At 36.3% G+C, this 57671-nt stretch carries 50 protein-coding genes and 3 pseudogenes (1 of these 53 only partly in view); 33 read left to right on the top strand and 20 right to left on the bottom strand.

Annotation, left to right across the window (positions count from 1 at the left end; all coding sequences use genetic code 11):
- On the top strand, positions 1-131 hold the 3' end of the coding sequence (locus ACFZP3_RS08585) for a hypothetical protein (protein WP_386086843.1). It extends 634 nt beyond the left edge of the window; the window shows 131 of its 765 coding nt (coding positions 635-765); its start codon lies off the left edge, out of view; it ends in the stop codon at positions 129-131.
- Positions 132-257: 126 nt separating this feature from the next.
- Complete coding sequence (locus tag ACFZP3_RS08580; RefSeq protein ID WP_386086844.1) at positions 258-1637, top strand: ankyrin repeat domain-containing protein; 1380 nt, start codon at positions 258-260, stop codon at positions 1635-1637.
- 8 nt (positions 1638-1645) lie between these two features.
- On the opposite strand, the gene sdhA is transcribed toward ACFZP3_RS08580, so the two are convergent.
- Entirely contained in the window at positions 1646-3451 is a 1806-nt protein-coding gene (gene sdhA, locus ACFZP3_RS08575; RefSeq protein WP_386086845.1) for a succinate dehydrogenase flavoprotein subunit, read from the bottom strand.
- A gap of 180 nt (positions 3452-3631) precedes the next feature.
- On the opposite strand from sdhA, the gene ACFZP3_RS08570 reads away from it, so the two are divergent.
- The 6 genes from ACFZP3_RS08570 to ACFZP3_RS08545 all read left to right on the top strand — a co-directional run bounded on the left by ACFZP3_RS08570 (position 3632) and on the right by ACFZP3_RS08545 (position 9334).
- Complete coding sequence (locus ACFZP3_RS08570; protein ID WP_264688305.1) at positions 3632-3829, top strand: hypothetical protein; 198 nt, start codon at positions 3632-3634, stop codon at positions 3827-3829.
- A gap of 351 nt (positions 3830-4180) precedes the next feature.
- Positions 4181-5107: a ribose-phosphate diphosphokinase gene (locus ACFZP3_RS08565; RefSeq protein ID WP_386086846.1), complete on the top strand. Its 927-nt coding sequence runs from the start codon at positions 4181-4183 to the stop codon at positions 5105-5107.
- Positions 5097-5450: an Asp-tRNA(Asn)/Glu-tRNA(Gln) amidotransferase subunit GatC gene (gatC, locus tag ACFZP3_RS08560; RefSeq protein WP_065094978.1), complete on the top strand. Its 354-nt coding sequence runs from the start codon at positions 5097-5099 to the stop codon at positions 5448-5450. The genes ACFZP3_RS08565 and gatC overlap by 11 nt, the downstream gene beginning before the upstream one ends.
- Positions 5451-5851: 401 nt before the next feature.
- Complete coding sequence (locus ACFZP3_RS08555) at positions 5852-6358, top strand: DUF2924 domain-containing protein (protein ID WP_253309401.1); 507 nt, start codon at positions 5852-5854, stop codon at positions 6356-6358.
- A gap of 105 nt (positions 6359-6463) precedes the next feature.
- Positions 6464-8026: a glutamine-hydrolyzing GMP synthase gene (guaA, locus tag ACFZP3_RS08550; RefSeq protein WP_386086847.1), complete on the top strand. Its 1563-nt coding sequence runs from the start codon at positions 6464-6466 to the stop codon at positions 8024-8026.
- A 309-nt stretch (positions 8027-8335) separates the two neighbouring features.
- The gene (locus ACFZP3_RS08545) at positions 8336-9334 is read left to right on the top strand and encodes an ankyrin repeat domain-containing protein (protein ID WP_386086848.1); all 999 of its coding nucleotides are present in this window, start codon (positions 8336-8338) and stop codon (positions 9332-9334) included.
- Between the two features lie 3 nt (positions 9335-9337).
- Here the strand turns inward: ACFZP3_RS08545 and secA are convergent, their stop codons facing one another.
- From secA to odhB, 3 genes are all read right to left on the bottom strand, one after another.
- Entirely contained in the window at positions 9338-11998 is a 2661-nt protein-coding gene (gene secA, locus ACFZP3_RS08540; RefSeq protein ID WP_386086849.1) for a preprotein translocase subunit SecA, read from the bottom strand.
- Between the two features lie 427 nt (positions 11999-12425).
- Entirely contained in the window at positions 12426-13313 is an 888-nt protein-coding gene (locus tag ACFZP3_RS08535) for an aminoglycoside phosphotransferase family protein (RefSeq protein ID WP_386086850.1), read from the bottom strand.
- Between the two features lie 103 nt (positions 13314-13416).
- Positions 13417-14589 (bottom strand): 2-oxoglutarate dehydrogenase complex dihydrolipoyllysine-residue succinyltransferase, encoded by a 1173-nt coding sequence (odhB, locus tag ACFZP3_RS08530; RefSeq protein WP_253309396.1) that lies wholly within the window; start codon positions 14587-14589, stop codon positions 13417-13419.
- A 262-nt stretch (positions 14590-14851) separates the two neighbouring features.
- Here odhB and ACFZP3_RS08525 point away from each other — a divergent pair, with 262 nt between their 5' ends.
- The gene (locus ACFZP3_RS08525) at positions 14852-15559 is read left to right on the top strand and encodes a pyridoxine 5'-phosphate synthase (RefSeq protein ID WP_386086851.1); all 708 of its coding nucleotides are present in this window, start codon (positions 14852-14854) and stop codon (positions 15557-15559) included.
- On the opposite strand, the gene ACFZP3_RS08520 is transcribed toward ACFZP3_RS08525, so the two are convergent.
- The 3 genes from ACFZP3_RS08520 to rplM all read right to left on the bottom strand — a co-directional run bounded on the left by ACFZP3_RS08520 (position 15552) and on the right by rplM (position 16933).
- Positions 15552-15863, bottom strand: coding sequence for an HU family DNA-binding protein (locus ACFZP3_RS08520; RefSeq protein ID WP_264688310.1), 312 nt, complete (start codon positions 15861-15863; stop codon positions 15552-15554). The genes ACFZP3_RS08525 and ACFZP3_RS08520 overlap by 8 nt on opposite strands.
- Positions 15864-16008: 145 nt before the next feature.
- A complete protein-coding gene (gene rpsI, locus ACFZP3_RS08515) occupies positions 16009-16464 on the bottom strand; it encodes a 30S ribosomal protein S9 (protein ID WP_253309392.1) in 456 nt (151 codons plus the stop codon).
- Positions 16465-16474: 10 nt separating this feature from the next.
- The gene (gene rplM, locus ACFZP3_RS08510; protein ID WP_253309391.1) at positions 16475-16933 is read right to left on the bottom strand and encodes a 50S ribosomal protein L13; all 459 of its coding nucleotides are present in this window, start codon (positions 16931-16933) and stop codon (positions 16475-16477) included.
- A gap of 132 nt (positions 16934-17065) precedes the next feature.
- Here rplM and ACFZP3_RS08505 point away from each other — a divergent pair, with 132 nt between their 5' ends.
- From ACFZP3_RS08505 to ACFZP3_RS08495, 3 genes are all read left to right on the top strand, one after another.
- A complete protein-coding gene (locus tag ACFZP3_RS08505) occupies positions 17066-18301 on the top strand; it encodes a TolC family protein (RefSeq protein WP_264688311.1) in 1236 nt (411 codons plus the stop codon).
- A gap of 19 nt (positions 18302-18320) precedes the next feature.
- Positions 18321-18893 (top strand): PopZ family protein, encoded by a 573-nt coding sequence (locus ACFZP3_RS08500; protein ID WP_386086852.1) that lies wholly within the window; start codon positions 18321-18323, stop codon positions 18891-18893.
- A gap of 76 nt (positions 18894-18969) precedes the next feature.
- Positions 18970-19548 (top strand): RlmE family RNA methyltransferase, encoded by a 579-nt coding sequence (locus tag ACFZP3_RS08495; protein ID WP_253309385.1) that lies wholly within the window; start codon positions 18970-18972, stop codon positions 19546-19548.
- Between the two features lie 674 nt (positions 19549-20222).
- Here ACFZP3_RS08495 and ACFZP3_RS08490 read toward each other — a convergent pair.
- A complete protein-coding gene (locus ACFZP3_RS08490; RefSeq protein ID WP_264688313.1) occupies positions 20223-20348 on the bottom strand; it encodes a hypothetical protein in 126 nt (41 codons plus the stop codon).
- Positions 20349-20417: 69 nt separating this feature from the next.
- Between ACFZP3_RS08490 and ACFZP3_RS08485 the strand changes: the two genes are divergently transcribed.
- From ACFZP3_RS08485 to ACFZP3_RS08455, 7 genes and pseudogenes are all read left to right on the top strand, one after another.
- A complete protein-coding gene (locus ACFZP3_RS08485; protein ID WP_386086853.1) occupies positions 20418-22790 on the top strand; it encodes an ankyrin repeat domain-containing protein in 2373 nt (790 codons plus the stop codon).
- 315 nt (positions 22791-23105) lie between these two features.
- Positions 23106-23417: a hypothetical protein gene (locus tag ACFZP3_RS08480; protein WP_386086854.1), complete on the top strand. Its 312-nt coding sequence runs from the start codon at positions 23106-23108 to the stop codon at positions 23415-23417.
- Positions 23418-23819: 402 nt separating this feature from the next.
- Entirely contained in the window at positions 23820-24368 is a 549-nt protein-coding gene (locus tag ACFZP3_RS08475) for a head-tail connector protein (RefSeq protein WP_386086855.1), read from the top strand.
- Between the two features lie 326 nt (positions 24369-24694).
- Complete coding sequence (locus ACFZP3_RS08470; RefSeq protein ID WP_386086856.1) at positions 24695-25105, top strand: DUF3168 domain-containing protein; 411 nt, start codon at positions 24695-24697, stop codon at positions 25103-25105.
- Complete coding sequence (locus tag ACFZP3_RS08465) at positions 25080-25469, top strand: phage tail tube protein (RefSeq protein WP_182159821.1); 390 nt, start codon at positions 25080-25082, stop codon at positions 25467-25469. Before ACFZP3_RS08470 ends, ACFZP3_RS08465 begins: the two co-directional genes overlap by 26 nt.
- A 65-nt stretch (positions 25470-25534) precedes the next feature.
- Positions 25535-26311: a hypothetical protein gene (locus ACFZP3_RS08460; protein ID WP_386086857.1), complete on the top strand. Its 777-nt coding sequence runs from the start codon at positions 25535-25537 to the stop codon at positions 26309-26311.
- A 253-nt stretch (positions 26312-26564) separates the two neighbouring features.
- Positions 26565-26666: pseudogene (locus tag ACFZP3_RS08455) on the top strand (IS630 family transposase); the annotation flags it as partial.
- 544 nt (positions 26667-27210) lie between these two features.
- On the opposite strand, the gene pth reads toward ACFZP3_RS08455, so the two are convergent.
- Positions 27211-27759, bottom strand: a complete 549-nt coding sequence (gene pth, locus ACFZP3_RS08450; RefSeq protein WP_386086858.1) for an aminoacyl-tRNA hydrolase — start codon at positions 27757-27759, stop codon at positions 27211-27213.
- A 2-nt stretch (positions 27760-27761) separates the two neighbouring features.
- Positions 27762-28370, bottom strand: a complete 609-nt coding sequence (locus ACFZP3_RS08445) for a 50S ribosomal protein L25/general stress protein Ctc (RefSeq protein WP_250295275.1) — start codon at positions 28368-28370, stop codon at positions 27762-27764.
- Between the two features lie 145 nt (positions 28371-28515).
- Here ACFZP3_RS08445 and ACFZP3_RS08440 point away from each other — a divergent pair, with 145 nt between their 5' ends.
- Both ACFZP3_RS08440 and ACFZP3_RS08435 read left to right on the top strand, forming a co-directional pair.
- Positions 28516-28815 (top strand): ETC complex I subunit, encoded by a 300-nt coding sequence (locus ACFZP3_RS08440; protein ID WP_253309377.1) that lies wholly within the window; start codon positions 28516-28518, stop codon positions 28813-28815.
- Positions 28816-28900: 85 nt separating this feature from the next.
- Positions 28901-29975 (top strand): annotated as a pseudogene (locus tag ACFZP3_RS08435) (IS256-like element ISWpi15 family transposase); the annotation flags it as partial.
- Here ACFZP3_RS08435 and ACFZP3_RS08430 read toward each other — a convergent pair.
- Together ACFZP3_RS08430 and ACFZP3_RS08425 are read right to left on the bottom strand one after the other, a co-directional pair.
- Complete coding sequence (locus ACFZP3_RS08430; RefSeq protein ID WP_386086859.1) at positions 29940-30788, bottom strand: hypothetical protein; 849 nt, start codon at positions 30786-30788, stop codon at positions 29940-29942. The pseudogene ACFZP3_RS08435 and the gene ACFZP3_RS08430 sit on opposite strands and share 36 nt — an antisense overlap.
- A gap of 65 nt (positions 30789-30853) precedes the next feature.
- Entirely contained in the window at positions 30854-33502 is a 2649-nt protein-coding gene (locus ACFZP3_RS08425; RefSeq protein WP_386086860.1) for a valine--tRNA ligase, read from the bottom strand.
- Between the two features lie 466 nt (positions 33503-33968).
- Between ACFZP3_RS08425 and ACFZP3_RS08420 the strand changes: the two genes are divergently transcribed.
- Positions 33969-34841 (top strand): hypothetical protein, encoded by an 873-nt coding sequence (locus ACFZP3_RS08420; protein ID WP_386086861.1) that lies wholly within the window; start codon positions 33969-33971, stop codon positions 34839-34841.
- 442 nt (positions 34842-35283) lie between these two features.
- Positions 35284-36558 carry an MFS transporter gene (locus tag ACFZP3_RS08415; protein ID WP_386086862.1) on the top strand — a complete coding sequence of 425 codons (1275 nt, stop codon included), beginning with the start codon at positions 35284-35286 and terminating at the stop codon, positions 36556-36558.
- A 520-nt stretch (positions 36559-37078) separates the two neighbouring features.
- Here ACFZP3_RS08415 and ACFZP3_RS08410 read toward each other — a convergent pair.
- Both ACFZP3_RS08410 and rsmH read right to left on the bottom strand, forming a co-directional pair.
- A complete protein-coding gene (locus tag ACFZP3_RS08410) occupies positions 37079-37390 on the bottom strand; it encodes a hypothetical protein (protein ID WP_265016323.1) in 312 nt (103 codons plus the stop codon).
- Positions 37387-38340 carry a 16S rRNA (cytosine(1402)-N(4))-methyltransferase RsmH gene (gene rsmH, locus ACFZP3_RS08405; RefSeq protein ID WP_253309686.1) on the bottom strand — a complete coding sequence of 318 codons (954 nt, stop codon included), beginning with the start codon at positions 38338-38340 and terminating at the stop codon, positions 37387-37389. The genes ACFZP3_RS08410 and rsmH overlap by 4 nt, the downstream gene beginning before the upstream one ends.
- Before the next feature lie 220 nt (positions 38341-38560).
- On the opposite strand from rsmH, the pseudogene ACFZP3_RS08400 reads away from it, so the two are divergent.
- Positions 38561-39771 (top strand): annotated as a pseudogene (locus ACFZP3_RS08400) (MFS transporter).
- Between the two features lie 50 nt (positions 39772-39821).
- Here the strand turns inward: ACFZP3_RS08400 and map are convergent.
- From map to ftsA, 3 genes are all read right to left on the bottom strand, one after another.
- Positions 39822-40604: a type I methionyl aminopeptidase gene (gene map / locus ACFZP3_RS08395; protein WP_253309684.1), complete on the bottom strand. Its 783-nt coding sequence runs from the start codon at positions 40602-40604 to the stop codon at positions 39822-39824.
- A 150-nt stretch (positions 40605-40754) separates the two neighbouring features.
- Entirely contained in the window at positions 40755-41156 is a 402-nt protein-coding gene (locus tag ACFZP3_RS08390) for a MazG-like family protein (RefSeq protein WP_386086863.1), read from the bottom strand.
- 41 nt (positions 41157-41197) lie between these two features.
- On the bottom strand, positions 41198-42436 hold the full coding sequence (gene ftsA, locus ACFZP3_RS08385) for a cell division protein FtsA (protein WP_265016322.1): 1239 nt from the start codon (positions 42434-42436) through the stop codon (positions 41198-41200).
- Between the two features lie 138 nt (positions 42437-42574).
- Between ftsA and def the strand changes: the two genes are divergently transcribed.
- Complete coding sequence (gene def, locus ACFZP3_RS08380; protein ID WP_253309681.1) at positions 42575-43114, top strand: peptide deformylase; 540 nt, start codon at positions 42575-42577, stop codon at positions 43112-43114.
- Positions 43104-43925: a uracil-DNA glycosylase family protein gene (locus tag ACFZP3_RS08375; protein WP_386086864.1), complete on the top strand. Its 822-nt coding sequence runs from the start codon at positions 43104-43106 to the stop codon at positions 43923-43925. Before def ends, ACFZP3_RS08375 begins: the two co-directional genes overlap by 11 nt.
- An 89-nt stretch (positions 43926-44014) precedes the next feature.
- On the opposite strand, the gene ACFZP3_RS08370 is transcribed toward ACFZP3_RS08375, so the two are convergent.
- Positions 44015-44287 (bottom strand): hypothetical protein, encoded by a 273-nt coding sequence (locus tag ACFZP3_RS08370; RefSeq protein WP_264329155.1) that lies wholly within the window; start codon positions 44285-44287, stop codon positions 44015-44017.
- Between the two features lie 520 nt (positions 44288-44807).
- On the opposite strand from ACFZP3_RS08370, the gene ACFZP3_RS08365 reads away from it, so the two are divergent.
- Positions 44808-46049, top strand: coding sequence for a leucine-rich repeat domain-containing protein (locus ACFZP3_RS08365; RefSeq protein ID WP_386086865.1), 1242 nt, complete (start codon positions 44808-44810; stop codon positions 46047-46049).
- A 345-nt stretch (positions 46050-46394) separates the two neighbouring features.
- Here the strand turns inward: ACFZP3_RS08365 and ACFZP3_RS08360 are convergent, their stop codons facing one another.
- The gene (locus ACFZP3_RS08360; RefSeq protein WP_265016319.1) at positions 46395-47348 is read right to left on the bottom strand and encodes a helix-turn-helix domain-containing protein; all 954 of its coding nucleotides are present in this window, start codon (positions 47346-47348) and stop codon (positions 46395-46397) included.
- Between the two features lie 786 nt (positions 47349-48134).
- Here ACFZP3_RS08360 and ltrA point away from each other — a divergent pair.
- From ltrA to ACFZP3_RS08345, 3 genes are all read left to right on the top strand, one after another.
- Positions 48135-49385, top strand: a complete 1251-nt coding sequence (gene ltrA / locus ACFZP3_RS08355) for a group II intron reverse transcriptase/maturase (RefSeq protein WP_386086866.1) — start codon at positions 48135-48137, stop codon at positions 49383-49385.
- A 557-nt stretch (positions 49386-49942) separates the two neighbouring features.
- Positions 49943-51736 carry a reverse transcriptase/maturase family protein gene (locus tag ACFZP3_RS08350; protein WP_386086651.1) on the top strand — a complete coding sequence of 598 codons (1794 nt, stop codon included), beginning with the start codon at positions 49943-49945 and terminating at the stop codon, positions 51734-51736.
- A gap of 283 nt (positions 51737-52019) precedes the next feature.
- The gene (locus tag ACFZP3_RS08345; protein WP_253309140.1) at positions 52020-52805 is read left to right on the top strand and encodes an enoyl-ACP reductase; all 786 of its coding nucleotides are present in this window, start codon (positions 52020-52022) and stop codon (positions 52803-52805) included.
- Here ACFZP3_RS08345 and secD read toward each other — a convergent pair.
- Positions 52802-54319, bottom strand: a complete 1518-nt coding sequence (secD, locus tag ACFZP3_RS08340) for a protein translocase subunit SecD (RefSeq protein ID WP_265016790.1) — start codon at positions 54317-54319, stop codon at positions 52802-52804. The two genes, ACFZP3_RS08345 and secD, sit on opposite strands and share 4 nt — an antisense overlap.
- Positions 54320-55456: 1137 nt before the next feature.
- Here secD and ACFZP3_RS08330 point away from each other — a divergent pair.
- The 3 genes from ACFZP3_RS08330 to murB are packed head-to-tail and all read left to right on the top strand — an operon-like array spanning position 55457 to position 57465.
- Positions 55457-55669, top strand: a complete 213-nt coding sequence (locus ACFZP3_RS08330) for a hypothetical protein (RefSeq protein WP_253309142.1) — start codon at positions 55457-55459, stop codon at positions 55667-55669.
- Positions 55670-55708: 39 nt separating this feature from the next.
- A complete protein-coding gene (gene hemC / locus ACFZP3_RS08325; RefSeq protein WP_386086867.1) occupies positions 55709-56587 on the top strand; it encodes a hydroxymethylbilane synthase in 879 nt (292 codons plus the stop codon).
- Entirely contained in the window at positions 56578-57465 is an 888-nt protein-coding gene (gene murB / locus ACFZP3_RS08320) for a UDP-N-acetylmuramate dehydrogenase (protein WP_253309144.1), read from the top strand. Before hemC ends, murB begins: the two co-directional genes overlap by 10 nt.
- The last annotated feature ends 206 nt before the right edge of the window (positions 57466-57671 follow it).

Raw genomic sequence — 57671 nt, 5'->3', positions numbered from 1 at the left:
TTTCCTACACAGCAAATGAAAACCAAGAAGTGGAGAAAACCAACGGGATAACGAACAGCAATGTTCAATATACTGATGAGGAACAGCCAATATTCAAAGCAATTAAAAATGGAAATCGCAAGAAATTTTAAGAATATCTGAAAGGTTGTAAGGATATTAGCAGTGCAAAAGATGAAAAGGAAAATAATATTTTACACCTAATAGTTACACAATTAGAGAAAAAACAAAAGTTTGATTTTTTAAATACAGTACTAGATGTGAGTAAGAAGGAAGGAAAAGAGGAAGGAAAAGAGGAAGGAAAAGAGCAACTTAAAGCACAACTTGAAAAAGCTGTAAACGATAAAAATGGCAACGGTCAAACACCACTGCAAGCATTGTTACTTAGTAAAGTAACAAAAGAAAAACATAGTTTTGAGACTACACCTAGAAAAACTTTAACACCTTTTAAAAAACTTATACCACACTACGACAATACAATAGTATCTGCTATACAATTGCTCAAATTAGGAGCAAATATTGATGATTTGCAGTTGTCTAAAGAAGAATTACAGGAGTTAAGCGAAAAACAAAAAATATATTATCTTAACTTCTTAGAAAAATTGGCAGAGTCAGTAAAGAAGTCTGAATTAGAACCAGAAATAAAAACCAATACAGAAACAAAAATTAAAGAAATTATAGGGTATACCATAAATACTCCAGATAGTAATCCATTACATTCAGCAATTGAAAATAATGATAAAAAACTTTTTGAGGAGTTACTACAGAAAGGGGCGGATATTAGCCTGAAAGACACAAATGGCAACAATGCTTTACATCATATTGCTTTACTTAAAGGAGAGCAAAAAGTTGCATATTTGGAGTTGATTTTGAATTTAGTAGAAAAAGAAGTGATATCTCAAGATAAATTGAGAGAAGCTATGAATGCTACCAACCAGAAAGAAGACACGCCTCTACAAGCGGTGCTAAAAACAAAAGCAAGGAAAGAAAAAATTGAATATCTAAAGCAAGGAACAATTTTTGATTCAACAGTTAGTTGTAGCAATACAACAAAGTTTTGTGCAATGCTGCTAGAAATGGGCGCTGATCCCTGTTCTCTAGAGTTGGAAGGTCAAACATTTGATACTAAAAAGTATTATCTAACTTTACTTAATTTAAAAGAATATCCAAGAATTACACAAGAAGCACAAAAAAAGGTTAGAGAGCTAAAGGAGAAACTCGAGGAAAAATACCACTGTAAAACTGCTTCAAAAAAATGTCAGTCTGGCATTGAAAAAGCAGGTTCTTTTATAGAAAAAACAGCATCTACTACAGGAAAAGCAGTATCTGCTGCTGGAAAGTACATAGATCCAGCAAAGAGAACCCGTCAAACATTAATATCCATAACAACGGTTATTTTCATTTCAGCTGTAGCATATGGTGTCTCTCAGGGTTACATTGGGGCCCTTGCCGCTTTATTCCTCGCAGCTATTGCTATAGCTACATGTCTTGCTCTCACTTTAGGGTTTAGTGGTGTTAAGAAATGTTTTGAAAAACTAACTAATAAAACAAAGAACTCTACTGACAATGACCGACAGACAAAGCGTGCAAGAAATCCAAAAAGAAAGATACATCAACAAAATCTCCCGCAGATGGGTTAACAATATAACTAGTATACCCTCTTTTCCGGAGCGATGAAGTCAATTTCATCGCTCAGAGTTTTTTCAGCCACTTTTTTATAATCAATTTTTACGTTAATTTGACCTTTCTTTTCTTCAAGCCACGCTATGGTGTGTTTCATCCAGTTTTTATCATCACGCTCAGGAAAATCTTCACGAGCATGAGCACCTCTACTCTCCTCTCGATTGGCTGCGCATTCCATGGTAATAACCGCTTGTGGGATCATGTTAGCAAGCTCCAGTGCTTCAACTAAATCACTGTTCCATATCATACTGCGATCCTCAAGTGAAACATCAGGCATCATTTTTGCTACCTTTTTTATAGCTTTTTTACCTTCTTCTAAAACTTCAGCAACACGGAACACTGATGCGTACTTTTGCATAGTGTTCTGCATTTCGCTGCGTATTTTTGCTACTTTGAGCTTCCCAGAAGCAAATCGCATTTTATTAAACCTACCTATTATCCAATCTGTACAATCTGAGCTCAATTTTTTATGTGGTGTACCGGATTTTAGTTTCTCTTTTGTTCTGAGCGCTGCAGCTCTACCAAAAACCACAAGATCAAGAAGTGAGTTAGAACCAAGTCGATTTGCACCGTGCACAGAGACACATGCAGCTTCTCCAATTGCAAATAGTCCATCTACCACTTCTTCCTTACCTTGCTTCAGCGTGATCACTTCTCCATGATAATTGGTTGGAATGCCGCCCATGTTGTAGTGAACAGTTGGAATAACAGGTATTGGATCTTTAGTGACATCAACTCCAGCAAAAGTTCTTGCGGTTTCGCTGATGCCCGGCAATCTGAGTTTTATTACTTCCGGATCAAGATGCGCTATAGTTAAATACATGTGATCTTTTTTCGGTCCAACTCCCCTTCCCTCTCTAATTTCAATTGTTATTGCACGACTTACCACATCACGGGAAGCTAAATCTTTTGCTTTTGGTGCGTAACGTTCCATAAACTTTTCGCCCTGAGAATTAACGAGGTACCCCCCTTCTCCACGGCACCCTTCTGTCATCAAGCACCCTGAGCCATATATTCCTGTTGGATGAAATTGTACAAATTCCATATCTTCAAGTGGTAACCCAGCTCTCACCACCATGCCATTACCATCACCTGTGCAGGTATGCGCACTTGTTGCAGAGAAATAAACACGTCCATATCCACCTGTTGCTAGCACCACCGAATGTGCGCGAAATCTATGTAATGTGCCGTCGCATAGCGACCAAGCAAGAACTCCGCAGCATGCTCCGGTTTCGCTATCCATAATTAAATCAATCACAAAGTATTCAACAAAAAATTCAGCGTTGAATTTAAGACACTGCTGATATAGAGTGTGAAGGATTGCGTGCCCAGTTTTATCTGCCGCTGCACAAGTGCGCTGCGCTGATTTTCCTTTACCAAAGTGAGTTGTCATTCCACCAAAAGAGCGCTGGTATATTTTGCCATCTTCTGTACGAGAAAAAGGTACGCCAAAATTTTCAAGTTCAATAACAGCTTTAGCAGCGTTTTTACACATATATTCTATTGCATCTTGATCACCAAGCCAGTCTGAACCTTTTATTGTGTCATATGCATGCCAGCGCCAATCGTCTTCACCAATATTACCTAAAGCTGCACTAATTCCGCCTTGTGCTGCAACTGTATGACTTCGTGTAGGGAAAATTTTAGAAATGCAGGCAACTGAAAAATTAGTTGCAGCCATCCCAAGCGTTGCTCTGAGCCCTGCTCCACCTGCACCCACTACTACCACATCATACTCATGTTCTATGATCTCATACGCTGACTTATCCATATTTGCTTATTTTATCATTACAGGCTTATGATATCACAGAAGTAGAAAAAATCTATACAAGTTTTCTATAGCTAATACCAATTCTCATTATTAGTGAACCACTTTTTCATCCAATAATTTTGATCTTAATGCCATTTAAACCTCGCTATTTTACTTACTTCAGGTGGAACATACAATAAAATGGTTGAGTCTTTATCTGGCTTGCATCCATCGGTAGTTATTACACTAAATAAACAGGAAGTTGGTGGAATGATAAAAGAAACGATTACTCAAAAATTTTCTGAAATGGCCAGGGAAAACCTTGGCAATTTCTCTGAGGAAGAGCAGGAAAAGATTCGTAATGAGTTGCCGGAATTATCGTCTGAAACAGTAAGATAGCTACACGCTTAGCTCTTGAGAAAAAGTGTCAGGGGTTTAGCAGTGGACTAGATAATGATAAAAAGGAGGAAATACTAGGAGAATGTATGAGTAATTTATCCTATGTTGAACTGGAGAATCAAAACGAAGTGGTAAGGTAAATTATATTTCATTAAAGTCATTTATCTTGAAACATAAGCAGGATTTTGTATAGTTGTTTCAATTTGGGTCTGTATATTGAAACAATGCGTGAAAATGACAGGTCATTGTACAAGAGGTACCTAATTTGCCGACAAGAATGCTAGATAAAGAAATTTACATTTCAATTATTTCATAATTTCTGTATAATCTTACAAGCTCAATTGGTATATTATGAAGATAATAATAGGTAATGCTAGTAAAGAATTAGGGGAATCAGTAGTTAACCGGCTAGATGTTCAACCATCCTCTGCTTGGATATCAAAGTTTACCGATGGCGAGGTAAATGTAGAAGTAGCAAATGATCTATATAATCAAGAAGTATACATAGTACAATCTCTTTCTCCCCCTGTGAATGATAACCTTATGGAGCTTCTGCTTATAATTGATGCAGTAAATAGATTAGGAGCCAAAAGGATAGTAGTAATTATTCCTTATTATGGATATAGCAGACAAGATAGAATTATCAAGAACAATGATATGCAATCTGCTTTAAATGCCAAATTAGTTGCAAATCTTATTCAAACTGCAGGTGCAAGTAGTGTTGCAGTGATTGATTTGCACTCAAGTCAAATTGAAGGATTCTTTGATGTACCGATAACTAATTTGAACTGCTTTGAAGCATTTGTTGACTGTATACACACGGAAAATTTGGCAATTGTTGCACCTGATGTTGGAGCAATTGGCAGAGCACGTGCTTTTGCAAAGACTTTAGAGGAAAAGTACAAGATAGGGTTAAGTGATAAGATTATTATAGTAGATAAATATAGGGAGAAAGCAGTCACATCTCAAGTAATGAACATAATAGGAGAAGTTGCGAATAAAAATTGTGTCATTGTTGATGATATAGTTGACTCTGGTGGAACATTGTGTAATGCAGCCCTTGCTTTAAAAAATTGCGGAGCAAAGTCCGTAATTTCATGCATCACACATGGCGTGCTTTCAGGAAGTGCAGTTGAAAAAATTTCTTCCTCTTCTTTAGATAAATTAGTGATTACGGATACTATACTTCACAAACTTGAAAAAACTGGTAAAATAGAAGTTGTTTCGGTCGTAGATATTTTAACTCACTTCATCCAAGGAGGTAAAGATGCCAGCTAAGTCAACAGAAGACGTTATTACTTCACTAATAGAATTTGCAAATAAGAGAAAAATAACAATTACCAAGGAAGAAATGCTTAAAATTGCACAGCTTGTAAGGATTAAGTTATCAAATGACGAGATTGATCACTACTCCAAAGAACTGACAATGCTGGATTGGATACATGATACTTTATTACAAGTTAATACTGAAGGTGTTTCTCCTATGCGTTATGGCAGTATAGACAAGGACATTCATGTACGCGATGATGTTATAAATTCTCAAAACATTAAAGAAGAGATATTGTCCAATACAAAACCTGAGCATGGGTATTTCGTAGTGCCAAAGGTTATAAACGATTAAGGTAAAATAAGGCTCATATCAATTCTATAATAGATCTACTTTCAAAGTATCCGTTCAGCAGAGTGGCAAAACAGATATAGCTAACCCAAGAAGGTTTCCCTACGTCATACCGCCGCGGCGCTAACAAGTAGCGGAATAACGAATTTGTTGTTTTTCAAATTGTAGGTAAACCTAAGCCACTTTAGCTATAGTTTACTTGCCCCATGATTTTCTTTATTATCAGATATTGCTTTAAATAATATGGAGGGGTAAGTTGTCAGCAATTGCCATCATTGATTTTGGTTCACGTACGATATCGGTAGTTAACATTAGCTACCTGAGGGTCAGAGTCGCCTTTCTTAAAGATATTTTAAGTATACTAGATGTATTATTGATACGTGATAATAAAACTGGGGGTTTTTATGGAAACATCTGAATTAACTTTACTCGACTTACAGGATTTGCTTGAAAGTTTGAAAAGGCATGTGCGTAGTGAAGTAGAAAAATATGTAGACAAAAGGGTAGAAGAAGTCAAAGATGAGGCAGTAACATATATAATAAATAAAGTATTAAACAATATGGTGGGTAATGAGCCACTAAATGAGCTCAAAATAGATAAACCTAAAGAAATTGTGCAAGTTGATGATGATGGCTTAACGCAAAATCAAAAAGTTATTAAAGCTCTTTTTATAGGTAGAACACTTGTTGGAGAATATAAAAAGAAAATGTATGAAGTTACAGTCAGTAATGAGGGAAAGTTTATTTACAATGGGGAAGAATATAGTGCTCCTTCTACGGCTGGCACAAGAATTACCGGTAAAAGTTGCAACGGTTGGGATTTTTTTAAAGTATGCCTTGACCCCAAAGAAAAACTGAGGACTCTGAGTCACCGCCGTGCAAAGTTTCTATCAACTCAAAATAAATCATAGCTAACGTTTAAGTCATACATCAAAGCTTTTAAGAGGTCTTAGTTTACTTACTTCTTTATTTTCTTTATTATCAGATATCACTTTTAAATAATATGGAGGAGCAAATTGTCAGCAATTGCCATTATTGATTTTGGTTCACAATTTACACAGCTTATCGCAAGACAAGTCAGGGAAATGGGTGTGTATTGCGAAATATTTCCAAGCAACATCAGTTTTGAAACAATATCAAAATTCAATGGGTTTATTCTCTCTGGAGGACCACAATCTGTAAATGATGATTGTTCTGAAACAAGTAGAGTAGTACATGAAATTATAAAACTTAATAAGGCAACAAACGTTCCTATACTTGGAATATGCTATGGACAGCAACTCATTTGTCATTATTTTGGAGCAAAAGTAAAAGAGAGTTTCAAACAGGAGTTTGGCAGAACTAAAATCAAGATACTAAAAGAATCCCCCATTATAAAGGATACCTGGGATGTTAATTCTGAAGTGGATGTATTAATGAACCATGCGGACAGTGTTGATACTATACCACAGGGATTTACTGTTATCGCATCAGGTGTGATAAATCAAACAATTGCAATAATTGTCAACGAACAGCGGAAGATTTACTGTACTCAGTTCCATCCTGAAGTGAGGCCCACAACAAATGGCAGTAAATTGCTCTCTAACTTCTTGGATATTGCAAATTGCGAGAGAGACTGGACAATGAAATCGTTTATTGAAAAGCAGAAGGAAAAAATCAAAAATGTAGTAGGAGAGAAAAAAGTAATCGCTGCAGTAAGTGGTGGGGTTGATTCAAGTGTTGCAGCGGCTCTCACACATAAAGCTATAGGAAAACAATTGAACTGTATTTTTATCGATACTGGGTTGTTACGCAAGAACCAGACCATTGCTATGTTGAAAGAAATTCCGATAAACTACGTTGATAAATCAAATTTATTTTTGAGTAGGTTAAAGGGAATAACTGATCCAGAAAAAAAGCGAAAAATTATCGGTAACGCTTTCATTGAAGTGTTTGAAGAAGAAGCAAAAAAAATAGGTGATGTGGATTTTTTGATGCAAGGTACCATCTACTCTGATATAGTTGAGTCAGGGCATGCCTCAGACAACACTAGTACAATTAAGTCTCACCATAATGTTGGTGGGTTGCCAGAAAAGATGAACCTGAAGCTAGTAGAGCCTTTACGCTACCTCTTTAAAGATGAGGTAAGGCTACTTGGAAAAGAAATTGGGCTTTCAGACGAGATAATATTTCAACATCCATTTCCTGGACCCGGACTTGCAGTGAGGATTATAAGTGAAGTCGATGAAGAAAAGGTGCGAATATTGCAAGAAGTAGATGAAATATATATTAATACGATGAAAAATTACGATCTATACGATAAGATATGGCAAGCTTTTGCTGTATTATTACCAATAAAAACTGTAGGCGTCATGGGAGATGGTCGTACATACGGATATGTTTGTGCTTTAAGGGCTGTAACATCGTCCGATGGTATGACGGCTGATGCATTTCCATTTGAAGATAAGGATCAGCATTCGCTAGTGTTTTGGGACTTTTTACAGAATGTTGGCAGTATAATTGTTAATAACGTTTCCGGAGTAAATAGAGTTGTCTATGACTTAACTTCTAAACCACCAGCAACCATTGAGTGGGAGTAAATCAAAAAGTCTAGTCATACCGCAGCGGGATCTAGAGATACCGCGGCGGTATGACGTAGGATTGCTGTCATCCCGCTTTGTTAGCGGTTGAGATACCGTGAATAAATCACGGTATGACGTTAAGTAACTCGTCATCCCGCTACGTGTTAGCGGGATCTAGAGATACTGCGGCGGAATGACGAATTTGTTGTTTTTCAAATTGTAGGTAAACCTAAAGCTATAGAAAAAAAGAAGAACCAGTTTCTTAGTTCTTCATTGACATAATCCACTTCATATGCCATAATAAAATTTTATATCTTGGAGAAGGAAATGACATTAAGGTTAATACTACAAGAAGTCAACAGTAGTCCAGATCTGAGTAAGGAAAATTTAATTGATAGAATTAAAGATAAGCTGCAGCAGGAAAATCAACTTATATATGATGAGTGGAAAAAAAGCGAATTTGATATAAATTACACGTTTATAATACTCAAGTGCAATTTATTACTTACAGCAGCTGAAAATGGCTATGAAAAAGTAGTAAGATACTTAACAAAAAACGGAGCTAATGTTAATGTACAAGATGAATGGGAAAAAACCTCCTTACATTATTCTGCTCAGCATGGGCATACACAAGTAGTAGAAGTTTTGCTAGAAGAAGGAGCAGGCGTTAATGCACAAGATGAAGATAAAGGGACTCCTTTGCATTATGCTGCCAAACACGGGCATACAAAGACAGTGAAACTTCTACTAAAAAATGGAGCTAATATCAATCTACAAGATGAAGGTGAAAGAACTCCTTTGCATTATGCTGCTGAGCACGGGCATATAAAGACAGTGAAACTTCTACTAAAAAATGGAGCTAATATCAATCTACAAGATGAAGGTGAAAGAACTCCTTTGCATTATGCTGCTGAGCACGGGCATATAAAGACAGTGAAACTTCTACTAAAAAATGGAGCTAATATCAATCTACAAAATAAAAATAGATATACCCCTTTGAGTTGTGCTTGGCATAGTAAATATCCAGAAATGGCAAAACTTCTGCTAAATTATGGTGCAGACCCATCATGTATACATAGGCCTAAAGCTACAAAAGCAGGAGCCGTTGGGGTTGTTATATCTGCTGTTGTAGTTCCATTAGGACTCGTTTACGCTACTGCATTATCTGCACTAGCAATAGTTGGAATTACTGTGGCATCTGCACTGATCGTTGGTGGAATTTCCTATGGGGTTGCGTATAAGTCATCAGAGCATTCATTAAACAGTAAGCTAAGTGAGGTTAGCTGCAGTAATGTTGATGGAAATAAACAAACTGTACAACCATAGTTACTAATTTACCACAGTAACCGCGCCGTGGCAGTGCTTGTATTTCTTTCCGGAGTTGCAAGGACATTTGTCGTTTCTTGAGACTTTGGAAAGTCTGCTATTTCTAGCAGAATGTAACCTATTGCCTATCTCTTGGTTGTCTGCCAACTTAAAGTGTGCTAAGCGATGAATGGTGAGTTCCTTCCATTTTTCAAGCATTGACTCAAACATCAAGAAAGCTTCGCGTTTAAATTCATTCAGTGGATCTTTCTGCCCCATGGCACGTAAGCTTATGCTTTGTCTTAAGCTTTCTAAAGTTGAAAGGTGTTCCCTCCATAAATGATCAAGTGTCATTATCATCATTTGCTTCACGATCGTATTCCACAAATCTGTAGTGTGCTGACTGTTGAAATATTTTTCTTTCTCAGTAAAAAATTCTTGTATCTTATCATTTATATAATTCAAAGCTTCTTGTTTGTTTAAAAACTTTGCTAAATCTTCTTTATCAAGCGTTATTCCATACTTTGTATGGAATTCTTTGACTATATCTTCAATATAATCCTCATAATAGCCACTTTGGATTATACCTTCTACTATGCTCTCATTTACTTCGCTATATACTTCAAGTAAATCATTAATTTCGTTGCCTAAGATATTGTTTCTCTGCTTAAAAATAACTTTACGTTGGTTGTTGATTACGTCATCAAACTTAAGCAAAGACTTCCGCACATCATAGTTTCTAGCTTCAACTTTCTTCTGCGCCTTCTCAAGTGCCTTATTGATCCATGGATGATGAATAGCTTCGTTATTCTTTAACCCTACTTTTTGTAAAAAGCTTCTCATTCTATCAGAACCAAATATTCTCATTAGGTCATCTTCAAGCGATAAAAAGAACTTAGAAAGTCCAGGATCCCCCTGACGACCAGAACGGCCGCGTAATTGATCATCTATTCTCCTGCTTTCATGTCTTTCGGTTCCAACCACGCATAAACCACCAGCTTTTATAGCAATTTCCTTATCTTTTTTTACTCTTTCGACTATTTCTTGGTATTTTTTTTCTCTTTCATCAGCATTTTTTATCTTCTTTAGCTCTACCTTTGCAATCATTTCAGCGTTTCCACCGAGTTGAATATCAGTTCCACGTCCTGCCATGTTAGTTGCTATAGTGATACTACCTGGCACTCCAGCTTGTGCTATTATGTACGCCTCTTGTTCATGATAACGAGCATTCAATACTGAATGCTTAAGAGAATGGCTTTGCAAAAGCGCAGAAAGCTTCTCAGAGTTTTCGATGCTTACCGTGCCAACAAGGACCGGTTGAAGGCATTTGTGGCATTCTTCTATAAACTTCAACACAGCATTAAATTTTTCTTTTCCTGTGCCATAAATTTCATCATCAATATCAACTCTTTTTACAGGTACATTGGTTGGAATTTTTACTACATTTAGTCTGTATATATCACGAAACTCTTCTGCCTCTGTTGCTGCTGTTCCAGTCATTCCGGAAAGTTTATTGTACATACGAAAGTAATTCTGAAATGTGACCGATGCTAAAGTTTGGTTTTCATGCTGAATTTCAAGATTTTCCTTCGCTTCAAGTGCCTGATGAAGACCATCGGAATATCTCCTGCCCTCCATCATACGCCCAGTAAATTCATCAATAATCACTACCTTGCCATCCTTTACTATATAATCTTTATCAGCAGTAAACAGCTTATGTGCACGTAATGCTTGGTCTATATAATGAGTCATTATCATGCTGTCAGTATCATAGAGCGAGGAATTTTCAGGAATGAGATTGTATGACCTGAGTAGTTCTTCCACTCGTGAAATACCATCTTCAGTAAGGAACACTGCCCTACCCTTTTCATCCACCTCATAATCAGAGTCAACTAATTTGGTTACTATTTTATTGATATGCTTATATATCTGATTGTTTTCCTCAATCTGGCCAGAAATAATAAGCGGAGTGCGAGCTTCATCAATGAGTATTGAGTCTACTTCATCAACTATTCCGTAGTGAAAGCCTCTCTGAACCATATCTTCTTGAGAAAATTTCATATTGTCTCGCAGGTAATCAAAGGCAAGCTCGTTATTTGTGGAATACACGATATCTGCACTGTAAGCCTCTTTTCTCTCTTCGTCTGTCAAGTTATTCGTGATAAACGCAACAGAAACCCCAAGAGAATTATATAATTTGCTCATCCACTCTGTGTCTCGTTTCGCAAGGTAGTCGTTAACAGTTACGACGTGCACGCCTTTCCCTTCTAAAGAATTAAGGTATGCAGCTAAAGTTGCAACGAGTGTCTTTCCCTCTCCTGTTTTCATTTCTGATATCATGCCGTTATGGAGCACCATTCCACCAATCAACTGAACATCAAAGTGCCTCATGTTAAGAAACCTGCGAGAGGCTTCACGCACAACTGCAAATGCAGGTACGAGAAGATCATTTAACGTTTTCCCATTTTTCAATTCCTGTTTGAATTCTTGAGTTTTACCAGCAAGCTCCTCATCAGATAAGCTCTGCATTTCTGTTTCTAATGCATTTATTTGCTGAACAATTTTCCTAAAGGATTTTATTATCTTCTTGTTTGTTGACCCAAATATCTTTCTTATAAAAAAGAATGACAACGTAAAAATGAAAAATATAAGAATGGCTGTCAAAGTTAGCGGAGAATCTAGCATAAACTTAAGTAACGTCTTATTTAATATGAGATTATATTACTAAATGCAGCCTACAGCAATGACATATTAGATTCGGAAGGATTTTATTATCTTCTTGTTTGTTGACCCAAATATCTTTCTTATAAAAAAGAATGACAACGTAAAAATGAAAAATATAAGAATGGCTGTCAAAATTAGCGGAGAATCTAGCATAAACTTAAGTAACGTCTTATTTAATATGAGATTATATTACTAAATGCAGCCTACAGCAATGACATATTAGATTCGGGGAGTCTTTTCAAATTAAGAACCTATCACAGGCATTGTTTAGTTTGCTGAAAATAGTTGTTCGTTTAAGTTGTTAGTTATGCTAGATTAAGAGTAATTCACTTGAGAACAGCAAAGAAAGGTAGGTATGCAAAAATAGGACTGAAAATCTTTGGTTAAACTAAGCTTCTTCATTTAGAATTTCATTAATAATTTTCTGTTGTTTCATAACTTCTGTTGTCTTCCAGTCGCGCATTGTAATTAGTGCCTTCCATAAAGCCCAGCCGCTTGCTCTGGCCCACGTGTCTGGATCTAAATATAGATGTGACTTGAAGATTCTCCGATTTTCGTTGTTCAAAAGTGTCCAGGCAATTACCAAGTCACAGGCTGGATCGCCGACACCCACACATCCAAAATCGATTACAGCAGCTACACATCCATCTTTCGCTAGGATATTCCCGCTTGCAAAGTCACCATGAATCCATACTGGATTCTTGTTCCATCTTGAGCTTATAGCTTTTTCCCAAAAGGACATTATAGTTCTAGCATCAATAAAACCTTGCAATTCCTTAATGGCCGATCTTACCTCTGTGTCATAGACTGATACGTGATCGCCGCGCCAGAAGTTATGGAGTCCAGGATTAGGGCCTCCTTTAACATCAATTTTATGTAACTCATTCAAAAATTGTGCAAGCTGAGAAGCAATAATCTGTAAATCCAGATCATCTATAGACAATGCATTTATGCTTTCCCCTTCGATCCACTTATATATTGACCAATTCCAGGGATAATGCTTTGATGGTTGTCCCATTGCAAGTGGCTTAGGAATAGAAAATGACAAATGTGGTGCAAGTATCTCAAGCCATTTTTGCTCCTTTAGAACTTGTAGCGCATAATCTTCTGCGCTTGGTAGCCTGATCAACATCTCTTCACCCAAGCGAAAAGTTCTATTGTCTATACCACTGAGTTCAACAGGTTTGATCTCTAAGTGAGCCCACTTTGGAAATTGCTGTGCAACAAGTTCGGTAACAAGTAATAACCAAGAGCGACTATCAATTTTTGATGCCATTTGCCGATTTTTCCTATTTTACCATCCGCCTTAGAAACCTTCTGATTCTAGAAAAACTTGCTTGTCATTTTTAATTGCTGACATTGTTTAAGTTAATACCAATTTACACTTCCAAAACTAATCTATTTGGATCTTCTATATAATTTTTTATTTTGACAAGGAAAGTAACTGCTCCTTTGCCATCAACTATTCTGTGGTCGTAAGAGAGAGCAATGTACATCATCGGTCTGATTTCTACTGCATTACCAACAGCAACTGGCCTGTTTTGTATCGAATGCATTCCAAGTATTCCAGATTGCGGAGGGTTTATTATCGGAGTGGAAAGAAGTGAACCGTATACTCCACCGTTTGAAATAGTAAATGTTGCACCTTCCATTTCTGATACTTGTAATTTGCCTTCTCGTGCTTTTTTGCCAAGAGCAACTAAAGTCAACTCAATTTCTGCAAATGACATCTGATCAGCACTCCGAATAACAGGTACAACAAGGCCTTTGTCAGTGCCAACAGCAACACCTATGTCATAGTAATGTTTATATATGATTTCATCGCCTGAGATTTCAGCGTTAATTTCAGGGATCTCTTTCAGTGCTTGCACTGCTGCCTTTATAAAAAACGACATGAAACCAAGTTTTATTCCATATTTTTTTTCAAAGGCATCCTTATATTTTGCTCTTAGATCCATGACATTTTTCATGTCAATTTCATTGAACGTGGTCAGTATTGCAGCAGTATTTTGCGATGCTTTCAAACGAGCGGCAATTACTTGCCTTATTTTACTCATTTTTACTCGTTCCTCTCTTTGCTCTCCACTTACTACACTTTTTGGCAATTCATATTGTTTTATTGCAGGCTGTTCTGTTTTGTTTATATGGCCTATTACATCTGCTTTTGTTATCCTATCTCCCATGCCAGTTCCTTTGACACTTTCTGCGCTGATTGCATTTTCCTCCATAATTTTACGAGCTGACGGAGCATCTTTTTTGGCAGAACTTTCGCTTTTATCTTCTTTTCTCGCTTCCTCTTTTACTTCCCCCACGGAAAACTTCGCTAACAATTGATCAGGACTTATTACATCATCTTCCTTTACGAGAAATTCAGTTATTTGCCCTGAAGCTTCTGCAGTTAATTCGAGTGCTGTTTTGTCAGTCTCAATTTCAAAGATCAAGTCATCTACTTTTACTGCTTCTCCAATATTTTTCTTTATTTTTACTATACCTTCCGTAACTGACTCACCACCAAGAGTTTTTGGCGCTCTGATTTCTATAATTTTGCTCATAAAACAACTTCCGTATAAAACTTTCTATAGATTTATACATGAAAAGAGACATGTAATAAACTAATAAATTCATTGAGGCTTTTATCATTTAGAAGTGACAAACGGATAATATACTCCCAAATGTCATTCCAGCGCGTGATGCTAGGCCATCTTGACACATTTCGCCAACCCCGTCTCTCGGCTATGGTATTGCTAATCAAACAATGACTATGCAAAAGACCTAATAACATGTATAATCCATAAATAATTTTTGAGGTAGATTGTGAAACTAGGTGTTAATATTGATCACGTTGCAACCCTCCGCAACGCACGCGGAACTTCCTACCCAGATCTATTGAAAGCAGCAGAAATAGCCATTGACGCTGGAGCAGACTTTATTACTGTACACTTACGAAAAGATAGAAGGCATATTAGAGATGAAGACGTATTTAACCTAAAAAAAAGCATTAGCACTGAGCTAAATCTTGAAATTGCAGCAACGGAAGAAATGCTTAAAATAGCAAAAAAGGTAAAACCCTATTCGATTAGTATAGTACCAGAAAAAAGAGAAGAATTAACAACCGAAGGTGGCCTGGATATCATTAATATGCACAGCAAACTTTCTAGTATAATAGAGGAAATGCATAGCTCTAGCATAAAAGTCTCACTGTTTATCGATCCAAATATTAATCAACTAAAATATCTTGAGAAGCTAGAGATAAAACCTGACATAATAGAAATTCATACAGGGGATTACTGTGATAATCCATCAGAGAAAAAGTTACAGTTAATTACTAATGCTGCAGAGTACGTCAATAAATTAGGAATAGAATGCCACGCAGGACATGGCATAACTTATAAACACGCTAAGAAGATGACAAGAATACCTCACATCTCAGCTCTTAACATAGGCCACTATTTAATTAGCGAAGCTGTATTTTATGGCTTACACAGCGTAGTAAAAACAATGAAAATGATAATGTCTAACTAACTGCTGCTTTTTCCTTCTCATTTAAAATACTTAAAAGAGTTTGGCTTGCTTTAAATTTTACCCTTGTCTTTTCAGGAACAGTCATGATCTCACCATTTTGGGGGTTACGACATTGTTTCTCCTGACTTATAGCAGTAGAAAATGTTCCTATTCCATGCAAACGTATTTCACCTTTCCCATGCAGCTCATCCTTTATTATTTTAATAAACGCATCATGAATCTTGCTCAAATCAGATTTTGTTATATCTATATTCTGACCAGAACAATCTTCCTTTAATTGTTTTATTATATCTTCTTTACTCATAAATTACCTTAATATTGAAAAATCACACAAATAGCATATTATGTTGACACCGATAGTCAACTAAATTCATCACAAAAATAGAGGATATTATACACTTTTGCAAATATTTGTATAATACTTACAAAAAAACACCACTATGAAATAACTATCTCTTAGAAAATTGACACTTTTTCCGAGCTTTATGTTGACCATATTTCTTACGTTCAACAACACGCGAATCTCTAGTTAAGAACTCACCATTACGTAATATAGAATGCAAATCTTGGCTTACACTACTTAAAGCTCTGCTTATTCCATGAGCTAGAGCACCTGCTTGACCAGATAGCCCTCCACCTTTTACAGTTGCGAATACATCATATTTGTCTAACGTAGAAGTTGCTACAAATGGCATTTTCACTATTTGGCACACTGACTCTCTTTTAAAATAAGAAATTAGATCGCCTTTTTTGTTAACACTAAATTTTCCACTTCCCGGCTTTATCCATACTCTTGCTGCAGATTCTTTTCTTCGGCCTGTAGCATATAAACGACCAAGCGAATCAACTGCTGATTTAATTGTCTTTTCTGACCAATCATTATTATTTATTGTAAAACTCTTCATTTTTACTCCATTACTTTTTATTTTTACGATTCAAAGAGGCAAAATCTATCTTTTCAGGTTGCTGCCCTTGATGCTTATGCTCTGAACCAGAATAAACATACAAATTTTCAAAGCGTCTACGCGCCATAGGGCCATCATCAAGCATCCTTTTCACTGCCATTTTTATTACACGCTCAGGAAATTTGCCATTTAAAATATTATCTGGAGTAGTTTTCTTCAAACCACCAGAATAACCTGTATGCTTATAGTAAATTTTATCTTTAAGCTTCTTCCCGGTAAAATGCACCTTTTCTGCGTTGATAATAATTACATTATCGCCACAATCCATATGAGGTGTATACTCAGGTTTATGCTTTCCACGCAATAGTGTCGCTACAAATGCTGCAAGCCTTCCTACCACTAATCCTTCTGCATCTATGACAAACCATTTTTTGTCGATTTGTTTCTCTTTTAAGAAAAAAGTTTTCATTTTAATTTAACTAAACAATAGTAAGCTACTATATACTTAATTTCTCAATAGTGTCAACAATATTAGTTATTGATTATTAAAGTAATTTATGTTAGTAATTGAGCTGCGCAACCAATATGCACAGGAAGTAGAATGTTTCGATTGATTATTACACTTGCGATAATTTTTGGTACTATAAGTTGCTATGCAACCGATGTGGGAGAAGTTATAAGCAAAGCGATCAAAAATAGCTCAAAAATAAAGTCTCAATTTTACCAATATAAAAGCGCAGAAAAACAGCTTAAGTCTTCTGGGTTAGCTGGATTTTTACCTGACATTAGTTTGCAGTACAATTTTGATAGTAATTTTAATCTTTATAATCAACCTAATTTACCTGGAAAACGTCTGATATTAAGCCAAAGGATAATAGATGGAGGTGGCACCTTTGCCACATTCAGTCGATCAAGTCATCTTCTCAAAGCAGAAAAAATGCGATTTCAGCAATTAAAACAAGAGGTTGCACTTAATGCTGTGAAAGCATATGTTGGTGTTTTACAAAAGACAGAAATATTAAAGCTCAGAGAACATAAAGAACGCGTTTCTTTGGAACATTTGTCAGCTATGAAAAAACGCTTTTCCCTTGGAGAAGTTACTAACGCTGAAGTTTTGCTAGCAAAAGCAAAATTTTCGTCTTCTATATCCGAAAGAGTTGATGCTGAAGGTAAATTAAAATTGGCAAATATTGCTTATTATCATTTGATTGGCGAAGATGCTGATGACCTTTCTGAAGCTAATGATAAACTACCTTCTGTCCCAGAGCTAAATGAATGTTTACAATTAGCAAAAACCAATAATTTATCTCTAAAAGCAGCAGTTTATCAAAAAAGAGCAGCCGGAATGGAAGTGATCGCTGAAAGCTCCAAGTGGCTTCCTTCTTTAAATCTAAGCGCAAGCAAAAATTTTGGGAAGGATGGTGTAAAATTAGACAAGCTATTAGAAAATGTTCATATAGTTTTTACTCTTGATGTTCCAATCTTTAAAAAAGGAGCGAATGCTTTTGGTGTCAGTAAAGCTAAAATGGATGCAAAAAAATCTACCTACGATTATTATGAAACGGTAAAAAATATAGAACAAGAAGTTGTAAATGCTTGGAATAATGTGCTAACAGCAAAAGCCATTATTAAAGCAAGTCAAGAAGCGGAAAAAGCAGCAGCTTTAGCATTGGAAGGAGTTGAGCAAGAGGTAAACTTAAGTTTAAAGAGTACATCTGACCTTTTGGACACTGAAGATGCATTATTTAAAGCACGTTCAGACTTAGTTGAAGCAAAAAGCAATTATGTAACTAGTGTTTATAATTTGCTTTTTATAATAAATAGTATAAATCTCTAAATTTAATGGTATTAGCACTATGCATGATGAACAAGGCAATCAATCTGTAAAAGATATTCTAGAAGATATAAAAAAAGCTATATCGGGTAAAAACGCAAGTAACGATAAAGCAGAAATAAAGGATGAAAATGATGATGTGCTATGCCTTGAAGAAGAGTATCCAGAAGACATAGAAGAAGATGGCAAAAAAGAAAATGGTAAAGAAGAGAACATTGATAATGATGACCAAAGTGAGGAAATGGCTTGCAACAACCAATTTAATGGCCATAGCTACAATTCAGAAGAAAAAAAAGACATTGATTTGTACGATAATATCCAAATGAGTAATAACAAAGCGAGTAATAGCGGCTTACAAGCGCAAAATAATGATCATCTAATTTTAAAAGAGAATATGGAAGAGATCAAAGCGCTGCTTGGAAAAATGCAAAACGAATTGCAGCATAAACAACAAAAAAGAGCGAATCTTACTGTTGAAGAATTAGTTACATCTCTTTTAAAACCTCAGCTCTCAGAATGGCTGAATAAATATCTACATGCACTGGTAAAAGAAGTAGTTGAAAAAGAGCTCAAAGATATAATCAATAATAAGTAGGGTATTAGCAATAAAAACTAGAGTAAAGACGGCTAGAGGCAGAAAACTATCTTCAACAAGGTGGCTACATCGTCATTTGAATGATCAGTATGTGCGAAAAACTAGCAAGGATGGTTATAGGTCACGCTCAGCATATAAGCTGGTAGAAATGGATAATAAATTTAAATTATTCCAAGAAGGGCAAAAAATTATTGATCTTGGTGCTTCTCCTGGTGGATGGTCACAAGTCGCGTCTCAGAAAGGTGCAAATGTAGTTGCTCTTGACATGAAACCAATGAACGCAATTAATGGAGTAGAGTTTATACAATGTGATATTATCAATGGGCTTGAAATTTTAAGAGAAAAATTCAAGGATCAAAAATTTGATGTAATTTTATCTGACATGGCGCCCGAATCTTGTGGTTTAAAATCGTTGGATCATATCAGAATTATGCTTTTATGTGAGGCAGCGCTCAATTTTGCAAAGCATTTCTTGAGCCATGGTGGCACGTTTGTAGTAAAAATTTTCCAAGGAGAATCTGATAAAGATTTTTGTAACAAGCTAAAAAAAATGTTTAAAACAGTAAAATATTTTAAACCAAAGTCAAGTAGATCTGAATCTACAGAAATGTATTTGGTAAGTTTAGGCTTTATTGGCAGCAGACCTCCTATATAATATTAACCCAGGTAGCCCGCAGAAGTGAAAAAACTTCCTTGACAAACTCCGCCAGCCCCCTTATCATGAAACTGAAGCTATTTATTTATCTTCTCTGTACAGATTAAATGACAAAAAAACTCACGTATCTGGCGTCTCATGTTTAATTTTTTGCACTATGTGCACTCTATGTCTTTATCAAATTTCTAGGTTTTTACCTATACAAGCTGAAATACGCTATTTAAAACATCAAAAAACGCCAACTTAAAAAATGGATAGTGAATAATTAGCTACCTTAGGGTTTCTTTTGCCTTTTTTTCTGTTTAGTAAATTTCTTAATGTTGATAATTTAGATTAGTTGCGGCTTAAAAGCAACTGAATCGCGGTTATTAAACGTTTAGAATAAAAAAACGCCATACTTGAAAGTATAATGTAAGTAATTAGCCAACCATGGGGCTTCTTTTGCCTTTTTTTCTACTTGGTAAATTTCTTAATGTTTGTAGCTAAACGACAATCGTCATCCCGCTGCTTGTTAGCGGGATCTATTCTAAGGAGATACCGCGGCGGTATGACGGGTTAAGTAGGGTGTCATTCCAGTGCTCCTTTTTTTGTCATCCCAGTGCGTGACACTGGGATCTAGCCTTTATTATTTGGTTGTCTTCTGGATTCCAGTGTCAGCTACTTTCATGACATCATCATAAAGTAAAATGAGATCCCAGTGTCACGCACTGGGATGACAGAAGAAGGTGCTGGGATGACAGGGGAGTTGAATGACAACGAATTGGAAGAAAATGTTTATGACTAATTTTTAGATCAAACATCGAATTTCGACAAACTTAACTTTTTTGTGAGACTATTCAGCAATAATAAATAAATTGAGAGGAAAGGTTGTGGCAATAGAAAAGGAAAAGTTTTTTGAAATAATACGCAATGTGAGTGAGAGTAAAGGTTTGAATAAGGATAATTTGCTTGAAAGGATAGGGAGTAAGCTAAAAGGTGTAAACCCAGAAGCATATAGCACTTATAACAATTTGAAGATAGATAAGCTATTCATGATACAAGATTTAGATAAAATTGCAAGTTACACATTGTTACATCTTGCTGTGGAATGTAACAGTGTACCAATAGTAAAACTCCTACTAGAAAAGAAAGTAAAAGTTGATGAACAAATATCGGGTGATTTTAATTCTAAATTCACTGCTTTGCACATTGCTGCTTTGCATGGTCATCAAGAGATGGTTCAGCTTTTATTAGATGCTAACGCAAATCCTTTACTAAAAGATAGTCAAGGCCGAACTCCAAGAGATATGGTTAGCAATATACCAAATAAGGATATCATAGTAGAAATGTTAAAGGAAGGAGAACAACGTTATGCTGAGGCAAGAAAGAAAAGACTAACTTATGGACAAGGCACTTTACCGCAGCCTAATAATAAAACTCCAGGAAATTTAGCTGTGGGCGGAAATAAAATAACTGCTGCAGTGCAAGCATGGAATGCAAAAGGTCAGGGAGAGAACAATGGAACTACACCAAACAACAGAAAAATCTATGTACAAAATGAGAATGAACAGACTTCTTCAAACTCAATCATTAATGAAAACAATACAGACAAAGTAGGTGATACATTAGAAAGAGAACAGGCTAAAAGAGATGCTGTGGCGCAAAAGTTGCAAGAGGCAGAACAACGACTTGCCAATAATCAGAAGCGCATAGAACAAACTTATTTGCACAATCAACACACAGAACAGCAGTATACTATACATAATGGGGAACAGATCTCTTTAGATTCGACTATTGATGAAAGTAATAGTAGTGACAGTGGAATAAATACTTCCACAGAAGACATCGGTAAAGAGTTAGAAAAACACAATACACAGGATGAAAATGGATTGACTCTTTTACATCGTGCTGCTGGAAACAATAATAAAGAATCAGTGAAACTTTTGTTAGAATATGGAGCAAAAGTTGATGTACAGAGTAAAGATGGCCATACCCCTTTACACTATGCTGCTGTACTTGGTTATGTGGAGATTGCAGAATATCTAATAGATAAAGGAGCAGATGTTGATGCACAAGATAAAGCTGAGTATACTCCATTATATTACGCTCTTGCAAATGACAATAAAGAATTAGCAAAACTTTTGATAAAACATGGAGCAGATCGCTCATTGATAAAGGATGAAGGCCTAATAATAGATAGACTAAACAGTATGTGTGGTCAGCTATCTGAGGTTGTATCTGGTACTTCTTCCCATTCCAAAACACACAATGCAACGGAAACTCCAGAAGAAACAGAAAAGGTTAAAAAACGTAAAGTTAAATTAAAAAAATTATGTGCTCAGCTAAAGGAAGAGAATCAATCACTAAAACAAAAAATACAAGAGCTAGGAAATGAAAACGCAACGCTTAAGGGTGGACTAGGCAAAACAAAAACTAAAACAAATGAAGTACCATTAGAAAAAGCGCAAAAGGAACTAGAAGTATTGAGAAATTGTGTCACTGGACATGGAACTAGGCTGGAAGCACTTAATAAACTCGACGAAGAGAATCAATCACTAAAACAAAAAATACAAGAGCTAGGAAATGAAAACGCAACGCTTAATAGTGAATTAGAAAAAACAAAAACTAAAACAAATGAAGTGTCACTAGAAAAAGCGCACAAAGTACTAGCAGAACTAAAGGATGACGTAGCTGGACATGAGGCTAGGCTGAAAACACTTAATAAACTCGACGAAGAGAATCAATCACTAAAACAAAAAATACAAGAGCTAGGAAATGAAAACGCAACGCTTAAGGATAAATTAGACAAAACAGAAAGTCAGTATTCTAAAGCAGAAGCGTTGTTAGAAAAAACGCAAAAGGAACTAGAAGAATCAAAAAGTTGCATAGCTGGACATGAGACTAAGTTGAAACAACTCAATAAAGAGAATGAATTACTAAAACAAGAAATAAAAAATCTGAAAAATGAAAACACACCACTTAAGGGTGAATTAGGCAAAACTAAAACAAATGAAGTGTCGCTAGAAAAAGTAGGAAAAAGACAATTTTCCCCAAAAGTTGTCTATGCGAGCCTTGCAGCTATGTTAGTAGTAGGTGCTGCTCTTAGTATTGCTTCTGGATTGTCTGCTCTATTAATAGTTGCAGCTTCTATGGTATCTGCACTGATAGCCGGTGGCATTACATACACAATATCAAAACCCATCGCTCCTGACACTGAATTGAAAGAAGTGGATATTCAAGGTTCAGCACGACAGTGTTTGTAAAACTTAGCACCTACATCTGTACGAACATTGTCCAAGGAGGTAATGTTCGTACAGTTATGTGTCAGCTACTTGCATGACACCCTGGCAATCGTCATCCCGCTACTTGTTAGCGGGATCTAGAGATACCGTGACGGTATGACGGTTAATTGTTCCGCGCGGGATGACAAGAAAGGAGCAGCAGGATACCATGTCATTCCAGCGCATGACGCTGGAATCTAGTAAAAAGTATTTGCAAGTTACACAGTAGTGTGAATTTTTTACTTCGGTAGTTTTTCATTATCATTATAATCATAATAGTAGTTGAGTTTAATTGATATGAAAACTTTTACGAAAAATTTTAAAAATAACGAAAAAAAGCTAGAGGAGTTTAATAAGGAAATTGAAGATATAACAACTATAGCTCAAGATAAATTTGCACATGAACTTGAAAATATCGCATATGACAGTGTGCAAAAATTTTGCAGTCTGCTTGCTAAAGAGTTAAACTCCATCTTCAATAATATTCATTCTCAAAATTTTAATCTACTAAAATCCAGCCTAGTTGAATATGCTATAAGTTCAAATTTTATCAATAAAAAAGGAGAAACAGCTTTAATACGTTCTCTTCTTAATATATTCATACGATAAAGAATTTATAGCATAATCGTGGTGTCATGAAAGTAGCTCTGTACGAACATTTGTTTGCGAAGAAATATTATAGCCGGTTTTGCCTCAAACACAAAGATGTCATCCCAGTGCCATGACTACTTGGATCCAGAAATTTTGATTAGAGATTAAGTTGGTGAGCACGAAAGTGACTAACCTTATATTAAAAATAACATCTTTGACAGTGAAAGGCTGGATTCCAGTGTCAAGCACTGCCATCATAAAGAAACCAGTGTCAGCCACTTGGATGACACCGTCATAAAGGAACCAGTGCTCCTTTTTTTGTCATCCCAGTGCGTGACACTGGGATGACAGAAGAAGGTGCTGGGATGACAAAATAAGGAGCGTTAGAATGACAAAAATATATTTATAAGGAGGGTTATCATGTCAACAAGATCTACTTCACCAAGAATACATGTGCAACGTAAATCTAAGCCTGAATCTTTTCCAGTTACTTTAGAAGAGGTTAAATCTTTTTTACGCATTGAGAACGATCAAGATGATAAGTTGATTTCAGATCTAATTTTTATGGCAACTGATTATGCTGAGTGGCATATGGAAAAGTCACTGGTGAAACAAACATGGCAAGTTTCATATGAAGATTATGTACCTCGTAGGATCTATTTAAGCTATGGCCCTGTGAGTAAGATAGTATTGGCTACTGCAATGATGTCTAAAGGTCAAGAGAAGAGAACACTTAAGTATTATTTTAGTGATGTAGGGGGCTACGTTGAGTTTTTCAATTATTTGAATGCAATAAGAGTTGATGTTGTATACGAGGCTGGCTGTGACAATGTTCCTGAGCAGATAAAACTAGGTATTATGCGGCATGTTTCTGCTATTTACAAAGATCGTGAATCGGGGGTAAGTAGCCATTTGTCTGAAGTGAAGAAGGTGTATTCTCCATTTCGCGAACCAAAGGTTGTTTTGTAGCTCTTTCTTGTCATCCAAACTGGGCTACCTACGTCATACCGTCACGGTATCTCACATAGATCCCGCTAACAAGTAGCGGGATGACAGCAGTCCTACGTCAGTCACGGTATCTCGGCTGCTAACAAGCAGCGGGATGACGAGATAAATACCGTCATACCGCGATTCATTCGCGGTATCTCAGCCGCTAACACGTAGCGGAATGACAGCAGTCCTACGTCATACCGTCACGGTATCTCACATAGATCCCTCTAACAAGCAGCGGGATGACGAGTTTGTATCGGGAAACGCTGCTTATGTTTTAGCTATATATCTTTCGAGGATTAATCATGGAAAAAATTCAAGCTATAAACGAGTTGTACAATAGTATTTATGCAGCACTAAAAGCAAACTCTGATTTAAGGAAATATGTTACTAACATTTATGACTACTTACCTAAACAGGTCACCATTCCTTACCTGAGATTGCATGTAGTGAATTATAATAATCTGCACATGCTGTCCAATTTTGCTACAAAGGCAAGATTTTCATGCGACATATATACCCATCATATAGGCAGTATGTTTGCCATTATAAGGCATATTAACTTGATACTTAAGAGTATTAAATATTCTGATAATGAAACTATTTTGGAAAGTAATTGTGCTATTAGTCAGCGCGATGAAATTTTACATTCAACAATTAATTTTGATATTTTAATGAAAGGAGGCGATAATGAGCAAATTACAGCTAAAAATTAAAGATCATGACAATAATTTTATTGTGTTAAATAATATACGAAACCTAAGGTTTACTTTGCGTAATAACAGAGAAGAGGTGAAAGATATTTCTTCTTTTGGCTGGAGAAAAGTGCTCGATTGTGCTGGAAGCAGACACATTACGATAAAAATTAATGGAATTTTAGACTCTGTATTAGCTGATGAATTATTACGTAATTCTGCTATATTAAACTCTAATAATGATTATGAAATTAATTTTAACACTAAGGAAAAGATCAGATTACGGTGTTCAGTTGAACTGTATGAGAGATATTATGACCCCGCTGCTTTTGACAGTTTTACTGTAATTTTAGCGAGTGCTGAAGTTGTAAACGCTTTTCATTAATGTTAATTTAATTTTTTCATATACAATAGTAACTGGTGAGAATTTTAACTAAATTAAAAAAAATCATGAACGACGAAAACCTTTTCGAGGAAGACGGTGGTAATATTGAAGAAAATAACAATGACAGAAGAGAGAGAAGTTTAGAAAATGAAAATCAAGAAGAACAATACAAAGAGGAAGATAAGCAATACATAATACAGTATATTCAAGACTATTTAAAAGTTTTTGAGGATATTCTAAATCAGATCGACGAAGGAATTGATAATTTGGATAGTTACGAAAGGACTATGCAAATAAAGCGAAGCATAGACAGGCTCATAGAGACTTTATATAGTCAGGCTGCGTCTGAAGATATTGATGCAGAATTTGAAACCACAAAGCATACTCGCGATAAATCAGAATCTATGAAAAGGGTTAGAGAGAAAAGAAGGAAGCAAGCAATAGAAGAAGTATTAAGTAGCATGTTTGCCCAGCAACAAAAGGAGCTAATGAACGCTAAACACTTAAGTCATGGACATGAAACAGCACATGATGATGAAGCAAAAAAACGAGTGAAGTCTTCAATCAGGGGAGTGTTGTTTTCGGTGATTGCTCATAGGATGGATCCAAGAAGGAGAGCAAGAGAAACTGCTGACGATAACGAAAAGCAAGCTCATATATATGGCAGGGAAGCAGTTGGTGGAGCTTTAGGTGCATTGTTAAAAACATTTTTAACAGCAGTTACTGCCGTTGTGCGCGAAATTGCTAAGCCACTTCAGCATATCAGCAAACAGGAAACATCTTTTGCAAAACAAGTTGAAGAAAGCAGAAACGCAGATTCACAAAAAGGTCGATCTGTGTAGACTTTTCCTTGTAATAATCTTTCGATTCTACTGTCTGTTAATTCATAATTAGGGTTATATAGCTAACTGAAAAAAGGTTACCCCAGAAGGGATAAAAAGGTATAAAATGGCTTTAGATAAGGTAGAATGATGCCAAAGTGAGGATCTGAGGGAACGTGTTTTGAAAGTAGTAGACGAGAAAAAAATGACTATGGAGAAGATAATCAAGAGAAAAGATAATTGAAAAATTTGGCAATATGTGCAAAGACAAAGATACTCGCCGGATTTAAATCCAATTGAAAAGTTATGGTTTGCCATCAAGCATGCCATAAGAAAAGCTCTGCAGAACTTTTGGCCCGATATCAATTCGGCTATTGATTTTAGCACTCGGGGAAACCTTACTTGGGTTAGCTATAGTTTGCTTGCTCACAAGCAAACTTTCCTGGATCCAAGTAGTCAAGCTACTCGGATGACATCCTCCCTAGTGAATATTGCTCTTAATTTGTAACTAACCCAAGCCATAAATATTAAGAAATTTACCAAACGAAAAAAAAGACAAAGAACTCCCGTGGTGCGAGTTTTGACCCTATAATAATTTAAACTGGCGCTGTAATAATGTGCTAACGCTTAAAATAAGCGCGATTTGGCTGAATGTAGAAAAAATTTAAAAGACATGCAGCCGCTATAATTTTATGTAATCCGCCAAAAAATACCCTAAGTTTTTTACTGAATTTTGTCATTGAGCCTGCAGGTCAAAAACAAGTTTTGAGTCATAAATACCCTTATTGTCATAATAAGGGGGCTGGCGGAGTTTGTCAAGGAAGTTTTTTGTTTCCACTGAATGACAGTTGTGGCTTGGGAGGTAGTACAAGAAATCTGTTATTTTAATTGTGTGAAATTTAGTTTTGTGTTTCATAATATTATACAATCAAATTGATAAAAGCTGTATTATCTCCTTGCAGCATTAAGTGTATATTTTTTGCTATTTTTTCCACTAAGGGAGTAACGTTATCAAAATTTGAAAATTTTGATAATACATAATCTGCTAAGCTTTTTTCATCTTCAGGTCTACCCACTCCAAATCTCAAGCACCAATAATCATTACCAATAAAACTATCTATGGATTTAAGTCCATTATGTCCAGCAGAGCTACCACCTTTCTTTATTTTTATTCTTCCAATTTCCAAATCAGCGTCATCGTGTATGACAACGATATTATCTAGCGATAATTTGTAAAAGTTTCGTATTTTTGCAACAGGGATGCCTGAATTATTCATAAATGAATAAGGCTTTATTAACATGATTTTATTATCATTAATTATGCCAGAGGTTATTAGATAATCGGCTTTTTTAGAAAACGACTGGAAATTCCAATATTTGTAAATTTTATCAACTACGATGAAGCCGATATTATGATGAGTTAACTCATATTGACCACCAGGGTTACCAAGTCCAACTATCAGATGCACTATTACTCTGTTTCTGCTTGAGGTTCTTCAACGTCACTATCGGCAGCAGAAATTGTAACAATAGTAAAATTTTCTTCTTCATGAGCTACAAACTTAACACCTTCTGGTAATTTTACATCATTAATATGTATAGACTGGCCAATCATTTTACCGGATAAATCAACTTCAATAACCTGAGGTATTTTATCAGGAGAGCATTTAACAGCAATAGAACGACACAAAACATTAAGCACTCCACCTAACTTGATCCCTGGAGCTTTACTTTCATTCACAAATGATAGAGGTATGTCTATTTTAATTTCGCTGCCTTTATCAACAAATTGAAAATCAACATGTTGCACAGTATCCTTTACTACATGCAATTGGATATCGCGAACAAGAGCATATTCCTTTTTGCCCGAAATATTCAGCTCTATCAAATGTGCAGAAAGAGAGCCTGATTTATATTGCTTCGTGAATTCCTTTGCAGACAATGTTAAATTTACATTATCATGACCCTTCCCATATATGATTCCAGGGATGTTTCCTTTCTTCCTTAGAGAATGCATCGCTTTTGTTTTTGTTATATCACGTAACTCTGCATTAATTGTTACTATTTCTTGTTGCGTCATCGATTACTCCTATTCAGCTAATCCTTTTAATATAATTTAATAATAATATAACATAAAAATATTTATTTCAAACTTCATTCTTTCATACTAATTGTTTGTGAAAGGATTTATTTAGATGTATATTTAAGCTTATTTAACAAGAACTATGGGCATTGATGATAAAGTAGTTTTTAGGATTTATAAACCAACAAAAACTGCAACACAATCTGGTTTAGGTAATACAAATCTCTGGCACCTAAAAATTGAATCTGGTTCTTACTACATTGAACCTTTAATGGGGTGGGTTGGCTCAAAAGATCCAAAAAAACAGATTGTATTAAAGTTTGATTCTCTTGAAAAAGCAGTATTCTACGCAAAAAAACGCAACGTTAAATACGTAATTGAAATGCCAAAAAATGTTAAGAGGCTGCCAAAATCTTACGCAAGCAATTTCATACTAAAGTAAGTTGCACAACAAAGGGAGTGTTAAATAAACTGTGTCAAACCGAAAAAAAAGTAATAAATTGATATAAAAAAATGGAGGTTTGACAATGAGTCAGAAAGTAGTAAACAGAACTACCGGTTTGGTAGATTATAAAGAATTAGAAACAAATATCCTGTCGTCTATACGAGAAGGAAGACCGTTGACAGGAAGAGATGGAGCATTAACACCGTTTATAAAAAAGTTGCTGGAGGTAAGCCTGGAAGGTGAAATAGAAAACCACTTGTCGGCTGAAAGCGAAGAGAATAATCGAAGAAATGGGAGGAATGCAAAGACTTTACGTACAAGCGCAGGGTCATTTGAGCTTTTGACGCCAAGAGATAGGGAAGGAAGTTTCGAACCACAAATAGTCAAAAAAAGGCAAACAAACTTACATCCAGAGCTTGAAACGAAGATTTTGAGCACATTTGCCAGTGGTATGGGCTATAGAGATATAGTGTCACATGTTGAGGAAATTTATGATCACAAAATATCGGTGGCAGAGATATCAAGTATTACTGACAAATTGCTACCAGTAATCAACGAATGGCGTAGTCGCCCGCTGCAGTCTGTATATCCGATAGTTTTCATGGTTTTTTAAAGTCAAAGAGGACGGGCATTGCGTAAGTAAATGCATGTATAACATATTAGGCATAGATCAAAATGGCAAAAAAGAAGTATTAGGTTTTTATTTGGCTGAAAGTGAAGGAGCTAACTTCTGGTTGGGAGTGCTAAATGACCTCAAAGAAAGAGGAGTAGAAGATATCCTTATTGCCTGCGTTGATGGGCTGAAAAGCTTTCCTGCAGCTATAAACAGTGTCTTTCCTAATGCGGAAGTGCAGATGTGTATAGTGCATCAGATACGCAACTCACTGAAGTATGTGGCCAGTAAAGATGCGAAGAGTTTTTTGAGCGATTTAAAGAAGGTATATCAAGCTTCAAGCAAGGAAATTGCCGAGAATTATCTGTTGGAATTGGATGAAAAATGGGGCACAAAGTACCCTATGGTTATAAAATCTTGGCAGAATAATTGGGAAAACTTGTCTGGTTATTTTAAGTATTCTGGTCCAGTTAGGAGGATAATCTACACCACCAATCCCATAGAGGGGCTACATAGGCAAATTAGGAAATTCACTAAGACCAAAATTTAACACTCCCGAATTAGTTGCTTCTTGTACTGCATTTTCTTGTAATAAAATTCGTTCCAGCATGCTTAGCGTTTCCTCGTACTTGTTAATATTTTCGTTGAACTTCTTTTCCGCTTCTAGAGCTTTATTAAAAAGAGTTTTATCAATATTAGAATTTTCAGATGAGTGCTTTTTGTTTTGTTTATGTAAACCAATATTTCTACTTGTCATATTGAGGGATGCCTTTAGATCCTCTATTTCTTTTGTTATCTTTTTTTCTAACTCCTCATTTTTATTTTCATCTCCCCCTTTTCCTTCTGATTCATCATACAGTTCTTCTCCTGATTCATCATATAGTTCTTCTTGTGATTCTAACTGTTTCTTTAACCACTCTATTTCCTCATTTAGCCTTTCAATTTCGCTTTCTAAACCCTGCTTTTCTCGAGTTAATTTATTTAATTGATTCTTCACTTCTTTGTTTGCAGCTTCTTCAGCTTCCTTTCCTAGAGTTATTTTATTTTCTAACTCTTGTACCTTACTCTCAAATTGTTGTTTTACGCTTTCTAACTCTTGCTCTTTTTCAGCAAATTTATTTTTCTCAACCTCTATTTTCTTATTATTACTAATCATCTTGCATGAAAGTGCGAGTATCAAAGTAGATAGTATAGATAAACTCAAGGCAACAGGAAGAGCTACATTAAAGACTGTAACTGAAGACAAGAACTCAACATAAGGGGCAACAGCAAGTGTCCCAGATGCAAGCAATACCAAAGTAGCAAAAGCACCAGCTATAAGATATGGTGCATTGGCTTTATTATATAAATCCCCCATTATTATTCCTTCACAACTAAAGTATTATAATAGCATAAATGTCAAGGGAAGTAAAGCTATACAAATCAGTATAAGTCTATATTCACTATGTATTTCCCGTCTTCAGTTTCAAGCTCAGACTGCATCCACTCTATCATTTCCGCATTGCAAACTGCTTGTAGGTCATTCTGCGCGGATTGATTCAATTTGTCCTCTCGTAGATCTGCTTTTATCACTAATTTCTTTATCAAATGCTTAACTGATACATTATTATCTGCTTTTATCTTTCTGATAATGTTTAATATCTGCACGCAATTGTCTCCCATTTCCTCTGAATATTTATCGTAGATAAGCTCTTCTAATTTTGGCCAATTACTTTGATTGTGTACAGAATTATAACTATACAACTGGTGGTATATCTCTTCTGTAATGTAAGGCAAAAAAGGTGCAAATAACCGCAAAATAACATTTAACACATACGCCAAGCTTTGTTTTGCACTTAAGGTTGCTTCACTGCTTCCGTACGCGCGTTTTTTTACTAATTCCAAGTAGTTATCACAAAAATCCTTCCAAAAAAATTCCTCTATTACGCCCAAAGCTTCGCAGTATTCAAACTGTAATAGGTTATTCGTTGCTCTTTCTATAACTTTGTATAACTTAGACAATATCCACTTATCTATTGTCTCGTGAGCAGAATTTATGCTCATTACTTGATGCTTTTCCATGAACATGGAAACAAACTTGCTAGCGTTCCAAAGTTTTGTAACTAGGCGCTTGCCAATTTTAAATATATTTTCAGAGTAGACTGTATCAACTCCAAGCCTTGAGTTCGCTGCCCAATAGCGTACTACATCAGCTCCATAAGTTTCAAGTATTACATGAGGAGTGATGATGTTACCTTTTGATTTACTCATCTTTTTCTTATCATCGGCTAAACACCAACCGCTGATCATAATGTTTTTCCAAGGTAAAGAATCTGCATGATAATGTGCCTTTAAAATAGTACAAAAAGCCCAAGTTCTTATTATCTCATGGCTCTGGCTGCGCAGATCTGCAGGAAATATTGTATTATAGCGATGATTTGGTAAGCTAAACTCACTGTTTACTGCCAGTGCACTTAGTTGAGGAGTAATTGAACTTGTGGCCCAGGTATCCATTACATCTTGATCTGGGATAACCTCTTCTTTGCTATACCCTTTTGGCAAATCTTTGAGTGGATCTATAGGTAGGTCCTTTATCTCAGCTAGAATAATTTTACCTTCTTCTCCCTTACGTTTGGAATACCACGCTGGAAATGGCACACCAAAATAGCGCTGCCTTGAGATGCACCAGTCCCAATTTAGCCCTTCTATCCACACTTCCATGCGTTTACGCATATTGCTTGGATGCCAATTGCATTCTTTTACTTTATCTAATACTTGAGCTTTTTGCTCTAAGGTCTTGATAAACCATTGATAAGTAGGCAATATCTCAAGTGGTGCACCAGACCTTTCTGCGCACTTAACAGAATGAGAAATGCTAGTGCTTTCTATTAGTAACTCCTTCTCAGTTAGGATTTCGATCATCCTCTTTCTTGCTGCTGTAACTTTCAATCCATTGATTTCATTGTAGATTCCAGCGTCACGCGCTGGAATGACGCCGGGGTGTGGTGGAATGACGTCTTCTTTTGTCATCTGAGTAGCCCTTTCTCCTGTCATCCGAGTAGCCCCTATGGTGTCATCCCAGTGCCCAGACACTGGGATCCATTCTTCTATTTCCTGGATTCCAGTGCCACCTATGGTGTCATCCCAGTGCCCAGACACTGGGATCCATGCTCTTTCCTTCTGACCATGTGGTGGATGCAGGTTCATCCTCCCATCCTGATCGATGATAATTTTCATCGGCAGATTATGCTTTTGCTGCCAATATATGTCGAGCTCATCACCGAATGTACAACACATAACAAGCCCAGTGCCTTTATCTACTTTAACCTTATCATCAGCTATTATTGGAACTTTTTCCTTTGTTATTGGCGCTACGGCTGTTTTGCCAATCAGATGGGTATAGCGTGCATCCTCTGGGTGGCAAAAAACTGCAACGCATGCGGGAAGTAACTCAGGTCGCGTAGTTGCAATATTGATCTGCTCATTTTCGTGAGTAGAGAAAACTATCGTGTTTAAGGATGACTCAAAAACTTTATCTTCTATTTCTGCTTGCGCAATTGCGGTTTTATCAACCGGATCCCAAAGAATAGGTTGCATTTTTCTATATGCATACCCTTTATTATATAGATCGATAAACGACATTTGAGAAAGTGTCACAGTTTCCTTGCTGATCGTGTGATATTCCAAACTCCAGTCATAACTAATGCCGACCGATTTAAATAGTTCCTTAAATTCTTGCTTTGATTTTTCAATAACTTCATGGCACATCTCTATAAATTTTTCTCTGCCAACTTCTTTTGCACGGGTTTTATAGGTTTGTTCAACCAATCTTTCAGTGGGGAGCCCATTATCATCAAACCCAATTGGATAAAACACATCTTTTCCCAGCATGCGCTGAAACCTTGCAATAAAGTCTGTGTGGCAATAGCTAAATATATGGCCGATATGCAATTTACCCGATATTGTTGGTGGAGGTGTGTCTATAGTGAAAGTGTTATCCTTTTCACCATTCCATTTATAAACTTTACTACCTTCCCATAATATGTTGCATTTGTCTTCAACTTCTTTAAAGCCGTATTTTTCTTTTAACATAAATATTTCTCAATTTTAAACCTTAAGCTAGCAACGTCATACCGCGATTCATTCGCGGTATCTCAGCCGCTAACACGTAGCAAGATACTTAACCGTCATACCGCCGCGGTATCTCTTAGCATAGATCCCGCTAACAAGTAGCGGGATGACGAGGTTATCGTCATACCACCACGAACCGTCATACCGCGATTCATTCGCGGTATCTAAGCCGCTAACACGTAGCAGGATACTTAACCGTCATACCGCCGCGGTATCTCTTAGCATAGATCCCGCTAACAAGCAGCGGGATGACGATTGTCGATAAACCTAAATTACTTTAGCTATAGCACAATTAAGTAAATACGGCAATTTTACGCCAAAATTTTTTGTTTACGAACATAAATTTTCTATGCTATAATAAAAATATTACTTGACCTTAGGTTCTAAAGGTATTATGTAATGTTAATTATATATATTGAGGTTCGTTATGATAGGATTTGAAAGATTAGCAGGGATTTTGGGTGCTTTAGATAAGAATGGTCATAATCTGGATGCTACAAAAAAAGAAGAGCTGAGAGTTTTCCTTAAAGGAGTGTTGGAAGGTAAAGAGGAAGAAACTTCAGAAAACATAGTAAGTGCATTCAGAGAGAAACTAAAAACAGAAGCTAAAGATGAACTTAAAGCTGATGAGGCAATAAAAACTGAAGCTAAAGATGAACTCAAAGCTGATCAAGCAACAATAACGGCTGCAAAAGCTGAACTGAAAACTGATCAAGCAACAATAACGGCTGCAAAAGCTGAACTCAAAGCTGATCAAGCAACAATAACGGCTGCAAAAGCTGAACTAAAAACCGAAAAGCTAAAAACTGAAGCTAAAAATGAACTATCAAATGAAATGCAAGAAAAAGTAAATAAACTTGAGCAGATAGAGAAGGAAAAAACAGACTTACAAACTCAATTGGGTGCAGCTAATACGCAAAAAACAGAATTAGAAAAACAATTAAGTAAGAAAGGCGAAGAATTAGAAGCTGAAAAGCTGAAAGCTGAGCAGGAAAAAACAGAATTACAAGCTAAATTCGATCAAGAAAAACAAGCACTAGAAGCTAAAAACAAAACAACTGAGCAACCAAAACAAGGCAATGGAGCACGGTACACCGCTACTGTTGGTATGGGTCTTGCTGCTGGACTGATAGCATTTACTGCACTTGGACGTACAGTTAGGTTAGAGATGTTAGTAATGATTGGTATAGCATTAGCATCTGCACTCGTAGCTGGTAGTATTACATATGTAGCATTACCTAGTACTCAAGTAGATGGAGCGAAAGCACAAGAAGTAAATGAGAATGGGAAAAAGAAGTAACAAAGGCACTGAGCTGAAACCGTCATAAAGGAACCAGCGTCAGCTACTTGGATGACAAGAAGAGGGCGCTGGGATGAAATCATTATAGAGTGAACCAGTGTCACACTACTAGGATGACATCCTGACAATCGTCATACCGCTACTTGTTAGCGGGATGACAAGAAAGGAGCAGCAGGATGACGCCTCACCATGTCATTTGAGTAGCGGACACTGGAATGGCTTTGTTGCATCGCTAGCTATGATGGATTAAAGATAAAAAAGATGGAGAATATCAGTAGCTTATTATTCTGGTGTTTATAACAAGAACGGTCAGTGAATACCTAAATTTTAACAATCTCAATTATCACACACCATAATAAAACAGTCAACTTCACATGCTTAGGTTGCAAAATCCCAAAAAGCAGCCAGAATAGAATAAGCAAACATTTACGAATTAAATTTAGTGGATAATCACCAAACAAGGGTATTGATATCAACCATACTCTGCAGAATCGCAATATGGTATGACTACATGCTCTTCACTGATTTGATTAACATAATTAGCAGAGAGTTTTGTTTTGCAAAAGATGTCTACAGTAACATACTGCAATTATTTGGAATTGTAGGGCTAGGTGCAATTGTAAGGCCACTTGGTGCATTCATATTTGGTCACGTTGGTGACAGGTATGGAAGAAGGATAGCATTAATAATTACTATCTTGCTAATATCGATACCATCAAGTCTCATTGCATTTATTCCAAGTCACAATCAAGTAGGTATAATTTCTACTATATTGCTTCTTGCAATCCATGTGGCACAAGGAATTGCACTTGGTGGTGAACAGGGAAGTTCTGTTTATCTTATAGAACATTTATCCAGTAGGAAAGAGAACTTAGGAATGTATTTTGGAATAATGGGCTGTGGTCGCTCCATTGGTGTCTTGCTTTCTGCGGTGATAGTAATTATCTGCAAAAAAACTACTGATTTTTGTACCTGGGGTTGGAGATTGCCATTTGTTTTCTCAGCTATTTTAGGATTAATTAGCGCGTATAGCATATACACATTGGGAGAAACTCCAGCATATGAAAAAAATCGAAAACAAAGAAATTTACCTGATTTGCCAATAATAGAGCTTATAAAGCGCCACAAGAGAGCTCTTATACTTGCTATTTTAATATCTGTACCTGTTAATGTTGCTGTCGGATTTACCATATTTCTTCGAACACTCGCAAAGGAAATAGCATCAGTGGATGTGTATGTAACGACATATATCAACGAAATTGTGCTCATTATAACCAGTGTATTAATGCCGATATCTTCAATAGCGTTTGGAATGTTGGCTGATAAAGTTGGAAAAGAGCGCACTGCAATCTTATTTATAGCAATTACAATGGCACTATGTTGTCCTGCGTTATCTATTGCATATTACTACAAAAATTACCTTATAATTATGCTTAGTGTAATGGCTCTTTCTATAATAGAAAGAGGTATAGTTCCCATAGGAATAGTTGCATCTGAACTCTTTCCCACCAATGTTAGATTTAGTGGTGTGAGCTTATCACGCAACATCTCTTATGCGTTACATGGAGGATTTACTCCTATGGTTTGTATTTGGTTGACTGTAACATTTCCTCAAACAAACCTTGCTGCTGGGCTTTATATAGTCTTCTGCTTGTTGATCAGTGTGGTAGCAATATTGCAAATAAAACCGCAAGATAAAAAATGTGATTGGTCTTAGTTTTCTCTTATGTGATTTGATAGTGATCTCCACCGGAAAAGGGTTTCATCTAAGTAGCTGACACCCTGACAACCGTCATCCTGCTGCTTGTTAGCGGGATCTAGAGATACCGTAACGGTATGACGTAGGACTGCTGTCATTCCAGTCTGGAATCCAGAAAAAAGGGGCTACTTGGATGACACCCTGACAACCGTCATCCCGCTGCTTGTTAGCGGGATCTATGTTAAGAGATACCGCGAATGAATCGCGGTATGACGTAGGACTGCTGTCATCCCAGTGCCCAGACACTGGGATCCAGGAATTTTATTAAGTTGGTAAGCATAAAAATAGCTGTTTTACGTTAAAATACAATGTTTTTGATGATTATGGAAAGGCTGGATCCCAGTGTCAAGCACTGGGATGACACCATTTGTTGTAAACTCACTTTTACTCTATGGTTATACTACCTTGCCGCTATCCTGAACGGATACAAAGTAAGTTTTATTGTGATGTGCTCATCTGTAAAAAATAAGACTTAATCTCACTGTTGATCATGGATTTTAAGTTGTGCTAACACACTGCGGCCATTTAAAGAGTCAAGATTTTTAACCTGGCTAGCCAGTATTAAAGAGTTATTTTTTAGGTATTTCTTTACAAGGCTTGCAAGTCTTTTTGGATTATTCAAATAGCTCCACTCTGCTTGTAAAACTTTTATATCACTTTGTACTAAACTAATTTCACTTTTTATTTTTATTAGCTCTCTATTTAATGACTGAACATGTAGTTTTATCTTAAATAGTCCTACAATGCTAAGAAAAAACATAACTATTGAGATGATGCAGAAAGTTCTCATGACAACTTCTGTATAGCTCTTAGTTTTGCTGAGCGTGAACGCGGATTTGCACTTACTTCTTCTATACTTGCTTTGATCACTTTTTTATTTAGAAGAGAGAATGTCTTACAATCAGTAGATCTTGGCTCACATAGATCTTTAAAAAAAGTTTTGACTATACGATCTTCCAAAGAATGAAAGGTGACAACAATTAATTTGCCATTCTCATTTAAAATTTCAGATGCAGCTTTAATGCCCCTCTCAAGTTCTCCCAGCTCATCGTTTACCCATATTCTGATTGCCTGAAATGTTCTGGTTGCAGGATCAATTTTGCTTTTTCCACGGAACACCACAGAACGTACAATGTTCGCAAGCTCAAATGTAGTTTTGATAGTTTTCTTCTTCCGTGCACTTACTATTGCTCTTGCGATTTTGCGAGAATGATGCTCTCCTCCGTAGTTATATATAGTATTTGCAATTTCTTCTTCGCGTAAAGCGTTAACAAACGTTGAAGCGTTTATATAAGAAGAGTTATCCATGCTCATATCGAGTGGACCATCATGTAAAAATGAGAACCCTCTATCTCCGTTATCAAGCTGCATAGATGAAACTCCGATGTCAAAAACCACCCCATCCACTCCGTTTGATTTCATTCCAGCGCGTGACCAGTTATTTTTTCCAGTATCAAGTACTGGGATGACAGGAGATGGCTCAACGCTGCTTAGTATACTTTTAATATTACTAAACTTCTCAATGAATAGTTTTATTCTATCGGGATATCTAACGCTTAAATCATCATAAAACTTAGTTACCGTTTCATCTCTATCAATTGCATATACCTTGCAATCAGCTGACTCCAATATTGCTTTGCTATACCCTCCAGCTCCAAATGTGGCGTCCACGTATATACCACCATCCTGCGGTGATAGTAGTGATAGCATCTCTTTTAACAAAACTGGAGTGTGTGTCATAGTGCTCCATCAAAAGACTCTGTGCATACAAATAAAAATAGCTTCCCACTAAAACATATGGAAATATATAGGCAATAATATAAAAATACTTGAATATAGTCAATGATATAAAAATATTAAGATTTAATAAGATACTATTATTAATATAATGTTCAAATTTTTCTATTATATAAAAAAAAGTAATGTATATTACTAAATACTAAACAAACTATAGAAAATTATGCAGCAAATAACAAAAGTAATATTTTCAAGTTTGATTTGTAACACTTTATTGTGGTATGACCACATGCTTTTTGGCCACTTAATAAACATAATAGGTGGTGTGTTTTTTCCATCGGATGATCAACTAACCAGCGTATTGAAGGCTTTTGGAGTGTTTGCAGTGGGTTTCTTAATGAGACCAGTCGGCGCTGCTATATTTGGTCACATTGGTGATAAGCATGGCAGAAGAGTTGCCTTATTGCTCTCGATTATATTAATGACTTTATCAACCGTATTAATTGCTTTTGTTCCAGGTTATCAAAGCATTGGAATACTAGCGTCAATGCTGGTAGTTTTTTAAGATTATTGCAGGGTATATCCCTTGGAGGAGAAGCAGGAAATGCACCATTTTTAATAGAAAACGCTCCTAAAAATAAAAAAGGATTTTTTGGCAGCATTGAAGTATTAAGCGCAATTTTTGGTTCAGTATTAAGCCTGATAGCAGTACTCATATGCAAAAAAGTATCTGATTTTGAATCTTGGGGGTGGAGATTACCTTTCATTTTCAGTTTAGCAATGGGATTAATCAGCATATATATGAGATATATACTTGATGAAAGCCCAGAGTATAAAAGACAGAAAAATCCATCTAAACTGCCATTAAAAGAGTTATTGAATAGCTATAAAAAACCTTTTCTGATATCAGTTGGGGTTGATATAGTTGAAAACTCATCTCTTTACATATATCTGGTATTTTTCAATGTGCTTACATCAACAATAAATACTCATTTTAACCATATGGTAGAAATACTGAGTCAAATTGCGCTCGGAGGATTGACAATATTGTTTGCAATACTTTCTGATAAGGTAGGAAGAGAAAAAGTTATGAAATTTTCATTTATAGCTTTTGTAATAGTGAGTTATCCAGTTTTCTCAATGTTATGTAGTGGCAATTACTTACTCACTTTTACGGCACATATTCTTTTTATAATTCCAATAGCTGCATCGCTTGGTCCTGTCAGTGCATTTATGTGTGAATTATTTCCAACAAAGGTTCGGTACAGCGGATTTGGCTTGTCAAGAAATATAGCTGCTGGATTTTTTGGTGGCCTTGCACCATTTATATGCACAACAATTATCAAAGTTACAGGACAAGAGACTTCAGCTAGTTTTTACATGATTTTCTGTGCATTAATTGGGCTAGTTGCTATATCGCAAATTAAGGATTAGCTTTCTTCAAGATCCAAGTATAGTTGCAGTATAGCAGAGTTTAAAAAAATCTAATTATATGGTGGGAAGTGCCAATTTTTAGGTGATAATGTGAATATTTCAGCACCATCTTTAGTTACTCCGAGCGTATGTTCAAATTGAGCAGAAAGTGAAAGATCGCGTGTTGTCACTGTCCAGTCATCGATTTTACTGAGCAGAGTCTCATGTTTTCCAGCATTAATCATTGGCTCTATTGTAAAAAACATACCTTCCTTCAAGATGAGATTTTCATCTTGATCATAGAAATGCACTACATTTGGTGGAGCATGAAAGACTTTTCCTATACCATGTCCGCAGTAGCTGCGTACGATAGAATATCCAAAATCTCTAATATATTTCTCTATAGCAAGCCCTATTTCATTTAACTTATTGCCGGGTTTAACTTGTTTAATTGCTTCCATCAATGCATGATAAGTAGCGTCACACAAACGTTTTGCTTTTATTGATGGCTTGCCAACCCAAAACATGCGACTTGTATCACCATGCCAACCATTTAAAATCACCGTGACATCAATATTTAAAATATCTCCATCTTTAAGCGTTTTATCATCGGGAACACCATGGCACACAACTGCATTTTTTGAAGTGCAAATCGATTTTGGATACCCCCTATAGTTTAGTGGTGCTGGAATTGCACCTGCATTAATTATAAAATCATGACATAGATCATTTAACTCATTAGTTGTCACCCCTACCTTTACGTACGGTGCAATGAAATCAAGAGTTTCAGCAGCAAGCCTGCCAGCCTTGCGCATAAATTCAAAATCTTCTTGTGAGTGTATAGTTATGTTCATATTTTCCATGTCTTATTGTAATTGGTACGCTTACTTGCAAGTACATAAATGTAATAACTTTACGTATTATGAAAATAAGCCCTATGGATCCTAGTGTCAAGTCATTTGTATGAAAGGTGGTCAAGCAAGAAGTCTATTTAATAATCTGAACTATACAACTACTATCTCAGGATAATCTGAAGGTTTTTTGTGATAGTAATCGATGCTATTAGAATTCACCTCAATGTAAGTATTGTAGATACGATTCTCAAAACCACCTCTCTCTTGTTTTTTAGAGATACGCTTTTCTTCAATTTGTTCTATAGATAGTCCACTTTCTTTGCCTAATGCATGTATGACATCAAGTAAATCAGCTAACTCTTCAAGGTTTTCATCTGAGGTTTTAGAGGCAATAACTTCCTTTACTTCTTCTAAAAGTTTATCTTTGAGACGTTCAATGTATTCATCTTTTTCCATCACCCTCTCATAAACAATAATTCCATGGGAACGTATAATTTCAGTTGTATGATCACGAACAAGTTTATTAATTTTGAAACAATGTTTTTTATTCATAATGTTTCCTTTGACAGATATAAGAATTTCATTCAGTAAAATTAAACTGTAACTTTTGATTTAACCCAATGGTACAACTTACTTATTTTACCATCTTGACCGAGCATTCCAGAGTTATTCTTATAAAAAGTTTCAACTATTAGCTTTATAGAACCTATAGCAGCAGAAAATACAGGATTTTTATCATATTCGCCATCAAGACCGCTACAAGACTCAGGGCACCCAATTCGAACTTGCTTATTGAATATATAGCCTGCAATTTCCTTCATGCTTGTGAGTTGACTAGTTCCACCTGTGATCACTACTTTATTAATTGGATCTTTCTGCTCTTGAAATTGCTCTCTTACCATTTCAAGTATTTCTTCAACTCTTGGTCTTATGATGTTAATAAGCTCAGATTTGAATACTTGAGTAGGTTCATCATTTTCACTATTTTGGACTGTAATATATTCGTTCTCATCTATTGAAGTTACGATAGTGCTACCATACAGTATTTTTATATACTCTGCACGTTCTATGCTTGTGCATAGCCCGTAAGCAATATCTCGAGTGATATGAACGCCACCAATTGGAACGCTGCTTGCATACACAAGTTTCCCTCTTTTGAAAATTCCAATTGCAGTGCACCCACCGCCTATATCAACAATAGCAGTCCCGAGCTCTTTTTCATCTTCACTCAGACAGGCAAGACCTGCAGAATATGCAGAAGCAATACAACCTGCCATATTTAATCCACCATTATTGGTAATACAGTTTTCAATATTGGTAAGCGCTGGACGCGAAGCAGTGACAACATTAACATCAGCAGATAGTCTTTTTCCGTACAATCCACCAACTTCTTTTATGTCAGTCATGTCATCTAAGTGATATTTCAGTGGTATATTGTGAATGATAACATTTTCTTCAATATATTTCTCAAACGTCTGAAAAACTACACGTTTTATATCCCGGTCAGAAATTTCATGATTAGCTGCAATAATTTCATTATGTACATTAAAAGATGAGATGCCACATCCAGCAATGTTCACATATATCTGGTCTATAGTTTCCTCTGACACTTGCTCAGCTAAACCTATAGTTGATGAGATGGAGTAATTTGCGTGTTTTACATTAGTTATCGACCCACCATTTACACCTTCTGCAATCTTATAGCCCGTTCCTGTCACTTTATAGCTGAAGTTGCCATTTATTTTAACGATTAGACAAATAATCTTTGTTGTACCTATGTCTAAAACAGCAAAAACGTTTCTCTTTGGTTTTGCTATTACTGCAGAGTACATTAGTTAACCTTATTACGCAATTTCATTTAAATTGTAGCTTTCTTTAATAATTTATATTTCTATTATAGATATAGCAACATTTTAATATACACTAAATTCTGGACAAAAGGAAAAGCAAAACATAGAATTATAATTTTTATGTCCATATTACCAATTGTAATTGCCCCTGATGAAAGACTAATCACACGTGCCAGTGAAGTAACAGATATAAACGATAAAATTAAAGAATTAGTAAACGACATGTTCGAAACTGTGTACGATGCAGAAGGTCTTGGCCTTGCTGCAGTGCAAGTTGGAGTGCTGAGGAGAGTTTTTGTTATGGACATTCAGCTCTCTCGAGCTGAAGACGAGCCAGTAGGGTATGAATCGACTGGCAAATTTTACATGATTAACCCTGAAATTACGGAATTATCCGATGAACAAGTAATTCTCAAAGAAGGGTGCCTTTCAATTCCAGAGCAAAGCTATGAAATTAAGCGTCCAAAATATTTGACTGTGAAATATAAGGATTTAAATAATGAGGAACAGACGCTAAAAGCTTGCGGCTGGCTCGCAAGGTGTATTCAGCATGAGCTAGATCACTTAAATGGCATATTATATATTAGACATTTATCTAAATTAAAGTATGATATGGCCATGAAAAAAGCACAAAAGGTTAAAAAGCATTATGAGCAATGAAGACCTAGAATTATTAAAATTTTACCATGAAGTGGGTGTTGATTGCACACTAACAGAGGGTGAAGAGGAAAAAAAGTTGGAGAGCAAAGAGGGTGTGCAACCCTCTGTTATCCAAACTGGGACCCAGAAGAAAGATGCAGATACGCGCTGGGGTGACACTAAAGATGGAAAAGACATATTTCCAAGTGATTGGATAATTGAAGCAAGGAAACTTGCAAGTAAATGTAGTAGTGTGGATGAACTAAGAAGTGCAGTTGAATCATTTGAAGGTTGTGAGATAAAAAAAACTGCAACTAATACTGTTTTTTCCGATGGTAATCCAAACGCAAAAATTATGCTCGTTGGTGAAGCTCCAGGAGCAAATGAAGACCTTCAAGGCATACCATTTTGTGGTGCAAGTGGAATATTGCTCGATAAAATGTTAAATGCAATCAATCTTGATCGCACTAAGGTATACATAAGCAATACCGTATTTTGGCGCCCACCTGGCAATAGAAAGCCAACCGACCTAGAGCTTGATATGTGCAGACCATTTGTTGAGAAGCATGTTGCACTGGTTTCACCGCAAATTCTAATTTTGGTCGGGGGAATTGCGTGTTATAGCCTTCTTGACAGCACAAAAACTATATCGAATTTGCGTGGTAGATTTCATACGTACACTAACCAATATTTATCTCACTCAATCACTACAGCTGCTATATTTCACCCAGCTTACCTACTGCGTCAGCCAATGCAAAAACGTTTAGCCTGGGAGGATTTAAAGAAGATTAGGGAGTATCTTAATAATACCAATAACTGTACGAATACTTAACACCACTGGTGTCAAGAAGTAGCCCGCAGAAACGAAAAAACTTACTTGACAAGTTTCGTCAGCCCCCTTATCATGAAACTGAAGCTATTTCATTTAACTTCGCAATCTGTGCAGATTAAAACGACAAGAAAACTTGTATTTGTCGTACTATGCTTAATTTTTTGCACGATGACACTCTCGCATATAAACTCACTACTTTCATTTGTTTCTTTCTCTCTATTTTCTTTTTTTCTCTTTATCAATCTCTCTATCAGTTGCCCGTATACATCCGATAAGCGTTTATCTGCTAACTCATCAGGCTCATATCGACAGGTAACAGTTAATGTTCTTTTTCTCATAGTTTCTCCTGTAAATGTTTTCATAGTTCAGGCACTCCTTTTTTCCATAAATCCATTTATCAGCTATTCTTGCGAAAAAGACGCAACTGTTAACCTTCGTTTTGTTTTACTTTTATGCACAATTTTGGAAACACATAGCGCTATCTTTCATCAATTAAGCTCTCTTCCAAATCATCAAGCTCCTCTTTTCCCTCTAATGATCTTCTTTTCCAAATGACACGTTCGAACTTTTCTTATAATAATTTTACTATACCACAAAACTAGCTATATTGGCCTACTTTTACCATATTTATATACGAACCAATTTGCTTAACTTCGTTGCAACAATTTCAACCTTCTATTTTCACAACCTTATTTTTACCAAACAAGCTCTCACAAAGATACGTACTTTTTTGCGGTTTTAGAAAAAGTAAATGAACAAATTTTTTGTGACGCTACAGAGTCTGGTATTTTCTACAAATTTTCACGTAATTTGTTAACAAAATTGACAATCACTGAAATACTGGCTAAAATATTTATATGATAATTTTAGTAAGGAGAAGAAATGGATTTTAATGAACATGTTAAGTACGGTGTCCTTTATTGTCATTGCGCCGTAAACGTAAGTGAACTAGTAAGCTTTTTACAAAATAGAACAGACGTTACAAAACTTAGTTTGCACAGAGCAGAAATTGGCAATGAAGTTGCAAAAGCTTTAGCTAATCTTACAAATCTTACTACACTTGATTTGAAATATAACAATATTGGCAATGAAGGTGCAAAAGCTTTAGCTAGTCTTACAAACCTTACTAAACTTGAATTATCTGATAACAATATTGGTGATGAAGGTGCAAAAGCTTTAGCTAGTCTTACAAACCTTACTACACTTGATTTGACATGTAACAATATTGGTGATGAAGGTGCAAAAGCTTTAGCTAGTCTTACGAATCTTACTAAACTTGATTTGAAATATAACAATATTGGTGATGAAGGTGCAAAAGCTTTAGCTAGTCTTACGAATCTTACTAAACTTGAATTATCTGATAACAACATTGGTGATGAAGGTGCAAAAGGGTTAGCTGAAGGTAATTTTACAAATCTTACTAAACTTGAATTATCTGATAACAATATTGGTGATGAAGGTGCAAAAGGGTTAGCTGAAGGTAATTTTACAAATCTTGAATGGCTTGGGTTAGGTAGTAACAAAATTGGTGATGAAGGTGCAAAAGGGTTAGCTGAAGGTAATTTTACAAATCTTGAATGGCTTGGGTTAGGTAGTAACAAAATTGGTGATGAAGGTGCAAAAGCTTTAGCTAGTCTTACGAATCTTACTAAACTTGATTTGAAATATAACAATATTGGTGATGAAGGTGCAAAAGCTTTAGCTAGTCTTATGAATCTTACTAAACTTGAATTATCTGATAACAACATTGGTGATGAAGGTGCAAATGAGTTAGCTAATCTTATACATTGCGGGATAGGTTTTAAAAGACACCCTAAATTACAAATAAAATCTAAAAACAACAACAAATACTATGTTTGTGGCGGTATAGCAATTGGTTTGTTTTTAGGTTTGAGCATAGCATATCTTGCAGGAGCTGCTACTTTAACTCCTGTTGGTGCTGTTGCGGTGTTTCTTGTAGCTGCAGTAATTGGTGCATTAGTAGGTTATGGTGTTGGAAAGTTTTGCGAGAGAGTTAGTGAGGAAAAGCAAGAAGATCCCGATATAGGTACGTGTGATGCTGTTAAGAGCGTCCTTTCTAGTGTATGGACTACTGGGCACAATAAATCGCCAGTGTATTCTTAAATCTTGATTCAAATTATCAGCATATGCACAAGCTTTAAGTAACCTAAAGTCCAATATGTTGGCCTATTTTCATCCTATTTAGACACATACTAGCAATGATAGTTTCGCGTTTTTAGAAAGAATTAAAGCAGTCAAACAAGCATGTAGTACCTAAAGATACATTTCTTTGAAGATTTATGTACTTTTTTTTTCAACACTTTCCCAAACTAATTCCCATTTCTAGTTGCTTTTTAAGATTAGGAATAACTTATGATTGGTTCTGATATTCTGAAGTAAAAAAAACTTGACATACGAAATAATGTTTGTATTTTTACCATATTGTTTTCATATATTGTACTTTTTAGACTAGGAGGTATATATGGGTTTTCTAGATAAGCCAGTTATTGAAGAAATAGCATCAACAGAAATACCTAGTATAAGTAGATTATTTGCTACTTTTATCCCTTCTGCTTTGTCGATCTTTTCTCTGTAGATTTGCCTTCTTTCGGACAAAAATTCTATTAGTATGTTCAGTTCATCTCTTGATTCCTGATTATCAATTCTTTTGAATTCTCTCGTTAAACTTAATAGCTCATTTTCCGCTTCCTCGTCTTCACCTTCATAGTAATCTTCTTCCGTTATTAGATCTTCAGCATCCACTGATAATATTTCTGCAACTTTACACGCCACCTCGCTTAAAAAGGTACTCTTCCCTTGTTCATAGTTATGTATTTGTGAACGTGCTACACCTAGCTCTTTTGCCAATTCCTCTTGAGTATATTCTCTTATTATCCTCCATTTCTTCATCTCTTGTCCTTCCTTGTAACGCTTACAGACAACTAGCTCTTTATTATTATATTCATTTGTTGATAAGCCTGTTGCTCGGTAGATAATATCAGCATCAAATTCTAACTTGAGCATATTTTTTGCCATTCTTATTCTTGCTGCTTTTACATCACTTTCCTCTTGAGCTCGAATAAATTTGGTTAATGGATTAATTGCCTTGCGCGGTTCTCTCCCCTTTGTTTTCATGTATTTTCCCATGAAATCGTACGTCTCTTGCGCCTTATCTTTATCAAAACAACTGTCTTCTCTTGGTGGAGGAAGTAGATTACTAATAGGAACTGACAATGCCTTTGCTATACGTTTTAACTTTTCAGTTGGAATGCCACATTTTCCTTTTACATACCTTAGCAGCGTATAGTATTCTATACCTGTTTTATTTGCTAAATCTTTTTGGGTATATTTTCGCTTTAATATCCAGCTTCTTATATTTTGTGCTATTTTGTACCTTATGGAGATAGTAGTACGTTTTGCCATGCCGCTAACAGAAATAAACTACACATTATTACACAGGTTAGCATAAATTTACTATGAAAGGACCTCTAAGGTGCGTAGTAGTATTCTAAAGCCACCTATGGGAGACATTTTTTTCATCAACGCATTCAAAACTTAAAAAAATAAACTAAAAATAAAGAAGTTGAATATTTTTTCAGAATTGTGTATAATTATTAATGCTTTTTAGGTTAGTTCGTTATGGCTCTTTCGAAGTTTCTCGATCCAAAGAATGATGGTGTGCTGCAGCAACAAACAGGGTAATGTTTGTGAGAAGCTTTATTGAAGATGAAGGAAGGTCCTTCGAAATCGGTTTTCAGGAGCAGGTTTCAAACCACCTTAAGTGGCTCTATTTAAGAGATAGGGTCATAAGCGTTAAGGAAAAATCAGCGTAAGAGCTGGAAGGTGTGGATCAGAAAGGCGAACGTAAGTGAACCACTGATGAACGTGTCGAAAAGGGAAGTGAACATCGAAAGGAGGAGTGAGTTGTTCTCCTCTTAAAAGCGTACAAGGAACCTGATTACTGTGTAGGCGGTGTTCGGCATAAAGGTGGCGTGAGTCTGATCTGGGCTTTAATAAGGAACTGCAGGAACCAGTCGATTTGATGCAAAGCGAGACAAGCAAGAGGCAAATCCTCAAGCTTTAGAGTAGCGATACAAATCACTGGGGCGGATCAACTCGTAGTAGTGAAGAAGTGGTTGTAATGACCATGGAGCGAAGGGGTTGAACTAGTCGACTTTAGTAAATCATTCAACTTGAAGGAGGATGAAAATGATTGAACGAACAAAGCCTTTTGATATACCGAAATCTCTAGTGTTTATGGCTTATAAAAGAGTTAAAGAAAACAGAGGAGGAGCAGGTATTGATGATCTAACAATTGAAAAGTTTGATCAAGACTTAAGCAAGAACCTTTACAGGCTATGGAATAGGCTATCATCTGGTAGTTATTTTCCACCTGCAGTTAAGGCTTGTGATATAACCAAGGCAGATGGAGGGACAAGGACACTTGGAATACCAACTGTCTCGGATCGTATAGCACAGGAAGTTGTAAGAAGTGTTTTAGAACCAGAACTTGAGAAGGTATTTGATGAGGATTCATATGTTTATAGGCCAAATAAATCAGCATTAGATGCCATAGGACAAACCAGGAAGCGATGCTTCGACCAAAATTGGTTAATAGAGTTTGACATCAAGGGAATGTATGATAACATAGACCACAATCTACTGATGAAAGCAGTCAGAAAGCACACTACAAACAAATGGGTTCTCTTATACATACAAAGATGGCTAAGTGCAGATATACAACTTGAAGATGGAACAAAGATAAAGCGTCTCAGCGGAGTGCCGCAGGGAGGTGTAGTTAGTCCTATCTTAAGTAACCTATTCATGCACTACAGCTTTGATGTGTGGATGAGAAGAAAATATCCAAGTGTAAAGTGGGCAAGATATGCTGATGATGGTGTTATACATTGTGTAAGCAAGATCCAAGCACAACTAATTTTAAGTCAACTTGAGCAGAGACTGAAGACTTGCAAGCTGGAAATAAAACATACAAAGACCAAAATCATCTACTGTCAAGATGGAAAACGAAAGGATAGTCATGAGAATGTGTCATTTACATTCCTAGGATATGAATTTCGCAAAAGGCTTGTAAGAAATAGAAAAGATGGTAGTCTATTTGTAAGTTTTACTCCAACCGTAAGTAAAGAAAGTCTGAGAAAGATGAAGAAAGAAATTAGAGGCTGGAAATCTGCTAGAAGAACAAACTTGGAAATAGAAGATATATCACGAATATGTAATCCAATTCTAAGGGGTTGGTTTAACTATTACGGGAAGTATCACATAACTGCGCTAGAGGACATAATAAGAATGTTTAATAGGAAACTCAGAAAGTGGTTTCAGACAAAGTACAAGAAGCTGAGTAGGCATAAAACCAAAGCAGCTAAGTTACTAGAAAGAATCGCAAAGAGTAGACTAAATCTTTTTGTGCACTGGAAATTAAGTATAGGGTTAGGGCAATGACTAGTGGGAGCTTTATGAGACGCGAGTGTGCGCCGTGGTACGCATTAAGAAATACTTAGCAGAGCTAAGCGGGGTTCAGAATAAATGGCCTCGAGGTGAACAACTAACTTTAACCCGAAAGGGAAGGAGGACAAGAGCATGTATGTAAAGCGAGAGTTATCTGAAGATGTGTAAGATAACGGCTTGCAACACCTGATCAATATGGTTAAAGCTAAACTGCTTGAATTCTAATCTTCAGGGGTGGGACTTCACATCCATGGGTATCGCATTTAAAACCCCATGTCTACGGTAAGCACAGATTAAACTTTCGTTTGTGTGACATTCTGGCTGTAGAACGATAAGTAGTGAACTTATTTAAGAGGATGAATGGAAAACCTAAGTTGATCTAGAACAGTTCTTAGTGACGGAACATGGGATGACCTAAGGAACGCGAGTTCTATGGTTACGGAGTCATCGTAGTAGTCGTGAAAGTAACGAATCACCGGGGAGCGTGGGAAAGCCACATACAGGGCAAAGGGTGACAGATAATTGAATGTTGAAATTGGGAGGTACGCAAGATGCGGAAAGCTGAAACAATACTTAACATTATACGTGAACGTGGACAAAGAAATTTGCCGGTTAAAAACGTATATCGCCTACTTTATCAGCGTGATCTTTACCTTCGAGCGTATGGCAAACTTTGTCGTAATAAAGGTGCTATGACAGAAGGTGTGACAACTGAAACAGTTGATGGTATGTCTTTGGAGAAAATCGATAAAATCATAGAGGATTTACGCTATGAGCGATATCGGTGGACACCAGTAAAACGTATCTATATTTTAAAGAAGAGTGGTAAACGCAGGCCGTTAGGATTGCCAACATGGTCAAATAAGTTACTTCAAGAAGTAATCCGATTAATATTGGAAGCCTACTATGAGCCTAAATTTAGTGAATGTTCACATGGATTTCGACCAAAGCGTGGATGCCACACTGCATTAAGAGCAGTAATGCAAAAAGGCAGAGGTACAAAATGGTTTATAGAGGGAGATCTCAGTGCATGTTATGACTCAATTGATCATACTATGTTGTTGAAAATACTGAGTGAAAGCTTCCAAGATAACCGTTTTATTCAGCTAATCAATCGACTGCTAAAAGCAGGATATATGGAAAATTGGAAGTACAATAAGAGTCATAGTGGGGTACCACAAGGTTCTATTATTGGTCCAATTTTGAGTAACATATTACTCGATCGGTTAGATAAACATGTGGAACATATACTAATACCATCAAATAACCGAGGTAAGCGAAGAAAGACAAATCCAAAATATTTAAGGTTAACCATGCAAGTATCGATGATGAGAAAACAAGGGAACTGGGATCAAGCAAAACAACTGCGTCAATTAGTGCAGGGTATGCCATCTAAGGATTCTTGTGATCTAAATTATCGACGTCTTTGGTATGTTAGGTATGCTGATGATATTCTGGTAGGGTTTGCAGGACCAAAAAATGAAGCTGAACAAATTAAAAATGAGATTGCTAAATTCCTCAATGAGGAGCTCAAACTTATGCTTAATGAAGATAAAACGCTTATTACACACGCGTGTGATAGCAAAGCCAATTTTTTAGGTTATAAAATACACGTCTTGCATGCAGATGATAAACATGATCATCGGACACAACGATGTATTAATGGTAGTATTGGGTTACGTGTACCACATCATATAAAGCAGAAAAAGTGTTCTGAATATATGCGTTGTGGAAAGCCTATACATTTACCTCAACGTACACTTGATACAGCTTACAGTATTGTTGCTCAGTATCAAACTGAATATCGAGGAATTGTACAATATTACAAAATGGCCTACAACCTTCACACACTAAGTTATTTGAAGTATGTGATGGAAGTATCATTAGTAAAGACTTTAGCATCTAAATACAAAACAACTTGCAGGAAAATTTATAGAAAATTTGGTGCAATGATTGAAAACGACGAAGGTGAAAAACGAAAAGTCATCCAAGTCAGAGTAGATCGTTTACCATCAAAGATACCATTAATTACACACTTTGGTGCTGTGTCACTAAAATGGAATAAATGGGTAAGTATAAGTGATAACCTTATACCAATATGGAATAAGCGTAGTGAAATAGAGCAAAGACTATTGGCACAAACTTGTGAATTATGTAAATCACAAGAGCAGATTGAAGTACATCACGTACGTAAACTTGCTGATTTGCTAGGTAAACGTAATACTGAGCTACCGAAATGGAAAAAGAGAATGATTGAACGACAGAGGAAGACTCTTGTTGTTTGTCATGAATGCCATAAGAAAATCCAATATGGAAAATATGATGGTGACTCCTTAAAACGTTAGATTATTGGAGAGCCACGTGATACGGAAACGATCATGCGTGGTTCGGAGAGGGGTTGTTGGAAAAGTACTTAACAAGTAACTCGCTGGCTGCCCACTCTACTTCATGCACAGTTCTGTGAGAGGCTGGCGGGGAAGGTCCGCTGGTCTACTCTCCCTATAGAAACTCTCATCGCTGCCTTTTTGTTAACAGTGGTATTAGACTTCAAGTTACTGCAAAAAATGTTTTAAAACATAATTGACTTTATCTAGTTAATACTCCAAATTATAAAAAACAGATAGTTCTATGATGACAAGTCTATTACAAGGCAAAAAGGGGTTAATAACTGGAATAACAAATAAGAGATCGATAGCATGCGGTATAGCAAAAGCTCTCTCAGAGCACGGGGCAGAACTTGCAATCACCTACCAGAATGAAATAATAAAAGAAAAACTATCACCAATAGCAGATGAATTAAATGTGGAGCTAATATTACACTGTGACGTTTCAAATGAAAAAATCATAGATAACGCTTTTGAAATAATAGAGAAAAAATGGGGTACTCTTGACTTTTTGGTGCATGCAATAGCATTCTCCGATAAAAATGAGTTAGATGGTAAATATGTCAATACTTCACTGAATAACTTCCTCAATGCAATGCATATATCGTGCTATTCTTTCACTGCTTTAGCGCAAAGAGCTGAAAAAATGATGTCAGGTGGTGGTAGTTTACTTACTTTATCTTATTATGGCGCTGAAAAAGTTATGCCAAATTATAACGTTATGGGTTTATGTAAAGCAGCACTTGAAGCAAGTGTAAAATATATAGCATGTGATCTCGGGCCACAAAATATCAGAGTAAATGCAATTTCCGCTGGTCCAATCAGAACTTTAGCATCTTCTGGAATAAGCGATTTTCACTTCATATCAGAATGGAATAGAAATAATTCTCCGCTTAGACGCAATGTTACAATAGAGGATGTTGGCAAGGCAGCGTTATACTTATTAAGCGACTTAAGTAGTGGCACTACTGGAGAAATTTTGCACGTCGATTCAGGATATAACGTTGTGGGAATGAAGGTGGTTGACTAACAAAGCACTAGTTCCTTCGGGTTCATACACAACTCTATCAGGAGTTTTGTGACTGTGATTGCAGAAAACATCGAACATAAAATTCCTATTGATAAAGTGACAGAAAAGCCTCTAATTGCTCCGCTGCCAATAATGAACATTATTCCTGCAGCAATGAGTGTTGTGATATTTGAATCCAGTATTGTCTTTATAGCGTTTTTAAACCCTTCTTCAATAGCACGTTCCACTCTCTTGCCAGATTTGATTTCCTCGCGAATTCGCTCAAATATTAAAACATTTGCATCCACCGCCATACCGACAGTGAGTGCAATACCTGCAATTCCAGGTAAAGTTAGAGTTGCTTCAAGCAGAGTGAGAATTGATAATATAAGAATTACATTAGAAAAAAGCGCAACAGAAGCTAATATACCTAATTTGCCGTAAGTGATAATTATAAATAAAGCCACGGCTATAATAGAGATTGTTGCTGCCATTTCCCCTGCCTTTATTGATTCTTCTCCAAGGCTTGGGCCAATGTTTTTTTCTTCAATTATTTTAAGTGGTGCTGGCAGTGCTCCAGATTTTAAAAGTATTGCAAGTTCGCTTGCTTGTTTTTCAGTGAAATTACCGCTAATTTCTCCCTCTCCATTTAAAATTGGCTCACGTATTGTAGGTACTGTTAAGACTGTGTTATCCAGAACAATTGCAAAAGGTTTTCCCACATTTTCTTTAGTGATTTTCGCGAATCTTTTACTCGCTATGCTGTCAAATTTAAAATGCACTGTTGGTTTACCTAAGTGACCAAATCTAACTGATGCGTTAACCAGCGAATCGCCACCTATTTCAGTTTTGCGGAATATTGGATAAGAATTACCTAAAGAATCCTTGAGCATGACAGTAGTTTCGTGATCTATATCCTGCACCTTGGCTATGTTAGTGTTTGCCAAATGAAAAGCTAGCTTAGCAGTTTTGCCAAGCAGAGATTTTATCTGCTCGGTGTCTTCTACTCCAGGCACCTGCACTAATATTTTATTCTGCCCTTGTTTTTGAACGCTGACTTCCTTTGTGCCAAGTTTGTCCAAACGGCGCTGGACATTGTTTATTGATTCTGCAGCTACTTCACTGATCAAAGAATTTTTATAATGGGGTTTATACGAAATGAGAATTGAAGAATCTTTTCTATTTAGCTCTAAATTTGGATTTATCGCATTAATCAACACAGATGCTTTTTTATAATCATCAATATTATTTAAAGTTACAATTACTTGTTCGCTATTTTGTACGTTAGATTCAATATTTTTTGTTAGCAATGTCTCTTTTATCTCACCTGCTAGCATGCCTAGCTTTTCCTTAAAATAGAAGTCTAAGTCTATGTTTAGAAGCAAAGATGCCCCTCCTTTCAGGTCAAGGCCTAAGTTTATTCTTTTTTTCGAAATAAAAAGCTTATTATCAAAGAAATTTGGCAGTGTTATGTATAAAGCAAATAAACAGATGCATAATACTGAAAAAGATTTGACTATAAGCCTGTTGTACATAAGTTGTAGGTTTAAAATTGCAGTGTAAGTTAAAAATAGATTTTTGTAAAATTCTCTATTGCCCAAATAACCTATCCAAGTAGCTATAGAAACAAAAAAACTTCCTTGACAAACTCCGCCAGCCCCCTTATCATGGTACTGAAGGTATTCAGTTATCTTCATCTGTGCAGATTAAACAGCAAGAAAACAACGTAGTTGGCGTCTTATTTTTAATTTTTTGCACTATGTGCACCTTATGTCTTCACAACATTTCTAGGTTTTTACCTATATAAGCTGAAACGCGCTTATAAGTCGTTTAAGACAGTATAGTACGCCAATTTGCAGGATTAGAGAGTGAACACTAATTACCACGGGGTTTCTTTTGCCTTTTTTTCTGCTTAGTAAATTTCTTAAACATTTTAGTTAAGGTTAGTTGCACTTAAAAGCAGCTAAATTGCAGTGTTTAAGACTTAAAAAACGCCAATACTGAAAGTAGACAATGACTAGGGCTTCTTTTGCCTTTTTTTTCGTTTGGTAAATTTCTTAAATATTTATGGCTAAACGACAACCGTCATCCCGCTGCTTGTTAGCGGGATCTAGAGATACCGCGAATGAATCGCGGTATGACGGTTCGCGGCGGCATGATGATAAGCTCGTCATCCCGCTACGTGTTAGCGGCTAAGAGATACCGCGGCGGTATGACGGTGTAGATAGTAATTCGTCATCCCGCTACGTGTTAGCGGGATCTCTTGTTAGCGGCTGAGATACCGCGAATGAATCGCGGTATGACGGTTCGCGGTGGCATGACGATAAGCCTCGTCATCCCGCTACGTGTTAGCGGCTAAGAGATACCGCAGCGGTATGACGGTGTAGATAGTAATTCGTCATCCCGCTACGTGTTAGCGGGATCTCTTGTTAGCGGCTGAGATACCGCGAATGAATCGCGGTATGACGGTTAAGTAGGGTGTCATTCCAGTCTGGGATCCAGTCTTTATTATGCAGCCACTTGGTTAAAATTAAGTTTTCTGGATCCCAGTGTCTGGGCACTGGGATGACAAGAAAGAGGCTACTTGGATGACACCCTGACAATCGTCATCCCGCTGCTTGTTAGCGGGATCTATGTGAGATACCGCGGCGGTATGACGTAGGACTGCTGTCATGCAAGTACTAGAATCCAGTAAGCTTATTTATGCATATAAAAGGTTATTATTTTGTAAAGGCAAAGTTGCTTTTGGTTTTAAGTTAAAGTACAATAAATGCAAAGGCTCATATGATGAATTAAACTCGATCCAAGTAGTCAGCTACTCGGATGACATCAGAGAGATGGTAACCGAAGTTCATGCGATACACGCTACCAAAGTGTTTAAATAATTAATTAGGTTAAGGTTTGGTATTCAAACAGTCATACATATGCTAGTCAAAATAGGTACCAGAGGAAGCAAGCTTGCAGTTGCCCAGGCTTTGGAAGCAAAACAAAAGTTGCTGGACTCTTTTCCTAACTTATCTATTGAAATTGTTAAGATAAAAACTTCTGGAGATAAGTATGCAAACGCAAATCTTGCTGAAATAGGAGGTAAAGGATTATTCATTAAAGAAATTGAGGCTGAATTGCTCGAAAATAATATAGATATGGCAGTTCATTCGCTAAAGGATGTGCCTGCGTTTTTCTCAGGGGGTTTAACAATTCCTTGTGTTTTAGAAAGGCTAAGTCCATGCGATGCGTTTATTTCTCATAAACACAATAGCCTTGAGTCTTTGCCACAGCAGGCTACTATTGCCACTTCTTCAATAAGAAGAAAAGTTCAGTTGTTAAATGTTAGACCAGATCTAAATATAATATCGCTACGTGGAAATGTAACAACTAGATTGCAAAATCAAAGTTTTGATGGAATAATTCTAGCTGAAGCAGGACTCATAAGATTAGAAAAGAATCACTTAATTACAGAGGTATTGCCACCAAAAGTTATGTTAAGTGCAGTGGGACAGGGAGCGATTTGTATTCAATGTAGAAGGAATGATGTAAAAATTATCGATCTTGTAGAGAAAATTAATAATAATATGTCTTTTATAAGAGTGAAATCAGAGCGCAGTTTTATGAAGACAGTGAATGGTTCATGTTTTACACCACTTGCAGCTTTTGCTGAATATGTGAACGAAAATATGCTACACCTTTGTTGTATGTTAGCAAGTGGAAAAAATATATACTTCACTGAGCGCACTTCATTTATAGAAGATGCGGAGAAAATGGGTATGGATGCAGGACTAGAGTTGAAATCAAAATGCTTATAAGCTTACCTAAAGTACGTGGAATCTATCGTTATGACATCTTAATGTCTAAAGCGACGTGGTTAAACGTCGGTGGACGAGCTGATGTGTTATTTAAACCATGTGATATTGAAGATTTAACATACTTGATTAAAAATACTGAACTGCCAGTTAGCGTTATTGGTGCAACATCCAACATAATAGTACGAGATAGTGGCATTCGAGGAATAACAATAAAATTAGGTAAGGAGTTTGCATATATTAAAAGTAAGGGTAACAACTCCATTGTTGCAGGTGGTGCTGCGCTGCTCAGGAACCTTGCTTACTTTGCAGGAGAGCAACAAATTAGTGGACTCGAGTTTCTAGTTGGAATTCCAGGAACAGTTGGTGGCGGAATAGAAATGAATGCAGGTGCGTATGGTAGTGACATCGCAAGCGTTGTACAATCCATAAAAGCAGTGAACCTAGAGGATGGAAACCTATATGAGTTCTCCAGCAAAGAAATGGGATATTTTTATCGTGGACATAGCTTAAAAGGAAATTGGATTTTTGTTGAAGCTGAGTTTAAAGGAGTAAACTCAGAGCATGAGCTTATATTGCAAAGGTTAAAAGAAATTGTTGAGAAAAAAAATAAAAGCCAGCCAATAAGAGGAAAAACTGCTGGGTGCATATTCAAAAATCCAAAAAACTACCGAGCATGGGAGTTAATTGATAAATCTGGCTGCCTAGGGTTAAATATTGGTGGAGCTAGAATCTCTAAGAAACATTGTAACTTCTTGCTCAATTACGATAATGCAACTGCATCTGACTTGGAAAACCTTGGCAACAGAGTAAAAGATGCAGTGAAGGATAAATTTAATGTTGAACTTGAGTGGGAAATAAGGGTTTTGGGTGGCTATTAAACAGTTTTTATAGCTGCTGTATATTCTAATCTTTCCTAATGACTCAGCATGATCGTAACCTTTCACACTTAATTAAACAGACTAAATTCTGTAATTTTGGGATGTTGAAAAATTTACCTTACGTTGTTATTCCAGCGCATAACGCTGAAATCCAGATTTATAGAAACGAAAAAACTTGCTTGACAAGTTTCGCCGGCCCCCTTATT

Source organism: Wolbachia endosymbiont (group A) of Norellia spinipes, from assembly GCF_964273535.1.
The sequence above is the reverse complement of the archived record's forward strand: the minus strand, read 5'-3'. Positions and strand labels throughout refer to the sequence as shown.

Bases quoted from the DNA above. Each gene is read 5' to 3' on its own strand.
- sdhA (WP_386086845.1), bottom strand. From the start codon at position 3,451: ATGGATAAGTCAGCGTATGAGATCATAGAACATGAGTATGATGTGGTA.
- ACFZP3_RS08570 (WP_264688305.1), top strand. From the start codon at position 3,632: ATGGTTGAGTCTTTATCTGGCTTGCATCCATCGGTAGTTATTACACTA.
- ACFZP3_RS08565 (WP_386086846.1), top strand. From the start codon at position 4,181: ATGAAGATAATAATAGGTAATGCTAGTAAAGAATTAGGGGAATCAGTA.
- gatC (WP_065094978.1), top strand. From the start codon at position 5,097: ATGCCAGCTAAGTCAACAGAAGACGTTATTACTTCACTAATAGAATTT.
- ACFZP3_RS08555 (WP_253309401.1), top strand. From the start codon at position 5,852: ATGGAAACATCTGAATTAACTTTACTCGACTTACAGGATTTGCTTGAA.
- ACFZP3_RS08545 (WP_386086848.1), top strand. From the start codon at position 8,336: ATGACATTAAGGTTAATACTACAAGAAGTCAACAGTAGTCCAGATCTG.
- secA (WP_386086849.1), bottom strand. From the start codon at position 11,998: ATGCTAGATTCTCCGCTAACTTTGACAGCCATTCTTATATTTTTCATT.
- ACFZP3_RS08535 (WP_386086850.1), bottom strand. From the start codon at position 13,313: ATGGCATCAAAAATTGATAGTCGCTCTTGGTTATTACTTGTTACCGAA.
- odhB (WP_253309396.1), bottom strand. From the start codon at position 14,589: ATGAGCAAAATTATAGAAATCAGAGCGCCAAAAACTCTTGGTGGTGAG.
- ACFZP3_RS08520 (WP_264688310.1), bottom strand. From the start codon at position 15,863: ATGAGTAAAGAAGATATAATAAAACAATTAAAGGAAGATTGTTCTGGT.
- rpsI (WP_253309392.1), bottom strand. From the start codon at position 16,464: ATGAAGAGTTTTACAATAAATAATAATGATTGGTCAGAAAAGACAATT.
- rplM (WP_253309391.1), bottom strand. From the start codon at position 16,933: ATGAAAACTTTTTTCTTAAAAGAGAAACAAATCGACAAAAAATGGTTT.
- ACFZP3_RS08505 (WP_264688311.1), top strand. From the start codon at position 17,066: ATGTTTCGATTGATTATTACACTTGCGATAATTTTTGGTACTATAAGT.
- ACFZP3_RS08500 (WP_386086852.1), top strand. From the start codon at position 18,321: ATGCATGATGAACAAGGCAATCAATCTGTAAAAGATATTCTAGAAGAT.
- ACFZP3_RS08490 (WP_264688313.1), bottom strand. From the start codon at position 20,348: ATGTTTGATCTAAAAATTAGTCATAAACATTTTCTTCCAATTCGTTGT.
- ACFZP3_RS08480 (WP_386086854.1), top strand. From the start codon at position 23,106: ATGAAAACTTTTACGAAAAATTTTAAAAATAACGAAAAAAAGCTAGAG.
- ACFZP3_RS08475 (WP_386086855.1), top strand. From the start codon at position 23,820: ATGTCAACAAGATCTACTTCACCAAGAATACATGTGCAACGTAAATCT.
- ACFZP3_RS08470 (WP_386086856.1), top strand. From the start codon at position 24,695: ATGGAAAAAATTCAAGCTATAAACGAGTTGTACAATAGTATTTATGCA.
- ACFZP3_RS08465 (WP_182159821.1), top strand. From the start codon at position 25,080: ATGAGCAAATTACAGCTAAAAATTAAAGATCATGACAATAATTTTATT.
- ACFZP3_RS08460 (WP_386086857.1), top strand. From the start codon at position 25,535: ATGAACGACGAAAACCTTTTCGAGGAAGACGGTGGTAATATTGAAGAA.
- ACFZP3_RS08445 (WP_250295275.1), bottom strand. From the start codon at position 28,370: ATGACGCAACAAGAAATAGTAACAATTAATGCAGAGTTACGTGATATA.
- ACFZP3_RS08440 (WP_253309377.1), top strand. From the start codon at position 28,516: ATGGGCATTGATGATAAAGTAGTTTTTAGGATTTATAAACCAACAAAA.
- ACFZP3_RS08430 (WP_386086859.1), bottom strand. From the start codon at position 30,788: ATGGGGGATTTATATAATAAAGCCAATGCACCATATCTTATAGCTGGT.
- ACFZP3_RS08425 (WP_386086860.1), bottom strand. From the start codon at position 33,502: ATGTTAAAAGAAAAATACGGCTTTAAAGAAGTTGAAGACAAATGCAAC.
- ACFZP3_RS08420 (WP_386086861.1), top strand. From the start codon at position 33,969: ATGATAGGATTTGAAAGATTAGCAGGGATTTTGGGTGCTTTAGATAAG.
- ACFZP3_RS08410 (WP_265016323.1), bottom strand. From the start codon at position 37,390: ATGAGAACTTTCTGCATCATCTCAATAGTTATGTTTTTTCTTAGCATT.
- rsmH (WP_253309686.1), bottom strand. From the start codon at position 38,340: ATGACACACACTCCAGTTTTGTTAAAAGAGATGCTATCACTACTATCA.
- map (WP_253309684.1), bottom strand. From the start codon at position 40,604: ATGAACATAACTATACACTCACAAGAAGATTTTGAATTTATGCGCAAG.
- ACFZP3_RS08390 (WP_386086863.1), bottom strand. From the start codon at position 41,156: ATGAATAAAAAACATTGTTTCAAAATTAATAAACTTGTTCGTGATCAT.
- ftsA (WP_265016322.1), bottom strand. From the start codon at position 42,436: ATGTACTCTGCAGTAATAGCAAAACCAAAGAGAAACGTTTTTGCTGTT.
- def (WP_253309681.1), top strand. From the start codon at position 42,575: ATGTCCATATTACCAATTGTAATTGCCCCTGATGAAAGACTAATCACA.
- ACFZP3_RS08375 (WP_386086864.1), top strand. From the start codon at position 43,104: ATGAGCAATGAAGACCTAGAATTATTAAAATTTTACCATGAAGTGGGT.
- ACFZP3_RS08370 (WP_264329155.1), bottom strand. From the start codon at position 44,287: ATGAAAACATTTACAGGAGAAACTATGAGAAAAAGAACATTAACTGTT.
- ACFZP3_RS08365 (WP_386086865.1), top strand. From the start codon at position 44,808: ATGGATTTTAATGAACATGTTAAGTACGGTGTCCTTTATTGTCATTGC.
- ACFZP3_RS08360 (WP_265016319.1), bottom strand. From the start codon at position 47,348: ATGGCAAAACGTACTACTATCTCCATAAGGTACAAAATAGCACAAAAT.
- ltrA (WP_386086866.1), top strand. From the start codon at position 48,135: ATGATTGAACGAACAAAGCCTTTTGATATACCGAAATCTCTAGTGTTT.
- ACFZP3_RS08350 (WP_386086651.1), top strand. From the start codon at position 49,943: ATGCGGAAAGCTGAAACAATACTTAACATTATACGTGAACGTGGACAA.
- ACFZP3_RS08345 (WP_253309140.1), top strand. From the start codon at position 52,020: ATGATGACAAGTCTATTACAAGGCAAAAAGGGGTTAATAACTGGAATA.
- secD (WP_265016790.1), bottom strand. From the start codon at position 54,319: ATGTACAACAGGCTTATAGTCAAATCTTTTTCAGTATTATGCATCTGT.
- ACFZP3_RS08330 (WP_253309142.1), top strand. From the start codon at position 55,457: ATGCAAGTACTAGAATCCAGTAAGCTTATTTATGCATATAAAAGGTTA.
- hemC (WP_386086867.1), top strand. From the start codon at position 55,709: ATGCTAGTCAAAATAGGTACCAGAGGAAGCAAGCTTGCAGTTGCCCAG.
- murB (WP_253309144.1), top strand. From the start codon at position 56,578: ATGCTTATAAGCTTACCTAAAGTACGTGGAATCTATCGTTATGACATC.